Source organism: Providencia sp., from assembly GCF_003533305.1.
In the GTDB taxonomy this organism is placed as follows: Bacteria; Pseudomonadota; Gammaproteobacteria; order Enterobacterales; family Enterobacteriaceae; genus Providencia.
Genome location: NZ_DOEH01000015.1, coordinates 115,343 through 173,013, shown reverse-complemented (window position 1 = coordinate 173,013; position 57,671 = coordinate 115,343). Strand labels below are relative to the sequence as shown.

Here is a 57,671-nt window from a genome sequence, read left to right as displayed (position 1 = left end):
AACGTGAAGATTTAGCATTTATTCATCAAATTGACAATAATGCCAGCGTGATGCGTTACTGGTTTGAAGAGCCTTATGAGGCTTTTGTCGAACTTAGCGATCTTTACGACAAACATATTCATGACCAATCCGAACGTCGTTTTATCATTGAAAATGATAGTGAAAAAGTCGGCTTAGTCGAACTCGTTGAAATCGATTACATTCACCGACGCTCTGAATTTCAGATAATCATTGCTCCACATTATCAAGGGAAAGGCTATGCAACGCGTGCAGCCAAACTTGCGATGGACTATGCTTTCTCTGTTCTTAATTTATATAAGCTTTATCTCATCGTCGATAAAGAAAATATAAAAGCTATTCATATTTATAATAAACTAGGCTTTCATACTGAAGGCGAATTAATTGACGAGTTTTTTGTTAATGGTCGCTATCATACAGCAATTCGTATGTGTGTTTTTCAACACCAATATTTTGCAATGAAACAACAGTCTGATAATCCTGAAAGTGTTGTCAGTAAAAATGCAGCCATTAAGCAGCGCGTTTAATCAAAGCTAAATTATTCATATTTATACATTGATATCTAATATCAACGGCATATAAGTATTAACGCTTAGAGTATTACGGAGCAATAATGTCCCAAGAACGTCTCTATCATGAAAAAGAGTTAAGCTGGCTGGCTTTTAACGAACGCGTTTTACAAGAAGCCGCTGATAAGCGTAACCCTCTCATTGAGCGAATGCGTTTTTTGGGCATTTATTCCAATAATTTAGATGAATTTTATAAAGTCCGTTTTGCCGATGTGAAGCGTCGGATTTTAATTAATGAAGAACGTGGCTCAGCCAGTGGCTCTCGTCATTTACTTAAACGCATCCAATCTAAAGTCGCCAAACAAGAACAAGAGTTTGACGTTTTGTATAATGATTTACTGCTTGAAATGGCTCGCAACCAAATATTCTTAATTAACGAAAGACAAATATCCCCACGCCAACAAATTTGGGTACGTCAATATTTCAGACAAAACTTACGTCAACACATTACCCCGATTTTAATTAATCGGGATACGGATTTAGTCGAGTTTCTAAAAGATGACTACACCTACCTTGCCGTTGAAATTATTAACGGTAGTGATATTCAGTATGCGTTATTAGAAATACCATCAGATAAAGTGCCGCGTTTTGTTAATTTGCCTCCCGAAATGCCTAAGCGTCGAAAGTCTATGGTATTAATTGATAATATCTTGCGATATACCCTTGATGAAATTTTTAAAGGCTTCTTTGACTACGATAAGTTAAATGCTTATTCCATGAAAATGACACGCGATGCAGAATATGATATTGCGACAGAAATGGAATCCAGCCTACTTGAAATCATGTCATCGACCCTGAAACAGCGCCTTACCGCGGAACCTGTGCGTTTTGTTTATCAGCGAGATATGCCTGATGAAATGGTGGTTCTTCTACGACAAAAATTGGGGTTATCTAATGATGACTCTGTTATTGCGGGTGGACGTTACCATAACTTTAAAGATTTCATTAACTTCCCAAATGAAGGTAATAAAAACTTATTAAATAAACCATTGCCGAGACTTCGCCATCGTTGGTTCGATAATTTTCGCAATGGATTTGATGCCATCCGTGAACGAGATGTGCTGCTCTATTACCCTTATTACACATTTGAACATACCTTAGAATTACTGAGGCAAGCGTCTTTTGACCCCAATGTGCTCTCGATAAAAATCAATATTTATCGTGTCGCTAAAGATTCTCGGATTATTGATTCCGTTATCCATGCCGCGCACAATGGCAAAAAAGTCACAGTGGTGGTTGAGCTACAAGCGCGCTTTGATGAAGCCGCCAACATCCATTGGGCCAAAAGATTAACTGAAGCAGGCGTACACGTTATTTTTTCTGCGCCAGGCCTTAAAATCCACGCTAAATTGTTTATTATTTCGCGGATGGAAAATGGCGAAATTATCCGCTATGCACATATTGGAACCGGTAATTTTAACGAGAAAACCGCGCGTCTCTATACTGACTATTCATTACTTACTGCGAATGAACAAATCACCAATGAAGTTCGCCGAGTCTTTAGCTTTATTGAAAATCCATACCGCCCTGTTTCATTCGATAATTTAATGGTATCACCACAAAATACCCGCACTAAATTAAATGAACTCATTGATCAAGAAATTAGTAATGCTCTCGCCGGATTACCTAGTGGTATTACATTAAAAATCAATAACCTTGTTGATAAAGAATTAACCGATAAACTTTATGATGCATCAAATGCAGGTGTCAAAATCCGCTTATTAGTACGCGGTATGTGTTCTTTAGTTACTGGTCAGGCGGGTTACAGTGAAAACATTCAAGTAACCAGTATTGTCGATAGATTTCTTGAACATGACCGCGTTTACGTCTTTTCAAACGCCGGTGATGAACAGGTCTTTATTTCGTCAGCAGATTGGATGACTCGTAATATAGACTATCGTATTGAGGTCGCTGTTCGCCTGCTAGACCCACGTCTTAAACAATTAGTTTTAGATATTCTTGAGTTACAATTTAACGATACTGTAAAAGCGCGTTATGTTGACAAAGATTTAAGTAATCATTATGTTCCCCGCGGTAATAAACGTAAAATTCGTTCCCAACTTGCGGTTTATGACTATTTAAAATCACACGAAACGCCTGATACAAGAGCTTGATACTATGCCAATAACCAATACATCCACGACTAGACCACAAGAAATTGCGGCTATTGACCTAGGTTCTAATAGTTTTCACATGGTGATTGCACGTATCGTTAATGGTGCATTACAAGTGCTTACTCGCTTAAAAAAACGAGTGCATCTTGCTGACGGGCTCAGTGATACCAATGAACTTAGCGAAGAAGCAATGGAAAGAGGGCTAGCTTGTTTAGCGCTATTCGCTGAGCGCTTACAAGGTTTTTCACCTGAAAACGTTTGTATCGTAGGTACCCATTCATTACGTGTGGCAACGAATGTAAAAGATTTTTTGCAGCGCGCTAAAGGCATAATGCCCTATCCCATTGAAATCATTTCAGGACAAGAAGAAGCGCGATTGATTTTCATGGGTGTTGAGCATACTCAACCGGAAAAAGGCCGTAAACTGGTTATCGATATTGGTGGTGGCTCGACTGAGCTTGTCATTGGAGAAAAATTCGAGCCTCTGTTAATTGAAAGCCGCCGGATGGGATGCGTCAGTTTTGCCCGCAATTATTTTCCTAATGAAACCATTTCGTCTGAAAATTTTAATCGAGCCTACCTTGCAGCCTGTTTGAAACTTGAAAATGCCGCTATCTTATTTAAAAAACAAAGCTGGGATGTCGCGATGGGCGCTTCAGGTACCATCAAAGCGGTACACGCAGTGTTGCTCGAAATGGAAGAAAAAGACGGTATTATCACCCGCGAACGACTTGAAAAAATAAAACAAATGGCCTTGAAGTATAAGTCATTCTCTGCGGTAAATATTCCCGGTCTTTCTAATGAACGCAAACATGTTTTTGTCCCCGGATTAGCGATTTTAATTGCTGTCTTTGATTCACTTAATGTTAAAGAATTACGCCTTTCTGACGGTGCCTTACGTGAGGGTGTTCTCTATGAAATGGAAGGTCGTTTTCGCCATCAAGATATCCGCCAACGCACTGCACTAAGCCTAGCGGAGCACTATAATATTGATAGAGAACAAGCCAAGCGAGTTCTCAAAACGATGGAAGAACTTTATTATCAATGGGGTAAGCAAAATCCCAAACAGTTAAATCCACAACTTGAATCAATACTTATTTGGGCAGTCATGCTGCATGAAGTAGGTTTGAGTATTAATCACAGTGGTATGCATCGACATTCCGCTTATATTCTCCAGAACACTAATTTACCCGGATTTAATCAAGAACAGCAATTACTGTTAGCGACACTGGTTCGTAATCATCGCCGAGTGATTAAATATGATGATATTCCGAAGTTTAACCTTTATAAACGAAAACAGTTTATGCCGTTAATTCAAATTTTGCGGCTATCGATACTGTTAAATAACCAGCGCCAATCGACAACGACCCCATCATCGCTAAGAATAGAAACCGATGATGATCATTGGAACCTATTTTTACCTGCTGAATATTTAACGCGAAATGCACTTATGCTACTCGACCTTGAGAAAGAAAGTGCTTATTGGGAAGATGTGCCAGGTTGGCAATTAACCATCAGCCCAGAATATGAGTAACTTCAATCTATCATTTGTAGTGATTTAAACTTAGCTATTTGACTTATAAATATAAAATTGACTACCTTATTACTCATATATTTGATATTTTGCCGGGATCGGTGACAATGGTAGTAAGATATTTCGTCAATTAGCAGACGGATTAGTTTAGAAGCGCCCTTAGCGCTCTTATTGTTTTAAGGATTAAAATGTCACAACATGCTTTTTCTAACGATGCGGTATCAACAGTAAATCCGCACTCACAAAAACTGGCGCATATCCGCCAGCAGATCCTAACGATATTTTTGGATGACGAAGAATTCGTTCATCGCCTTGTTGAAAAAGATCAACATGTCGATAGTGATGACAAAGCATTTAGTGAAAAAGTCAATACTGTAAAAGAGTTGCTACTTGACCTCCACACCGCCGATATTGCAGATATTTTAGAAATGCTGCCTTACGATGAGCGTCTTGCTTTATGGCGTCTTGTCGATAATAACGACCGTGGTGAAGTGTTAGTTGAAGCTTCTGTTGCCGTTTGGGACAGCTTGATTAAAGATATGTCCGATAGAGAACTTCTACGGGCCGTCGCCAATTTACATGTTGATGAGCAAGCCTATATTGCCGAACATTTACCTCGCGATACCATGCGTAGGCTGCTCACCTATTTAGACCCAAGTTTACGCAGCCGTATACGTGAAGTTTTGCAATATGCAAAAGACAGTGTCGGCCAGATGATGGATTTTGAATTCGTTACCGTGCGTCCTAATGTCACCTTAAAAACAGTGCAACGCTATTTGCGTCAACGCGGAAAAATTCCTGAAGCCACAGATAAAATTTTTGTTGTCGACAACAATAATTACATTCAAGGGGAGCTTCCACTTACCACAATACTGATCCAATCCCCTGAAAAAATTGTCGCGGATGTGATGAAAACCGATACGGTCACCTTCTTACCCGATGAAAAAGGGGAAGATGCGGCAAGTGCGTTCGAACGGTATGACTTGATTTCTGCCGCGGTGGTTGACAGTAATGGTCTGTTGATGGGACGACTGACTGTTGAAGACATCGTTGATAACTTAAACGAAGAAAATGACAATAGTATTCGTCGTATGGGTGGATTAAGCGCCGAAGAGGACGTCTTTGCACCTGTAGGACAAGCTGTTAAAACACGTTGGGCATGGCTTGCAATTAACCTTTGTACTGCATTTGTCGCCTCTCGTGTTATCGGTGTATTTGAAGATACTATCTCTCAGCTAGTGGCCTTAGCGACACTCATGCCGATAGTCGCTGGGATCGGGGGTAATACCGGTAACCAAACCATTACGATGATTGTCCGCGCAATTGCCCTACACCAGATCCGAAATAATAGCTTCTCATTCCTTTTAGTTAGAGAGCTTGGTGTCGCCATGATTAACGGTGTCGTTTGGGGAGGAATTATGGGTGTTGTCACCTACCTTCTCTATGGCGACCTCGCGATGGGTGCCGTCATGACGCTCGCGATGATACTGAACTTACTGATGGCCGCCATTATGGGTGTATTAGTGCCATTCCTTATGCTCAAGATCGGTAGAGATCCCGCGATTGGTTCAAGTGTGATGATCACGGCTATCACTGATACCGGTGGTTTCTTTATTTTCCTTGGTCTTGCCACCCTCTTCTTGGTTTAGCGCTTTATTCAAACATGCTCAGCTTCCTTCTGGGCATGTTTTTTTTACAATCCCCCAGTTTATATTTTCATACTACTTAATCAAACTAGCCAGACAGCAATAAACAGGTCATTTAAACTTATTCTATTTATTCAAATAGATTTATTCGCTACTACTATTAGTTGTAATTAATGTCATGAAATAGGTTTCTCCCCTTATTATTTAAATAAAAAGAGTAACAATTCATTTATTTTCTATAAATTATAGCCTTAAATTACCAACGCCAATATACGATCGTCTGCCAAATTGTTATTATTAACATCATATAATGTTATTTATCCTCACATTGAATGCTTAAACCATAAAAAATCAACTAATAAGAATGTTATGCTTGTTTTAACAGTCGAGGTTTACAGAATATGAAACTTTCTGCTATAAATGAGGGTATGCAAAAGATACACAGTATTAACTAGGTTCATCCATCCAACGTTTTATACCGCTTATCTGCACACAACTAATATTAATTAATCACTAATATATTTATTCAAAGCAAAAATAGCTTGTCATTTCCCATCAATATTTTTGGGTATTTTAGAAGGATAGTATTATGTCATCGCAAACAACCGGCCAGCCCTCGGCAAGACCCTTGGGTAAAGAAGATTATAAAACATTAGGCTTATCCTCATTAGGCGGAACCCTAGAATTTTATGATTTTGTTATTTTCGTCTTTTACGCAAAAATCATTTCTCAACTATTTTTCCCAGGAGACAATGAATTTCTTGCACTAATGGCGACGCTAGGTTTGTTTGCTGCGGGTTACCTTGCCCGTCCTCTTGGCGGTATTATTATGGCCCACTTTGGCGATAAAATTGGCCGTAAAAAAATGTTCACATTAAGTATTTTCTTAATGGCATTTCCGACCTTTGTTATCGGCTTTTTACCAACTTATGCCACGATTGGTGCAGCTGCACCTTTACTATTATTATTAATGCGTATTATGCAAGGCGCAGCAATTGGTGGTGAAATGCCAGGCGCTTGGGTCTTTATTGCAGAACATACCCCTAAACAACGTTATGGTTTAGGCGTTGGCACATTAACCTCGGGCATTACCGGTGGTATTTTGCTGGGCTCTATTGTCGCAATTATTATTGAACGTTCTTATACTTCACAGGAAGTTCATGAGTTTGCTTGGCGTATTCCTTTCATTCTTGGTGGTATTTTTGGTTTTATCTCTGTTTATTTGCGCCGTTTCTTACAAGAAACACCGATATTCAAAGAGCTAGCCGCAAAAAAAGCCTTATCTCAAGAGTTACCTGTAAAAACAGTCATTCGCTCTCATAAACAAGCTTGTATGATAACCGCAGCATTAACGTGGTCATTATCAACCGCGATCGTTGTTACAATTTTAATGACCCCTGATGTGGTGTTAAAGGGCATCTATAATATTGACCGTAATATTGCGCTGCAGGCAAACTGCGCTGCCACCTTAACGCTAACTTTAGGCTGTATTTTCTGGGGATGGCTAGGTGATAAAGCGGGTACTCGCGCATCAATGACTTTTTCTTGGGGCGGCCTTGCAGTAACAGCAATTTATTTTTACTCGTCTTTATCTACAGATATCGCAGCCAATACTTTGATTTTTAACTATGCCTTAATGGGATTCTTTGTGGGGGCTATTGCAACGACGCCGATTATCAGTACTCGTGCGTTCCCACCTGAGATTCGTTATTCTGGATTATCATTTGCTTATAATGTGGCTTATGCGATTTTCGGTGGATTGACCCCAATTTTGACAGGTGCTTGGTTACAACAATCCCATATGGCACCCGCTTATTATGTCGCAGGCGTATCATTGTTAGCAGTGGCTGTTGCTTATGTACCTCTTTCTTGGAAAGGGTGGACAGCCAACAGTTCTAAAATTGATGACGGTGCCAAGGTGTTAAATACCAGCACCACACATTAGTTAACCATACGTTTTAGTCGTGCAAAAAGCAGGGAAATACATTTTTCCTGCTTTTTTTATTCCTTTTTTCATGAATTTTAAGACATTAACTAAAATCAAAAATCAAAGGCGTATTATTTAAATATTCAGGTAATATTTTTTTATTATTAGGAGTTAACATTTCACTTTCATCAATGCTATTTATTAACGAACTTAGCATTTCAGCATAGATTATTTTATCATTGACAAAGGATTGTTCTCGATGATCCCTAGCAAATATTTTTTTTGACTTAGCATTATCTAAACTATTTTTTATTTTGATTCGTTGTTGTTCATAGCTTGCTTTCTCCGCTTTAAGTGAGTCCAGTTTCTCTGGATCAGTTTCTGTTTTAATTACCCGTGATAAAAAATTAATATCATTACTTAGTTCTATGTATTGATTACTATAACTAGGTCCTTTATAGGGTTTACCTGCTTCAATTTTGAGGTACTCTTTTTCTATTTGTCTTATTTTTTTTATCATTTGATGTAAATTTGATTTCAAACTGGCATTCATATTTGCTATTTTATTAACATTCCCGCTTAATTCTTCTGGCAATTTTTTTTTAAAATGATAGTTACCAATAGATACTTCCATATAATCTTTGATATATTCGTTATTATTAAAATCAAAACTCACTTCCTTTAATGCTTGATCTCTATCAGTCTTACAATGAAATCGACTTCTCGTACGCCGAATAAAATTGTCCACATGCAAAAAGGTAAAGTGCAATCTCTCGGTATTTTTAGTGAAATTATTTTCAATATTACTAATAGCCTTGCAGAGCTCATTATATATTATTTCATCTTTATATTTTTCAATCTGTTCTTTCATTACATTTATTTTAACTTCAAAAATTTCCTTATATTTTTCAATCCTACTTTTTGTTTGTTTGATTTTATCTTCAAGATCAGATAACTTGATTTCTATGTTGGTTAATTTATTTATATTATTTTCTTCACTATCACTTTTCAAAAAGTCCATAAACGGAACTCCTTTTTATTTTCATTACACTCCCCTCTCCCTTATCAAATTAAATATTAGTAATTAAAGACTCTAAATCGATATACTTTGATTAAAAGGATGTAGTCAGACTATTTCATACCTTAATCATTAAATTAAGGTGCAGATAATAGATTATTGGAAATTAAAATACCGGCATTGCCATTTCAATAAAATTGAAATAATTAACAGTTGTTGTTTTAGAATCTATGCAACTTTTTTCTATTGAATTGAAACTACAGACAAAAGACTCTAATATCCCGATTTGCTTTTGTGAATCAACATCAGAAATAAACTCTTCTTTACTCTCCACCTTTTCTTGAGTAACATTAGGCTCCCCCATTTCTTTTTCTAAATCAATTGATTCATACTCCATACGTACGATTCGGATAACCTCTAATTCACTTTCTATAGCTTCAATTTTTCTTTCTTTACGTTTAATAATACGATTATAATAAGCTATATTTTCTGAATCTTTATTGCTAACTTTAGCTTTTAACTCAATCAGTTCTTTAGATATTTTTTCTTTTTCATTAGAAAGAATACCCCTTTCAATTTTATAATCAACCTGTAGATTTTGATTGTAGTCATCTATATAAAAATTTTGCACGGCATTATCTAAATTAACAAGCCAAGAAGTAATCTCATTATATTTAGCATTAAAATGATGACAACTATCCGATATTTTATTCATTAATTCTTCTTTCTTCTTTGTCATTTTAGGCATTTCAATATATTTACTAACATCATCATCCACAGTTAAAGCTCTAGGCTCTGAGCTTAATTTTAATTGCTCTATTCGTGTATCAAAAAAATTAGTGCTATTTATGCTAGAGATATAATTTTCTATTTCTGCCTTTTGTTTTTTATAATCATATTCATAAGAATAATAGATATTCTCCATTTGGCTGATAATGGCTATATTTTTACTATATTCAACAAGACTTTCAGCATCATTCAATTGCTGATTTTTCTTTACGCCTTTTTCATATTTCTTAATATATTTCCATTGATTTTTTAAATGTTTTTCCATTTTATTATAATTTTTATTTGAATCTCTTTGAAACCTTAGGGCTTCAATTTTTAAATTAATAACATAATTGATTTTCACTTCATTACCATGCTTCATACTTTAAGCCTCATTTTTAGTTTTTTTGTTAATTTTTAATAATTAACCATTAGAAATTTTTCATTTAATGATATTTATTATTTTCCCTATCAAATTAAGATGTTAACAATTAAAGGACTTTAAATCGATGTATCTCAATTCAAGGGAAGTAGACTGATATTCTGCAGCCTTAATGATTACATTAAGGCTGCAAATAATAGGTTACTGAGAATTAAAATACAGCTAGTGGGCATTCAATAAATGATTCGGCATAGCTGACTGCTTTTTCAAAGTCCATGGAAACTGTTTCTACTTGGTTGATACTATTGGATGAAGACACTAACATTTCGATTTGCGCTTGATTGAGACCACTAAATGAAGACACTAATGTTTCAATTTTCTTATGTGAATCTACACCACAAGCAGCCACTACTTCAGTTGCCGATTCAGTCATTACTTCAATTGGCACTTCAGTCACTAATTCAGTTGCCAATTCAGTCACTAATTCAACCGCTACTTCAGTCATTACTTTAATTGGTACTTCAGTCATTACTTTAATTGGTGCTTCAGTCTCTGATTCAGTTGCCAATTCAGTCACTAATTCAACCGCTACTTCAGTCATTATTTCAATTGGTACTTCAATCACTACTTTATCCGTGCCCTTTTCTTCGTAAATATTAACTCCATGGTCAGTAGCTTTATGGGCAACAACTTCACGACCGAGACTCAATAAAGTTGTAATATCAAGAATATCCATTAATTAAATCCTTTTAAAGTTAGTTTAAAAAAATATTGTGTGGCCTTTCTGTAACGAGCATTTAAACAATATAATTCTCATATTCAATAAACTAATTTTTAATTTATATAATTCATTGTGAATTATATTTTAGCCCAATCAAGATAATGATAACCGATTGAATTTAAACAAATAAAATGTTCACGCTTTGATTTGGAGATATTCCTAAACTAGTTTTCTTCACTTACAAAGTGCTAACCAAACAATTATGTATATATAAATTGACACTAATTCATATTTCCTCCATTTTTCTTTGTACCTATCACGCTAAACTATTACTATGTTATTTGTGTAACTGACTCTTTTTCAGTTAGTTTTTTGCTCTAAAAACGAACTGACTTTATCCACTTTTTGCGTTGAGCGACTTACCCAAAATGAATAAACAAAATCGCCGTACTACTTTGACTCGCTGCGCTATCGTTGTTGCCATTATTGCGGCAGCTGGTGCAGGCTGGTATTTTTATCAACATAATAATCAAGCAGATACCTCAAATTCTGCCGCTGGAGCCAAGCCAAATCAGCAACAAAAACCCGGTACAGGCGGTAGACCACCACGCGTTTTAGCGCCCGTACAATTTGCGACCGCTGAAGAAAAAGTAGTGCCTAGATACTTATCTGGCCTTGGCACAGTACAAGCCGCCAATGTTGTGACTGTTACGAGCCGTGTTGAAGGGCAGCTAATGGCGCTTTATTTCACCGAAGGACAATATGTCAATGCAGGTGATTTACTCGCGCAAATAGATGCTCGCCCATTTGAAGTTCAATTAGCCCAAGCCGAAGGGCAATTAGCAAAAGACAAAGCTATTTTAGCCAATGCACGATTAGATTTAGCTCGTTATCAAAAATTGGCAGGCACCAAAGTTATTTCACAACAAGAGCTTGATAACCAAAAAGCGGCTGTTTTACAGGCCGAAGGCAGCATTAAAGTCGACCAAGCGGCCGTCGATAACGCCAAATTACAGCTGACATACAGTAAAATTACAGCCCCTATTTCTGGCCGTGTTGGTTTAAAACAAGTGGATACGGGCAATTTTATTTCAGCAGGGACATCCACACCTATTGTTGTGATTACACAAACGCAACCTGCTGATGTGTTATTCGCCCTGCCTGAAGGTGATATCCCCGCCATTCAACAAGCGCAGTCATCAAGTCAGAAAGTGATTGTTGAAGCATGGGATAGAAATAATGTCGCCATGATTGCCGGTGGTGAGTTACTGAGTACGGATAACCAAATCGACCCAGCAACGGGTACATTAAAAATTAAAGCGCGTTTTACCAATGAAGAACAAAAACTTTTTCCAAACCAATTTGTGAATGTAAAAATGCAAGTTGAAACCCTACAGAATGCCGTCGTGATCCCAACAGCAGCATTACAAATGGGTAATGAAGGACACTACGTCTGGATACTCAGTGATGACAATAAGGTGACAAAACATAATGTGGTTGTCGGCATGCAAGATAGCCAACAAGTGGTCATTGAAAGTGGCTTAAGTGCTAAAAGTAAAGTCATTACTGATGGCGTCGATAAATTAACGGATGGCACCAGTGTTGAGGTTGTTAATCCAGTGCAAGTGGCGCGAAAATCAAAAGAGCCCAGCTCAGAAACAAGAAAAAATAATAGAAACAGCGCGGAGAAAGCGTAATGCAACCTGAAATGATGAAAGGTGGCGGCCCTTCTCGCATCTTTATTCTGCGCCCTGTCGCGACCACATTATTTATGGTCGCTATTTTACTTGCGGGTATTATTGGTTATCGTTTCTTACCCGTTTCCGCTTTACCCGAAGTTGATTACCCAACAATTCAAGTGGTGACGTTATATCCCGGCGCCAGCCCTGATGTCATGACCTCAGCGGTAACTGCACCACTCGAAACCCAATTTGGACAAATGTCTGGGCTTAAACAGATGTCCTCCCAAAGTTCAGGTGGCGCATCTGTTATTACGCTCATGTTCCAACTGACCTTACCGCTTGAAGTCGCTGAGCAAGAAGTCCAAGCGGCAATTAACTCGGCAACAAGTTTATTACCATCAGATTTACCCTACCCACCTATCTATAATAAGGTCAACCCTGCTGATCCTCCTGTTTTAACACTGGCAGTAACCTCTGATGCAATGCCGCTCACTCAAGTGCAAGACATCATTGAAACGCGAGTTGCTCAAAAAATATCACAAGTTAATGGTGTTGGTTTAGTAACACTTGCTGGCGGGCAACGCCCTGCGGTTCGCGTAAATTTAAATCCCCAATCAATGGCAGCTAAAGGTTTAGATAGCGAAACGATCCGCAGTGCAATTAATAATGCCAATGTGAACTCCGCAAAAGGCAGTTTTGATGGGCCAACACGCTCGGTCACTCTTTCAGCTAACGATCAGATGAAATCCCTTGAGGACTATCGCAAGCTTATTATCGCATACCAAAATGGCGCACCCGTTCGCCTTGGTGATATAGCCACCATAGAACAAGGCGCTGAAAACGCCTACCTTGGCGCTTGGGCAAATACAGAACACGCAATTGTTATTAATGTTCAGCGCCAACCTGGTGCGAATGTGATAGAAACAACGGATACGATCCGTTCTTTACTACCTGAATTAATTGAAAGTTTACCAAAATCCGTCAATGTTGAAATTTTAACCGACCGCACTAGCACGATCCGCGCCTCGGTCAATGATGTGCAATTTGAATTACTATTAGCCATTGCATTGGTTGTTATGGTGATTTATTTATTTCTACGTAACGGTATTGCCACACTAATCCCCGGTATTGCGGTGCCCTTATCGCTAGTTGGCACATTCGCAGTAATGTATTTTTGTGGTTTTTCCGTCAATAACCTGACGCTAATGGCATTAACCATTGCTACAGGCTTTGTTGTCGATGATGCGATTGTTGTTATTGAAAATATATCACGCTATTTAGAGCAAGGAGATAAACCACTCGTTGCCGCATTAAAAGGTGCCGGCGAGATAGGTTTTACGATTATCTCACTCACATTTTCCCTTGTTGCAGTGCTAATTCCGCTATTATTTATGGGGGATATTGTCGGTCGCCTATTTAGAGAATTTGCGATTACCTTGGCAGTGGCAATTTTAATTTCTGCTGTGGTGTCGCTCACACTCACACCGATGATGTGCGCTCGCTTGCTAAAACCTGAATCTCAGCACAAACACAACCGTTTTGAGCTTGCCTGCGAACGCTTCTTCGACAAATTAGTTGCAGGGTATGCGATATGGCTTAAACGTGTTCTTAATCACCAGTGGCTGACGTTATCTGTTGCTTTAGGCACTATGGTACTGACCGTTTTGCTGTATATGTGGATACCTAAAGGCTTTTTCCCTTTGCAAGACAGTGGAATTATTCAAGGTTCGATTGAAAGCCATCAATCTATTTCATTTTCTGCTATGTCGCAGAAGCAGCAAGAAGTCGCCAGTAAAATACTCGCTGACCCTGCCGTCGATAACGTCACTACTTATGTGGGGGTTGATGGCAGTAATGCCACGTTGAATAATGCTCGCATTCAAATTACCTTAAAGCCGCTCGATGACCGTGAAGATCGGGTTAGCGCGATTATTACTCGCTTACAAAGCGCTGTAGATAATATTTCTGGCGTCAATTTATACTTGCAACCCATGCAAGATTTAACGATTGATACACAAGTCGCTCGTACACAATATCAATTTACACTGCAAGCAGGTTCCCTTGATGAATTAAGCACTTGGGTACCTAAATTATTGAATGAGCTTGAGAAACAACCTGAATTAACGGATATCAGTAGCGACTGGCAAAACAAAGGCCTAGTCGCTTATGTCAACGTTAATAGAGATACTGCTAGCCGTTTTGGTATTACCATGTCAGCGATTGATAACGCTCTGTATAATGCATTTGGTCAACGGATGATCTCAACCATTTATACACAATCGAATCAATATCGCGTCATTTTGGAGCACGATACCCAAACTCGGGATGGAATGGATGCATTAAATGATGTTCGCTTAAAAGGGACGGATGGTGCCATTGTGCCATTATCTACCTTAGTAAATATTAAAGAGGGTTATGGACCACTCTCTATCAATCATCTTGACCAATTCCCTGCGGTGACATTTTCATTTAATGTATCTGACGATGCTTCACTTGAATCTGCCGTTAAAGCCGTAAAAAATGCTGAAGCACAAATTTCGATGCCTAAATCGATTACCACTCAATTCCAAGGAGCGACTCTCGCCTTTGAAGCCGCACTCAGCAGTACTATTTGGTTAATTGCCGCCGCAATTTTAGCTATGTACATCGTATTAGGTATTTTATACGAGAGTTTTATTCACCCTATCACTATTCTCTCAACGCTACCAACTGCGGGCGTAGGAGCACTACTCGCATTAATGATGGCAGGTAAAGATCTCGATGTGATTGCCGTCATCGGTATTATTTTGCTAATTGGTATCGTGAAAAAGAACGCCATCATGATGATTGACTTTGCTCTCGCGGCCGAGCGAGATAAAGGCATGTCACCTTATGATGCTATCTATCAGGCTTGCTTATTACGTTTTCGTCCAATCCTCATGACCACAATGGCGGCCTTGCTAGGCGCATTACCACTGATGTTAAGTACTGGTGTCGGCGCTGAATTACGTCAACCATTAGGAATTTGTATGGTGGGTGGTTTGATTATGAGCCAAATTTTGACGTTATTTACCACGCCGGTGATTTACCTGTTGTTTGACGGCTTATCAAACCGCTGGAAAACGCGTTCTCAAGCAAACAAGGCGCAGGAACTATAATGAAACGCTTTTTCGCTCTGTTTGTCAGTCGACCCGTTGCGACCACGTTAATTAGTGTGGCTATCACTCTTTGCGGTGCATTAAGCTTTATGTTCTTACCTGTGGCTCCTTTGCCACAGGTTGACTATCCCGTCATAAACGTGACGGCGTCACTTCCCGGTGCATCACCTGAAACGATGGCCTCATCCGTCGCAACACCCCTTGAGCGTTCTTTAGGCAGTATTGCGGGGATCAGTGAAATGACCTCCAGTAGCGCGCAAGGCCGCACAACCATCACCCTAGAATTTAATCTCGATAAAAATATTAATAATGCTGCACGAGAAGTTCAAGCCGCTATCAATGCTGCACAATCTTTGCTCCCAAGTGGTATGCCAAGCCGACCGCGTTATTACAAATCGAATCCATCAGACGCCCCTATCATGATTTTGACACTGACGTCAAAAACCATGAATACCGGTGAAATTTATGATATTGCTTCAACGCGATTAGCCCAGCGGATCGCCCAAATTGAAGGTGTCAGTGAGGTATCTGTCGGTGGGGGCTCATTGCCTGCCGTACGCGTTGAACTTAATCCTACCGCATTGTTTAACCAAGGTGTTTCATTGGATGCGGTGCGCTCCGCGATTAGCAGTGCCAACGTTCGTCAGCCCCAAGGCTACATTAATAACGATGACAATCGGTATCAGGTACAAACAAATGACGAATTAAAAAAAGCGGCTGATTATCGCCCCATCATTGTTCATTACAATGCCGGTAATGCGGTCAAACTCAGTGATGTGGCTGTCGTTAAAGACTCTGTTGAAAACGTTCGAGCTGCCGGTATGGCCGGTGGGGAACCCGCTATTTTGATTGTGATCCGCCGCGAAGCTGGCGCTAATATTATCGAGACCGTCAATCGTATTCGCGATGAGTTACCTGAATTTAGAGACATGATCCCTGCGGCGATTAATTTAGAAGTTGCCCAAGATAGAACACCGACAATCAGAGCCTCTCTTGCCGAAGTCGAGCGCGCATTATTAATTGCTATTGCCCTCGTCATATTGGTTGTTTTACTGTTCTTACGTTCTGGGCGTGCAACCTTAATCCCTGCTATTGCAGTGCCAGTTTCGCTTATCGGTACATTCACCGCCATGTATCTGTGCGGTTTTAGCCTAAATAATCTCTCGTTGATGGCATTAACGGTAGCAACGGGCTTTGTTGTCGATGATGCCATTGTCGTACTCGAAAATATTTCACGACACATCGAAAATGGGAAAAAGCCCTTTATTGCAGCGATTAAAGGGGTTCATGAAGTCGGTTTTACCGTCGTTTCTATGAGTATTTCGCTTGTCGCTGTTTTCATTCCATTATTATTAATGGATGGATTAGTGGGTCGATTATTCCGTGAATTTGCTATCACCCTCGCCACCGCTATTGGGATTTCATTGGTTGTCTCTTTGACATTGACCCCCATGATGTGTGCTTATTTGCTCAAAAAGCGAGGTAATAAAACCAAAGCAAAAAATCGCGGTTTTGGTCGAGTACTTATGCGCTTACAAGAAAGTTACGGTGTCACATTAAATTGGGTGCTGTCTCATCGCCGTAGTGTGTTAGCTATTTTATTTATGACTATTGGGCTAAATGTTTACCTCTATATTGCGATCCCTAAAGCCTTTTTCCCTGAGCAAGATACGGGACGCATCATGGGCTTTGTTCGCGCAGACCAAAGTATTTCGTTTCAATCCATGAAACAGAAAATGACCACTTTTATGCAGCAAATCAATGCGGACCCCGCGGTCGATAATGTGACCGGATTCACCGGAGGTAGCCGTGTGAATAGCGGTTTCATGTTTATTTCATTAAAAGATCTTAATGAACGAAATGAAAGCGCAACCAGTGTCATGAACCGCTTACGAATTAAACTGGCTAATGAGCCCGGTGCGAATTTATTTATGATGCCCGTTCAAGATATTCGGGTCGGTGGACGGCAAGCCAATGCCAGTTATCAATTCACGCTACTGGCCGATGAATTATCTGCGCTACGAGATTGGGAACCAGCCATTCGTAAAGCACTCGGAGAATTACCGCAACTGACCGATGTTAACTCAGATAAAGAAGATAAAGGTGCTGAAATGGCGCTGACCTATGATAGAGATCTGATGGCACAGTTAGGTATAGATGTCCGCGAGGCCAATAATTTACTGAATAATGCCTTTGGTCAACGTCAAATCTCAACCATTTATGAAGCGATGAATCAGTATAAAGTGGTAATGGAAGTTGCTCCTGAATATACCCAAGATGTCAGCTCATTAGATAAAATGTTTGTGATTAACAGCCAAGGTCAAGCAATCCCGCTATCCTACTTTGCACGTTGGGAGCCAGCAAATGCGCCGTTGAGTGTCAATCACCAAGGGCTATCTGCCGCATCAACCATCGCATTTAACGTGGCTGACGGTTATACCCTTGATGACGCGATTTCTGAAATTGAAAAAACCATGACAGCTTTAGGCGTGCCTTCCGCAGTGCGTGGCACATTTGCGGGTACTGCGCAGATATTCCAAGATACGTTAAAATCGCAATTATTTTTGATTTTTGCCGCTATTGTGACGGTTTATTTAGTGCTTGGTATTCTCTATGAGAGCTATATTCATCCACTCACCATTTTATCAACGTTACCGTCAGCAGGGGTTGGCGCATTACTGGCACTTGAATTATTTGACACACCATTTAGTTTAATTGCCCTCATCGGCATTATGCTATTGATAGGTATCGTCAAGAAAAATGCCATCATCATGGTTGATTTTGCTATTCAAGCTCAACGAAATGCCGGATTAACCGCTCGTGAAGCCATATTCCGTGCCAGTTTATTGCGTTTTCGCCCTATCGTCATGACAACCTTAGCCGCCATCTTCGGTGCATTACCGCTTGTCTTAGGCAGTGGTGATGGCGCTGAGTTACGTCAACCTCTTGGGATCACTATTGTCGGTGGGTTAATTATGAGCCAGTTATTAACTCTGTTTACAACGCCGGTCGTTTATCTCAGTTTCGATAGCCTAAGACAACGTTTCGCACGAAAAAATAAGCTGACCGATAAAGCACCGGAGGCAAATAATGAAGTTTAGGTTAAATAGCGTCAGTACACGCCTTTTCCTAGCCATTTTCGCAACATGCTTATTATTAGTGGTCACGATGCACCAAGGGGTGCGAATGAGCTTTCAGCACGGCTTTCTTGGCTACATCAAAGAAAATGACCAGCAGCGTGCAGAGCTTATTTCAAGTGCATTAGCCGAACAATATGAACTCTCCGGAAATTGGATGTTTTTATTAAGCAATGACCGCGCTTTTTTCAATATATTGCGTGCAGTTGAACATCAACATCGCAATAGCAAACCCAATAATCATAAGCGCTGGCGTACAGTTTTTTGGGTTTATGACAACAAAGATCGGCTAATTTTTGGTCGTGATGTTCCCTTACCTAACAATGTTATTCGTGAGCCTGTGGTCACGGGTAATGGGGATACCGTGGGTTGGTTAGTCGCGAGCTATGAAAATGGCATCAATAATGAACTTGATCAACGCTTTGATGAACAACAACTGTATACCAGTTGGATTATCGCCGGTCTTTCCCTCTTTGTTGCTCTGATTGCGACCCTATTCCTTGCCCGTGGATTTTTAAGGCCAATCAAACGGTTACTAGAAGGCACCAACCAACTTGCGAGAGGCGACTTTTCTGCTCGAGTTCCCGATGTGGGGCGTGATGAGCTCGGCCAATTAGCCAAAGATTTTAATCATCTGGCCTCAACACTTGAAAAAAATGAACAAATGCGCCGCGATTATATGGCCGATATTTCTCATGAATTACGTACGCCATTATCGGTATTACAAGGTGAATTGGAAGCGGTGCAAGATGGGGTTCGTCAAGCAACTCCCGAAACCATTAACTCTCTCTTAATGGAAACGCAAACGCTTATTAAACTGGTTAATGACCTCCACCAGCTATCGCTCTCAGATAGAGGTTCATTAGTTTATCGTAAACAACCTGTTGATATTATTCCTCTTATTGATATGGCTATAGGTCAAGCCCGCTGGCGATTAGAAGATAGAAAATTGACCTTAGAACGTCATTTTATCGAGCAATGCATTGTTTTTGCTGATCCTGACCGTCTTACCCAGCTATTTTATAACTTAATGGAAAATAGCCTACGTTATACCGACCCTATGGGTAAAATTATCATTCAGGTGACACAAGAAAATAACCAACTGGTCATTAACTGGGAAGATAGCGCCCCCGGATTAACAGTAGAGCAATGTAACCATCTATTCGAACGTTTCTACCGAGTAGAAGAATCGCGTAATCGCGCCAGTGGTGGTTCCGGTTTAGGGCTAGCAATTTGCTATAATATTGTTGAGGCGCATAATGGCAGCATACAAGCAAGCTCGTCTGATTTAGGCGGCGTACGCATTACCGTTCGGCTACCTATCCCATCGAAGGAAAAAGAATAGTGATAACAACTGACTCAACCAGTGCACATGTTCTCATCGTCGAAGATGAACCAAAACTTGGACAACTTTTATTTGATTACCTACAGGCGGCGGGCTACTTACCCGCCTTACTTGCTCGAGGCGATGAAGTTATCGATTATGTGCAAGCCACACCGCCTGATTTAATTTTACTGGATTTAATGTTACCAGGAATGGACGGACTAGCGGTTTGTCGTGAACTGCGCAAATTTAGTGAAGTCCCCATCGTCATGGTGACAGCAAAAACAGAAGAAATCGACCGCCTCTTAGGTTTAGAAATTGGTGCGGATGACTATATTTGTAAACCTTTTAGCCCACGAGAAGTAGTCGCTCGAGTTAAAACAATTTTACGCCGCTGCCAGCGTGCCATCACACCAGAAAAGAACCATACACAATTAATTATTGATGAAAATGCCTACCAAGTTCGTTATGGCGATAAACTTTTAGAATTGACCCCAGCTGAATTTCGTCTATTAAAATTCATGTCTGATAATACAGGTACCGTATATTCACGCGATCAACTATTAGATATTTTATATGATGACCACCGCGTGGTGACTGATAGAACAATTGATAGTCATGTCAAAAATTTACGACGAAAATTGGAATATCTGGATAACGAAAAAACATTTATTCGCTCAATTTATGGATTAGGCTACAGATGGGATGAATACTGATAAATTACCCTTTTATTTGATAACAAAATTATAACCTTATTTTTTACAAGGGAAATTTGGCATTTCCCGATTTTAGCGTTAAAATCCCCCTTCATTTTATTATGTACCTAAATAATTCAAGATATCTATCACTGATGTAACTTGAATTATCATAGGTATAAATACTGACTCTATTGAGTGAGTACTGACCTGACATCAGACTGAGAATTATCATGTTTACACCCGAATTATTATCCCCAGCAGGTTCTTTGAAGAACATGCGTTATGCCTTCGCCTATGGTGCTGATGCTGTTTATGCGGGACAACCTCGCTACAGCCTACGTGTTCGCAACAACGAATTTAACCATGAAAATCTAGCTAAAGGCATTCAAGAAGCCCATGACCTTGGCAAGAAATTTTATGTGGTCGTCAATATCGCACCACACAATGCCAAACTAAAGACCTTTATCCGCGATTTAACACCTGTGATTGAAATGGGTCCTGATGCCTTAATTATGTCTGACCCCGGATTGATCATGATGGTGCGTGAAGCCTTCCCTGAAATGGACATTCACTTATCCGTACAAGCGAACGCAGTTAACTGGGCATCGGTCAAATTCTGGAAACAGATGGGACTCACCCGCGTTATCTTATCTCGCGAACTTTCTCTTGATGAAATTGCAGAAATTCGTCAACAAGTTCCTGAAATGGAATTAGAGGTTTTCGTTCACGGTGCCCTGTGCATGGCCTATTCAGGTCGTTGTTTGCTTTCCGGTTATATTAATAAGCGTGATCCTAATCAAGGGACTTGTACTAACGCATGTCGCTGGGAATATAAAGTTCAAGAAGGTAAAGAAGACGAAATTGGCAATATCGTCCATGTCCATGAACCTATTGCAGTGAAAAATGTAGCACCGACGCTTGGTGAAGGTACACCGACAGATAAAGTCTTTATGTTAGAAGAAGCCATGCGCCCAGGCGAGTATATGACCGCCTTCGAAGATGAACATGGCACTTACATCATGAACTCAAAAGACTTACGAGCTATTGAACATGTTGAAAATCTAACAAAAATGGGTGTTCACTCCCTCAAGATTGAAGGTCGTACTAAATCTTTTTATTATTGCGCACGCACTGCACAAGTTTATCGCCGTGCCATTGATGATGCCGTTGCTGGTAAACCTTTCGACCCGACCTTATTATCAACACTAGAAGGTTTAGCTCATCGTGGCTATACAGAAGGTTTTTTGCGCCGCCATACCCATGATTCATATCAAACCTATGAATACGGCTATTCTGTTTCCGATACTCAACAATTTGTCGGAGAATTTACCGGTAAGCGAGTTAATGGTCTTGCTGAAGTTGATGTGAAAAATAAATTTAGTGTCGGCGATAGTTTAGAAATGATGACGCCTGCGGGCAATATTGTCTTTACCTTAGATTCACTAACCAACCGTAAAGGTGAATCGATTGAGGTTGCTCCGGGGAATGGCCATATTGTCTATCTACCAATTCCTGACGATGTTGATGTCAGTTTTGGTTTGTTAATTCGTAATTTACCAGGAACAACAACCCGTGATCCTCATCTAGCAGATGCCGCGGCCAAAGCCTAACGACTAAAAATAACCCATTAGCCAAAAATTCATATCTAGCTTAATTTATTGCTAGCTGATTGAATTTTTGGCTTTTTGTTATTAAAAAATAGATTAATGTCTTATTAACCTAACATTTCATGCGATAGTCCATATGAGAACCATTCTCGTTATTGACAACTTAGTGTAAAAGTGCACTGAATATCTAATTTTATGCAATAGATCACATCAATTAGCTATTCAATATCGTATAGTCACTATCGAAAACGAAGAACTAGAAAGTCGTAAAATAAGACTAGGAACCACCTCCTTGGCTAGCTCAATCTCCCTTGAGCTAGCCATTTCTTTTATCTACTCTTCGATCCACGTTTTATCTCTCTCCCTTCTGTAAAAATAATGCAAATATTCCCTTTTCTCACTACAAAGCCTTTATACTTTTAATTAAGATAAAACGAATAAGGAAAACTTGCGCATGAATAACCTCCCATCAGCTATGATTATTCTTAATGGCAAGCAATCAGCTAACCCTGAGCTTCGTAAGGCAATTACTCATCTTCGCGATGAAGGACACACAATTATCGTACGCATCCCTTGGGAGCCTAAAGATACCGATGTGTTTATTGAACAAGCACTCACCCAAGGAATCGATACCATTGTTGCAGCGGGCGGTGATGGCACCATCAACGCGATTTCCTCCGCTTTAATGAAACTGCCCGCCAAGAACCGTCCAATTATGGGTATTTTACCCATGGGAACCGCCAATGATTTTGCCACGAGCGCAAATATCCCGGCTGATATCGAACAAGCTCTCGCTTTAGCGGTAAAAGGAAAAGCCGTGGAAATTGACTTAGGCCAAGTCAATGAACATTATTATTTTATGAATATGGCAACCGGTGGTTTTGGTACACGCATTACCACGGAAACACCCGAAGCATTAAAATCAGCTTTAGGCGGTGCAGCATATGTAATTAATGGATTATTGCGCCCTGATACATTGAAAACGGATATCTGTAAGATTGAAGCTGACAATTTCAGTTGGGAAGGCGAAACGTTAGTCGTTGCTATCGGAAATGGCCGCCAAGCCGGCGGTGGTCAGCAATTAACACCTGCGGCGCTAATTAATGATGGCGTTTTAAATCTATTAATTGTGCCCGCAAGAGATGTGATACCCGCTTTACTAACTAATCTATTTTCTTCTGATAGAAATCAGCATCTCATTGAAAAAACAAGCACATGGATAAAAATTTCATCGCCTCATAATATGGTTTTAAACCTCGATGGTGAGCCACTTTCTGGGGATAATTTTACCTTTACATTGATCCCCAATGCATTGCGTTGTCGGCTACCACCACAATGTAATTTATTACTGTAGTGAGCCTTTTTCTTAACAATATTGCATTTACGTAATCGCCCTCATTTCTCATAACACTGCATTATTAGAGGGCGGTTACCTATTACCACCAAGCATGGAAATGATGAACAGGACCTATCCCCCGCCCAACTTCTAGACTATCGGCTTGTTCTAGCGCAGCTTGTAAATAGGCTTTAGCTTCCACTACAGTCGTCTGCCAATCAATATAACGAGGTCTAAGCGCAGCTAATGCGGCAGAGAGCGTACAACCAGTTCCATGCGTATTTTTTGTATTTACCCTCGGTGAGGTAAATCGCCACTCACCTTGTCTGGTAATAAGCCAGTCAGGGCTTTGTGCATCACTTAAATGACCACCTTTCATTAAAACAGCCTGACAACCTAAATCTAATAATTGATAACCTTGGCTCAGCATTTGGCTTTCAGTTTCAGCCATTTTTTGATTCAACAATACCGCAGCCTCTGGCAAATTAGGCGTAATCAAAGAAACTGTAGGTAATAATTCTTGGCGCAATGCATCAACTGCATCGGGCAGTAATAACGGATCGCCACTTTTTGCAACCATGACGGTATCGAGAACAATATAAGGAATTGAATATTGCTTTAAAGCCTCAGCAACTACAAAGATATTGCGTTGATTTGATAACATACCTATTTTAGCGCTATCGATTCGAACATCACTCAATACAGACTCAAGTTGCGCGGCAACAAATTCTTCTGGCAAATTATGGACAGACTGAACCCCAAGAGTATTTTGCGCGACCAATGCCGTAATGACACTTGTTCCATAAGCACCTAACGCAGAGAATGCTTTTAAATCTGCTTGTATACCTGCGCCCCCTGAAGGATCAGTTCCGGCTATGGTTAGCGCATTGACTCTCATTAATTGCCACTCCTATTCATATACTGGGTGATTATTTAAGTTTAGAAATCATAACCTTCAACTTTACCGTTTAACATTCTCAACGCATTTCAGTTATGAATAAAAAAGCGTATTAAATCAGATAATAAGATTTACTTGATTGTCGCACATGTTTTCACAAATACCAGTATTTCCCACTCGCTATTTTTACTGAGGGAAAACTTAATTGAAAATAGGCTAAATTTATTTGAAGGGATAGAAATTACAAATAGACATTAGGTAAATGTAGATTGGTCACACCGCGGTCACGTAATAATTGGGCAAAAGATTCAATTTCAACTTGCTTTGCCGCTGGCCAACTTGCGGCTTCGTTGGTGACACCATGATTTTGAAAGGCATTGATTTTAATTCGTGTAGACGAAGAAAGTTGACGTAAAAACGCGGCTAAAACATCAATATTTTCGAGATAATCCGTTTGATTGGGAATAAATAACAAACGTAATTCGTATAATTTTCCGGCTTGCGCTAATAAATTAATACTATCAAATACTTTCTGATTATCTCTACCCGTGAGTTTTAAGGCGCATTCATTCCCCCACGCTTTTAGGTCGATCATGACACCATCGGTATTCGGTAATACTTTATGCCATCCAGAGGATGATAAATGTCCATTACTATCAATAAAACAGGTCAAATGAGACAGAGTTGGTGACTGTTTTATCTCATTAAATAAATCGATAATAAAAGGCAGTTGTGTCGTAGCTTCCCCGCCACTGATAGTAACGCCATTGAGGAAAGCGACATTCTTCGTTAAACTTTGAATCATACTGTCGACACTAAGCTGCTTCGTCATCGGGCTGGCGTTTTTGGTACAAGTTTGCAGGCAAGTATCACATTGCTGACACGCGATGTTATCCCATACCACTTTGCCCGCAATTAAAGATAATCCACCATGTGGACAAGTGGGAACACAATCCCCACAGTCGTCACATAGCGCCATAGTATAGGGGTTGTGGCAATTCAAACAGCGCAGATTGCATCCTTGCAAAAATAGCACTTGCCGATTACCAGGCCCATCGACACAAGAAAATGGAATCAGTTTATTGAGTGTAGCGCATCGATTGCTCATGGCTTATCACTCGTTGTTGACGCGACTGAATTTTGCAATTTTTTGTTGCTTCATCCCCTAACCACGTAGTGTTATTTCTTGAACCTTCCGTTTTAAATTTCTCAATATCCGATAATCTCACCATATAGCCGGTGACGCGCACTAAATCATTGTTCGCAACGTTTGCTGTAAACTCACGCATTCCATGACTAAAGGCCCCTTTACAGAGCTGTAAAAGTGCTTGAGGATTTTGTTTGATAGTTTCATCAATAGTCAGAATATCACTGATCCCCGACACATAATATTGATGGTGAGGAGCAACTGTCATGATATGAGAAACTGGATCAGGCTCTTCACCATAAGGAATACGTGCACCTGGCGTTGTCTCACTATCAGAACTAATACCTGATTGTGCATGCAACATCGCTTTATGATTAAAGCCATATTTAACAGGAGTGGATTCAACGAAGTCCGCTAATTGTTCACTAATTTGATAAGCAAGAGGTAATGCCGGTGAGTCCGGTGCATAAAGATTTTTGGTACCCTCTTTTTCCATCAAAATATTGACCGCTTCTGCTAAGCCATAAATACCAAACATCGGGGCAAAACGTTCGGGTGCAATCAACCCTTCATGTACAAGGAAACTTGTTTGAAAGAAATTAGACTCTTCGTATAAGAAAGCCGTTCGTTTCTCAATCAATTCCATTTGCAGGTCACAATACTTTTTCAATTGCACAGTTAAAAAATCGGTAGAATTTTCACTACGCAAGGCGACCTCGCGTAAATTGATACGCACCAACGTGCTACCGCCCCCTGCTATAGGAAGTGAATTATAACAACTAACTATGCCATAACCTTTTTCATCAAACGCTGCGCTGTGAATAATATCGTTAGCTATATGCGGTTTGCTACATTCACAAATATTTTCGATAGCCTGTAAAAATAGCGATTCAGGCGTGCGTTGTGGGTGATATACAAAGGTTAAATTTGGTGCGACTTGTTTAAGTTCAGCATCGATGCGTAAAATCAGACGACAAATAATATTATCTTCAGGCCCAATATTGGCATGCATAAAGGCATCAGGTAGCGTGCGATCGAGCATGACCCAAAACCGTTTTAGCTTAGGATATAGTTGTTCTTCAGTATAATTTGCAACGTATGGCATTAACAATCGATCTAAATACCCAAGAAAAACTGGAAATCCGGTTACTGAAGGCACGTGATGATACAGGATCATCAAATGATTAAGTGCATCATCAAAATCTTCCGCTGGTGCTAATTCTAGATAGGCAGAACCCAGTTGTAGAAAACGCTCATAATCAGGCAGTACATAGCGAGGTTTATACGGCGCATGACCTTCATACATGTCACAAATAACACGTGTATCCAAAGCAGTTTTCAACGGTTCGCTTAATGCTAAATAAGGAATATTATTTTCAGCTTCTAATGCCAGAAAATTAGCTTTCTGTTTTGGCGATAACAAGGTATCAGTAGCAATGGACAAACACTTGGCTTGGTATTCGGTTAATACGTCGTGACGCTTCATCATATCAATGCCTCTGTACTTTTAATTGGCGCTTAAAAGCGCTAATACAATCAAAATCAACATTGCAGCAAGAACCTACTGCTCATTGCTGCTACTTAATATCACCATTTCAGCGCATTGCTACTTGCTAGTATTTGATTTGAATCATCATTACTGGAGTTGCTCTCAATTTATTTTTTAAATTGACGCATTTATTGGTTTCTTTGACTTAAATGGGTAGACAACAAGAGACTTACATTCATTTTTAGGTAATAAACTATTTTGACGCGTTTTTTAAACCATTGTGCTACATAATGCAATAAATGCTGTCATCTTCCATTTATCTTATTTAAAATAATGTTTATTCATAATAATTACAAAAATGCTAATATAATCATTATTAGCAAGCCGATTATCTTCATCAATATAAAATTTTTATCCAAAAGATAAACAAGACGGATTTACAATGAGAGTAACTAAAAATATACAATCAGTAGTCGCTAAATCACTACTCGTGACGACTATCATCTGCACATCGTCAACTGCATTAGCTGAAGAGCAGTCCACAGGGCTATGGGACAAATTTACTAATAATGTTAGTACGACTTGGCAGTCTGACAACTACGAACTTTATGTTCCTGCTTTCACATGGCATAACCGCTTTACTTACGATAAAAAGAAAACGGATAGCTACAATGAACAACCATGGGGCATTGGTTTCGGTAAATATCGTTTTGATGAAGATAATGATTGGCACGCCCTATACGCGATGATGTTTAAAGATTCACATAATAAATTTGAGCCTATTGTCGGATATGGCTTCCAAAAAATGTGGATACCCGGTGAGCTAGATGGTTTTCGCATGGGTGCGGGTTTTACATTAAGTATTACAGCTCGTGATGATTATCACTATATTCCCATACCTGTTCCACTGCCATTAGTGTCAGTGGAATATGATAGGCTATCTCTACAAGCAACCTATATTCCTGGTACCTACAATAACGGTAACGTGTTATTTGCCTGGTTACGCTGGCAGTGGTGATCTTAATTAAATAAAAAATGGCCGGAGATTAAATCTACCGGCCATTTTTTTATTTTACATTTCAAGCACTTTTATTTTGCCGTATCATCAGCTAAATTTTGTTTTTTAGTTCCTGAAAACTGATAACCAATCCACAGTACCGCAATCCACAATGGCATAATCAGCACTGAGACTCGTAATCCATCCATCATCAAAATAATGATAAGGATCAGCGAAAGGAAAGCTAAGCACAAGTAATTTCCATAGGGATACCAAATACTTTTAAACTTAGTTTTAACCCCATCCTTGTCCATTGCAGCTCTAAATTTCAAGTTAGAAATACAAATCATAATCCAGTTGATCACTAACGTGGTCACCACTAAGGACATCAATAACTCAAAGGCACGCCCTTCCATCACAAAGTTTATTAAAATACCACCCGAGGTCGCAATACCTGAAATAACTAAAGCCATGACAGGTACACCGCCTTTATTGACTTTCGCCATAAACTTAGGGGCATTACCTTGTTGAGCAAGGCCATATAACATGCGGCTAGTGCAATACGCACCACTGTTATAAACCGACAGTGCCGCAATTAATATCACCACATTCAATGCGTTTGCTACAAGCAAGTCACCTAGCTCGTGGAATATCAACACAAATGGACTGGTTTTTCCATCAAGGTCGACCCATGGAAATAGCGCCAGTAACACAGCAAGTGAACCGATATAAAATATTAAAATACGGTAAACAACTTGATTAATCGCTTTAGGAATGCTTTTTTCTGGATCTTCCGCTTCAGCGGCGGTGATCCCGACGAGTTCTAATCCACCGAAAGAGAACATTATGATGGCGAGAGCCATAAATAAACCCATAGAGCCTTTAGCAAAAAATCCGCCATATTCCCATAAGTTACTGACTTTCGCTTGAGGGCCACCATGACCACTAAACAATAAATAACAACCAAAAATAATCATTGCCACAACAGCGACAACTTTAATCAATGCAAACCAGAATTCAGTTTCGCCATAAGAACGAACATTCACTAAATTTATGGCATTTACCGCAATAAAAAAGACAGCCGCAGAAACCCAAATAGGGAGTTCTGGCCACCAATGTTGCATATATTTGCCTGCGGCTGTCAGTTCTGTCATTCCAACTAGAATAAACATTACCCAGTAATTCCAACCGGATAAGAAGCCTGCAAAACCACCCCAATATTTATATGCAAAATGACTAAATGAACCTGCAACGGGCTCTTGTACAATCATTTCCCCTAACTGACGCATGATCAGAAAGGCAATAAAACCACACAATGCATATCCTAACAATACAGATGGCCCTGCCATTTGTATTGTTGTCGCTATTCCAAGAAACAGCCCTGTACCAACAGCGCCCCCCAAAGCAATCAATTGGATGTGTCTATTTTTTAATCCACGCTTTAGCGTTTGTTGCTGTTGCGCCATAACTTTACCCTTTTCGTCCTGTTACTTGCTTGTTATCGTCCAAAGTCGTGATAATCGATAAGTTTATTTGAATTCTCTGATTAACACTACTTAAAAGCTGATTTAGTCCTTGTCTTTATTTTTCATAATATTACACAATAGCCATTATTGATAATGATGACGACAAAATATCAGCATGGCGTATTAAAAAACAAATTCAAAACGGTAACAAGTCTGTTATGCGACAGATACCAAAGATAAAATTCTCCCCCCCCTGATCGCAGAGGCTATCCATGGCTAAAAGATAAAGAAATACACAGATAATGATGATACTCACGATAAATACTAGCTTTCTTCCAAACACCGATATTCCTTAAAACTTTCACTGATGATTTTTCTTACTCAAATGATTACAATGTTAAAACTTCAGAAGCTTTAGTTGGTATCACTTAAGAATCACCTGTAATACATTCAGAAAATGAATACTACCCTAAGCCCTTGATTGAAATTTGAGGAAAATGAGCATTTCACGTATTTTCATAAAATAACTGTTCATTTTAACCGCAATCAAGCATTAACTTATTCTGATTGTGCTTTTTTTATTCAAAAAATGGATGATACCGCACAAGCAGCCTTTGTCATGGTGAAATGAAGTTGTGTATACTTCGGTTACCGTAAAACTAGAAATAATTTGAGATGCCACAAGATAATCATTTAGCACTTGTCTATGCTTTGAGTAAATGGATAGAAGAACACTTAGGCCGAGTTATTCACTTAGAAGAGCTTGCCGCCTACTCTGGCTATTCACTTTGGCATATGCAAAAAATATTCAAAGAAGTGACTGGAATTTCGTTGGGAAAATATATTCGCCAACGTCGCCTCGCTGGCGCAGTTAACCTACTAAGAAACAGTACCCAATCTATTTTTGATATTGCCTTAGATTTTGGATTTGGTTCACAATCACATTTTACTTACATGTTCCGTAAAGAATATGACATTACACCATTTGATTTTAGACAAAATGAGCAAATTTATTTAGAAGTTAAGCAACCTTTACATCTAACCCATGAATACGAGTGAATATGTTTAATCGCATTAAAATCCCCTGTCTGACATTTTAATGCGCTAAGCCATCATCATTTCCATGGGACAAGAAGCGATCATAATAGTATTGAGCCACAGCAGTAATAAACAATGGATATTGAACAAGCGCTTTAAAACGTGCTGTTCAATCACACTTATTACTACACGACAGTTCTGTGTCAATTTACATTTTTAATATTTAGAGTAAGGTATTTGGATAAAAACTCTCAATTATAGGAGGCGTTGATGTCTATCAAACTAGTCGCTATTGATTTAGATGGTACCTTGCTAAATTCGCTACACCAAATATCCCCAGCAGTTAAAGCCGCTATCGCGCAAGCTAAACAAAAAGGCATACAGGTCATTCTCGCTTCCGGCCGTCCTTATACCGGCATTCAACCCTATCTAAAAGAGCTTGGCCTTGATACTGCAAATGATTATTGCATCAGCAATAACGGTAGTGTCATCCATCAAGCCCATGATGGTAGCCACTTAGTTGAAAACCTATTAGATTTTGCTGACTATCTTTACTTTGAAGAGCTATCACGAAATATTGGTGTTCATTTACACGCCCTTGCAGATAATACAATGTTTACGGCTAATCGACATATAAGTCACTATACTATTCATGATGCTTATTTAACTAACTCTCCGCTTGTTTACTGCCCAGTTAATGAGATGGAATCATCGCTAAAATTTACCAAAATCATGATGATTGATTGCCCAGAAAAATTAGACATCGGTATCAGTTATATTCCAGAAAATACGTACGAAAATTACTCATTAATTAAAACTAGCCCCTATTACCTCGAAATATCGAACAACACGTCAAATAAAGGGACTGCGCTACAAGTTATCTGTGAAAAACTGGGTATCACTCCAGATAAAGTCATGAGTATTGGTGACCAAAATAACGACATTCAAATGCTAAAGTATGCGAGTGTTTCAGTTGCGATGGGTAATTCACAGGAACATATTCAAAAATTGGCTAAGTTTGTGACAGAAACGAATGATGATGACGGCGTTGCCATCGCAATCAATAAATTTATTAATCCCGAAAACCAATAACGTTGACAATCATTATCACGCTCGTATTAACGAGCGTTTTACGGTGAAAACGACTAACTTAATTAATGTGCTTTTTATTTGAATACTGACGTGTTGCAATATAGCAAGTGATAGAGCCTATAGTCACCATAAGCACCCCCTGCCAAAATCCTAACGTCAACGCAGTACTGAGTAATATTGATGAAAAAGCCGTTGATATAACAGGAGTAAAATAAGATAGCGTCCCTAAAAAAGCAACATTGCCTTTGATAACCGCTAAAGTCCAAAGTGCATTCGCCCCACCCGTTGCAATTGAAGCTAATATCAATAAAGAAACACTGTTAAATGTGACATTAAATACGGTTGGCTCTTCAAATAGATACAAACCCCAAAGCCCTAATGATGTCATCATGAAAAATAACACCATTCCATTATGACCACCTGAAATTCGTTTAGTTACATTGCTATAAAAAGACCATAAAATGGCACCAATAAAGGCTAAAAGATAACAAAGCGGGTTACTTTTAATATTATTAATAATTGCATCAAACGAGATAGGCTGATCGCCAGAAATAACCCAGAGCAACCCCGAGAATGCCAAAACTAAACCAATAGACAGTAATACTGTAAATCGTTGTCGATTAAAAAAGACCGCCAAAGCGATAGTAAAACTCGGCCATAGATAGTTCACCATACCTAATTCTATCGCTTGTTGTCGATTATTGGCTAACCCTAACGCTAAAACAAAGCAAATCTCATAACTGATAAAGAGTAATGAACCCCAAAATAAATAGCGTTTTGGGTAAAGGCTTATTTTAGGTAACCCCATCACTACCATTAAGACAATAGTCCCAGTGGTATAAACTAATGCAGCACCGCCAACTGGACCAAAATTTTCACTCACATTACGTATTAATCCAACCATGGTACTCCACAATAAGATGGATATTACGCCGTAAAATGTTGCTGCATGCTGCCCTAATTTCATGTTGTTCTCGACTGTCTTTCTAATCCGCTAAGATAATAATATTGTCATATAAAAAAACCTTAAAGCTCAATAGATTATTAATCAAGCATTTTCACTAAGGTTATTTTTAAAATAGATAAAATTAGATAGAAGGCACATAACAACAGAGCGGCTATTATGGTTTAATGAATAATACTAATGATCACCAATCTAAAAATATTAATATTTTTTTAATCATAAAAAACTGCGCCCCAAAAGCGACTATTCCACTGTTGAGGCGCAATACAAAATAATACTAATCGGATATACTTCCACGGCTATTTTACTGACTAGTCTCTTTTTTTATCCACTGCTCCACTTGTTCTTTTTCCCAAATCCCATCTTCAAATTGTTTTTTCAATTCAGGGTGCTGGTTAATATCAAAGGTGGGTACCTTTCCATCACTTAATTGCTGGTTATAATCTTTCGCTAATTTAAACGCAATTCCAGATAACAAAAGAATCGCAATTAAATTAGTAATCGCCATTAGCCCCATAGACAGATCTGCGAGTTTCCATATCAGTGGCATTTCAGCTAATGCACCAAACATCACCATACCTAAGGCTGCTAAGCGAAAAATAAATAAGCCTGCTGTATGATTATTTTCCAAGAAAATCATATTGCTTTCTGCATAGGCATAATTAGCAATAATAGATGTAAAGGCAAAGAAAAATATTGCGACTGCAATGAAAGTGGAACCCCAACTGCCTACTGCAGAAGAAAGTGCGAGTTGCGTTAGCTCTATTCCATTAATGTTATCAAGAGGGCCTTCTAATACTCCGGAAGATAGGATAATAATCGCCGTTGCACTACAGATAACGATGGTATCCATAAATACACCCAGCATTTGCACATAGCCTTGTGAGGCAGGATGTGGAGGATAAGGTGATGCCGAAGCCGCCGCATTAGGTGCCGACCCCATACCAGCCTCATTTGAAAATAAGCCACGTTGAATACCTTGTGTCATTGCTTGGGCTACGCCATACCCTACCGCCCCACCAGCCGCCTCTTGCAATCCAAATGCATTACGGATAATCAACATGAAAACTTCAGGCAAACGGTCAATATGATGCCCCACGACCCAAAATGCTAATATTAAATAAGCTAGAGCCATTACTGGAACAACTAATTCAGCAACTTTGGCAATTGATTTTAATCCGCCAAAAATAACAATCCCACTTAAAAAAACCAAGCCTATTCCAACGTAAAGCGGGTTAAAATCAAATGCCACTGCAGTTGCTTGCGCGATTGAATTAGCTTGAACAGCATTGAACACTAATCCAAATGCAATAATAAGAAATATAGAAAACAATACCCCCATCCATCTTTGGTTTAAGCCTTTTTGCATATAATACGAAGGCCCGCCTCGATAATTTCCCTGATCATCTTTAGTTTTATATAGCTGAGCCAAAGTACACTCAACGAAAGAAGTTGCCATGCCAAGTAATGCAACAACCCACATCCAAAAAATTGCACCTGGTCCACCCGCAGTAAGTGCAATAGCAACGCCAGTTAAATTGCCCGTTCCCACCCTAGCCGCAAGGCTCGTGCAAAGTGCTTGAAATGAAGAAATACCTGCTTTATCTGACTTTTTACTGTTTTTTAAAACACCAAACATATGGCTAAAGTGTCTTATTTGAATAAATCCAGATCTAATCGTGAAGTACAGGCCTGCTCCAAGTAATAAATAAATAAGCAATGACCCCCAAATAATATTACTCAGTGAGTTTATATATTCTATCAAATTACGCTCCTTTTTTATTGAATCAACTAATAAAATATCTAGTTGATAATTATTTCGCTCCATATTAGCCAATATCTAAAACGCATAAACCATGAATGCAACTTTAAATTAAAAATAAAAAACACCATCCTTCAGCAAGGGGTCGAAATTATATTCTTTTATCTTTCTTGTAAATTTATTTTTGTTTTTATTATTAAACTAATTTCTTAACTTTTAATTAAATATAACATAATCCCGCAAGCATAAAGAAAAAAATACTTAATTTTCAAATTTCTACACAACTCCAAACCTTCACACACACAACAAAAATCAAACGTTTGATTTTTAGCTATTTTTTTAATCAAATAACAAGTATGATTAATAACTTTAACTAACTCATAGCTTTCATATTCAAAAAAAATAAGTAATAAATTAGTTTTTCATTTTAATTAAAGCACTAACTTCACACTAAATAAATTATTTAAATTCAGTTGAGCACTATTATTGAAATTATAAATAAAAATAAAAATTAATATTAAAATCCCAACTCTATATTTATTATTCTTTTTTGTATCATCTAAATAAGATTATTGCTTATAACTAATGATAACAATACACTGAGTAAAATTTAGTTTTTAGATAAAGGGTTAAAAAATGGAAATTAACATTAAAGTTTCAGATGACTCCGTTTCAAAACTGACCGAAAAAGCTTATGACCTTTTCACTGCTGAGTTGAAAGCCAGAGTATTAGAAGTCTATCCGAGTAGTAATTTAAAAGTGACTCATGATTGCGGACCAACAACCTTTACAACAAGTGGTTTTCATGATGACAAAGAAGCACATATCGTTTTGCATGAGTTAGTCGAAGACGTATTAAAGCATGGCTACTGGTCAAAAGCGTAATTCCAATATCGTAGCCAAATTCTTGCAAACTCTTTCATGAGGGCAATTTGGCTACCTTTTAAGAAAGGTACGACAATTCTTCTCTATTCGCCAATCCTAATAAGCCCCACGTTAGTATCCAACGATAGTATCCATCGCTGATCAAAATCATATTTTCCTTTAACTTCTCAAGAGACCTCATAAATTCTCTGTATTTTTATTCGTTATATGCTAAAGTATATAACGTAATTTTCATTACATTGCTTTTGCTAATTATGGCAGCCAGTATTTATACTGGCTTTTTTTTATGAAATCATGCTAAAAATCCTCTTCCTACCCCCTTTTAGGGCTATTCTGCTATAGTAGTTTATCGTTATCATTTAAAGTTAACATTCATTGAGTACAAACTAGAGGTATTACTATGAAGCGTTTATTACTGGCTTTATGCCTAACTCCTGCCCTTGCTATAGCAAGCAATGCCCCACTAAATATAAGCGAATTGGCAAGCGATTATTGCGATATTACAGGTCAAACGCTAAGTGAAGCATACAGCACGGATAAAAGCAGTAGTGAATTAACCCGTAATACAATTGAACGCTTAAAAAGCGAAAAGGTTGATTTAGCCAAATTAGAAACTCTCGAAACAGATCTACGCCAAAATTTAGCAACAGCTATAGATACTGTACGCGCGAACAAATCTCAATTTGCCAATAAAGCAGATTTCATGACATCTCTAAATGATTCAATTTCAGCATGCAAAATTCAAACTGAATTACTTTTAAACAAGCCTTAATTGAACATATAAAAATAGTGCCCAAAATACTCAGGGCACTATTTTCATGTTTGGTATATAAATTTATGATTTTTTATCAGTGTCCTGACATAAATTATCGATTGCTAATTTGATTTCTGGCGTTTCACTCACCAATAATTGGTCATGCTCTGAAAATGCCCCAGACTGCACATCAATATTTGCCACAAAAGGTAAAAATTCAGTTTGTGAAGCAAGTCGATATAACCCGCAAACCCGATAACTTTCCCCTTCCTTATACTGGTTTTTTTGTGCTATTTTCACATTATCAAATATAACAGACTCTGTTGAAGCAAGTTTTTTCTCAACGCGTTGTTGTGCAGCTTTTTTAATATCAGAATCACCAATACTGGTAAAATATTGGTAAGAAAATGTACCTAACGCCAACAATACAACGATTAGTAGCTTAGTTTTTATTCGTTTCAACGTTCAGTCCTTCTTGCAGAATGAGAAATGGCCTAAATTATAATAGTATCACCCCTTTGATGATGAACAAAATGAGCCATTAATCCACCCGCTCCTACCTTATCTGTCAATTTATACCCGCTCTTGACAATAAATCAGATTAACTATGTTACTAAATATAATTATTAATATAAATATAATTGGTCACCACTATATTAATCAGTCAATCATTGATAAAAAAAACATTTTTTATTTTTAACGATAGTTTTATACTATAAATCTCTACTCTCATACTTAAATTATTAATTACATGAAAGAAAAAATCGTAAAAAATTTAGTAGAATTAACCTATGGTGCAAATAATGATGTTAAAATCGCTGCTATCAATGCATTAGGTGACTACAAATGCTCTATTGAACAACAAGATGCAATTAATAGACTGATAAATCTATGTGATGATTATAATAAAGATATTGCTGTGGCATCAATTATTTCATTAAGTAAATTAGCAAAGTTTTTTTCTGATAGTCAATAATAAAAAAGGATGTAAACATAATAATCAACATGATGGAATTATTATTTCGTTAACTTAAAATTAAATTTATTAACAGAAAATTCTCATTGTGAATAAATAATGGATAAAAATAGTCCCAATTATGATTTATTCATTTATTTAGGTAAAGTAAATTGAATTATTAAATTTAGCTGCCAAAATAATAATCAACAGATGTAAAAAGGAATAAATTATGAATATCTTAAAACCTCTGATTATTACAGCTAGTTTAATGGCCGTCAGCTTTTCAACTTTAGCATATCATGGTGATGGCTATAGGAACGATGATGGCTCATGGCATAGAGGCTCATCTCAAAATGGGCAACAATATGATAATAGACCTTGCGATAATAACCGTCATTCCAATTATTCAGGCCGCCATCGTGGAATGATGCAATATTCAACCACCGTTCAAACCACACAACCGGAAGAAGCCTTAAAAAAGATTACTGCTAATGTGCCTAAAGGTGAAAATGGGAAGCAATACCAAGTACGAGTTTCTGTTATTGAAATCACGCCAAATGCACAAACACAAAATTAATAACTTATTTAGGGCAGCAAAAGCTGCCCTTTAACTTATTCTGTCAGATTAAAATATTTATTTTCAGTCTAGTGAGACACTATTAAAACTTAATAACACGACCATTCCCAAATAAAATCTATCTAAAATAATAGTCCCATCGCGTTACCTCTTTCAGAATCTATGCTTTAGACTCTTTCATAAAACAATACCCTTTGCTCATACCCACTCATTCCAACAATAATTAAATAACAAATTAGACTAGCCAGATATAAATCAATATTCGCGATAAAGAACTGACATAGAATTAGGGTATTTAAAATACATGTTAAAGAGATAGATAGGAATGACAGAGAAAACACACCAAAGGTACAAACGCCGTCCTGATACTATTGGAGGTAAACTACCTTGGAATGACTGGCGAAATGCTTCTACTTGGCGTAAAGCAACACAACTATTGCTACTTGTCATTAATATTTACATTGGTGTCACTTTTTACTACTGGGTTCGTTATTACGAGTCTGGTGGTACAACTTTTTTTATGTCTCGTCCTGGTGGTATTGAAGGTTGGTTACCCATTGCCGGTTTAATGAACTTAAAATATACGCTAGAAACAGGTGTACTCCCCCCAATTCATGCGGCGTCAATGCTTCTACTAGTCGCTTTTATTACAATTAGCCTAATTCTTAAAAAGGCATTTTGTTCGTGGATGTGCCCGATTGGTACTATATCAGAGCTCATTGGGAATTTAGGCAAAAAAATATTTCGCTTTCAATTCAATCTTCCACGTTGGTTAGATATCTCTTTACGTAGTCTTAAATATTTACTGCTTGGCTTCTTTTTGTATATTGCGCTATCAATGCCTGCACAGATGATCCAATATTTTCTCATGTCACCCTATGGCATCATCATCGATGTTAAAATGCTTGATTTCTTCCGATATATTAGCGGCGTTTCACTGATTAGCGTCATCATACTTATTGTTATTAGCTTATTTATCCATAACGCATGGTGCCGTTATCTCTGCCCTTATGGCGCGCTGTTAGGGCTATTTTCATTACTTTCCCCTTTCAAAATACATCGAAATGTAGAAAGTTGCATTGATTGCGGAAAATGTGCAAAAAATTGCCCTTCCCGTATCCCTGTCGATAAACTAATAAAAGTAAGAACCATAGAATGTACAGGTTGTATGACCTGTGTTGAATCTTGCCCAGTCTCTTCAACATTAAGTTTTTCATTGCCATTACCAACTAAAAAACGCTCAATAGTCCTATCAGGTATCATTATCTCAACGTTAACTCTGACGATTCTATTTATCACAATTGGATTTGCAGCCTACACAGGAGTTTGGGAAAGCCCTGTTCCAGATAATTATTGGTTTCATATCATACCTAATGCCAAAATGATTGGCCATTAACCCAATTTATCTTTATTTTCTCTGCTATATAACTAAATGACATGATTAAGCGACTGGGTATTTTACTTTTGATAAAAATATCCAGTCGCGAAAACTAGTCAGTAATAGAATTCATCAGACTAAAAGTCATAGTATTAAAATTAAACAAGAGAATTAAGATATCCACTTATTCTCCGGCAAGCGCTCTAGGGAAGAGTAAGTTATTCTCCAAGTTAATATGAATCATTAAATCATCAATTAGCTCGTTGATTCCATTATATAATACCTTCCATGTAGTACAGGCCTCTGCTGGCGGCGTAACATTATTAGTGATTTTTTTAATTATTTCTAAAATATCACCTGCATCATCATGCTCTTGCTCCATCACACTAATTGGCGCAGCGGCATTAGCTCCCAACCCATTTTTTATCATTGGAAATAAAATACGCTCTTCTTTCATCATATGACTACTAAGCTCTTCATAAAGCGCTTCTAAATATTTGGTTAGTCTCTTAGGCACTGCCAATTTATTAGCATGTACGCGCTCCACTTTCTCTGCCTGAATAATTAATTCAGGCAATTGCGCTCTATGACGATCATGATAACGAACAATAATAAAATCAATAATTTCGCTAAGTGGTGCTTCTCGCCAATCTTTTTCTAAAGTATCCTCAGAGAGTTCTAGTAATTGATTTTCTAGCAGTTCAATATCTAATCCTTTTTTTTCTACTGTTCTACCTAGTGTTTGTTTTCCACCACAACAAAAATCAATATCATACTGACGAAATAAGGCTGAAGATCTTGGAATTGAAAGTACTATTTGCCCTAGCGATTTTTCTATTAATTTCATTTTAATATCCTTTATAAATTTTTTTTAAATCTCGAGCTAATTAAAGATCCCTATACAGCTAATGGTACTAGCGCCCATTTGCGAGCAATTTCTCGTCCATATTCACGACATTCATCAAGTGAATTTGTATCTGGTCGCCACTTTGCTTTTAGTGATAATGAAGTTTCGAAACCTGCATCCATTAAACGTGTTTGAACCCGATCAACCGCGCCACTATTCCAACCATAACTCCCAAATGCAGCAGCTTTTTTATTACAAAAACGTAAACCAGTTAGCTCTTCAAGCATACCTGCAATTTTGGGCATCATGACATTATTCATTGTAGATGAGCCTACTAGGGCTCCTTTAGAACGAAATACATGCGTTAAAACATCATTTTTGTCACTACGTGCAATATTAAAAATCTTGACTGATACATTAGGGTCAGCTTCATTGATACCTTGCGCAATTGCATCTGCCATCATTCGAGTATTCTATTCATGGCCCGGTAATGTACGCGAACTTGAACATGCCATTCATCGTGCCATTGTATTAGCCCGTGCATCAAGTAGCAGAGGTGATATTATTTTACAACCTCAACATTTTACTTTTGATAACACTAATCATAGTAGCTCAGTGATACCTAAAGATATGCCAGTACCCATTATCAAAAACCTGCGTGATGCCACCGAAGATTTCCAACGAAAAATAATTACTCAATCCTTAGAGCAAAATCATTTTAATTGGTCTGCCAGCACGCGCGAATTAGAAATAGATACAGCTAATTTGCATCGATTAGCAAAAAGGTTAATCTTAAAATAAAGTTATTGCACTAGTGAAATTGGTATCGCTCACCGCAGTTTCTCGCAAAGAAAAATGAATAAATAATCATTTTTTTCATATAAATATTTACAATAATTTTTTTTGAAGTAAGCTAATTGCTTTACAAATAATAATTATATGGAATCACTATGGATCGTCGTTCATTTTTAAAATCAAGCTCACTTATTGCCGGCGGATTAGCTTTAAATTCAGTAATAAATCAAGCAGTTGCTCAAAATAAATCACCACTTATCATCGATGAAAAGCATCCATTGCTACTTAATTTCAATGAAAATTCACTGGGTATGTCTGCGAATGCAAAACAAGCGATTATTGCCGCATTACCCGGTTCTTTTCGTTATCCTGACGATGCCCGCTCTGAATTAATAACGCATTTGGGCGAATTATATCGGTTATCTGATAAGCATGTCACAATAGGTAATGGCTCATCTGAAACAATCCAAGCGACTGTTGCAATGCTTGCGAACAAAGCTAGAAAAAACAATCTTAAAATACAGCTAGTAACACCAGATCCAACCTTTAACTATGCCGAGCTATACTCCCTACCGCTTGGTATTGAGATCACTAAAGTTCCATTAAAATCAGATCTTTCTTTTGATCTTGATAAGATGGAACAACTAGCAAATGATTTTAATGGCTTAACAATTATTTATATCTGTAATCCGAATAACCCAACCGCTATGGTCACCCCGCATAGTCAGCTTAATAAGTGGATGACTAAAGTATCAGATAAACAATTTTTCATTGTCGATGAGGCTTATGCTGAATTAGTCGAAGATCCTAACTTTGTTAGTGCAATTGAACTCGTTAAACAAGGACAAAATAATCTAATTGTCACCCGCACTTTCTCTAAAATATTTGCTTTAGCAGGATTACGTGTAGGTTATGGTATTGCATCACCTGATGTTATTGCGACTGTTGACGAATTTGTCTCTATCGATAACACCAATACCGCTGGTGCCATCGCCGCTATTGCCTCTTTAAACGATAAACCATTCATTGCTTATAGTCTTAAGTCTAATAACCTCTCTAGAAAAATTGTAGAGAAAGCATTAGATGAACTCAATCTAGAATATGCACCATCTCAAGCTAACTTCATATTCCATAAAGTTAAAGGGGATGTAAAAACGTATAAGCAACGCATGGCTGATGCGCACATTATGGTAGGAAGAGAGTTTCCTCCCGCAGTCGGTTGGAATCGATTAACTCTCGGAACCCCTGAAGAAATGGAACAGTTTGTGGTTGTTTTAAAGCAATTTAGAGAAAAAGGCTGGGTTTAATTAGTTCTTTATTCCCCTGTTAAGTCAGGGGAATAATACTCACTTAAAAAGGACCTTTAAAAATAAAAAATGCGCCAGCCATAATCAAAATAAATCCAATGATATGGTTTATAGTGATACTTTCACCTAAATAAAGCACTGAAAATACAGCAAATACACATAATGTTATCACTTCTTGCATCGTTTTTAATTCAGCCGCGCTATAATACTGATGTCCTAGGCGATTTGCAGGTACCGCAAAGCAATATTCAATCAATGCAATAAGCCAACTAAAAAAAATAACGCTATACAAAGGTTTAGTTGTAAATTTCAAATGCCCATACCAAGCAAACATCATAAATACATTAGAAATAATCAGCAGTAGAATCGGATATAATTTAGTTAGCATTTTTCTAGTTAACGAAGAGATAAATATGTACGTTATTATGCGATTAATGATGAGCTATTACAATATGATGTCAATCGACTACATTGAATAAAAATTCATAATTTAAACATGCATTATTTGTCTTAATATACACTTTAGCCTAACCTAATGTTTATCCAAATAAACAACTGAATAGGAAAAATAATGATTATAAACTATCAATTGATGACAAAAACAGATTGCAATGAAGTTGCTCAACTCCTACAAGCCAACTCACAATCACAACATGGTGGCCTATTAGGTGAGTTCCCCCTACCTAAAGTAGAAGCGATGTTTACTCATTCATTAAGCGTCGTAGTTGCCCGATTAGACAATAAAATTATCGGGGTTCTATTTAGTTTCAGCTTAATGAGTTCAGCCCTACCGCCAATCGCGCATTTAATCATGACAGAATACCCATCAGTCATAAACCATAACTGGTTTTATGGCCCAGTCTGCATTGATAAAAAGTTTAGAGGGCAGAATATTCTAGAGCCACTATATCAATATATTTGCACCCGAAATACAGGTAAAGCTGTCGCTTTTATTAATACGGATAATCTAAGATCAATACAGGCACATCATAAATTAGGCATGATTGAAATAGCCAAATTTAACTATAACGATACTGAATATTTATTAGTTCAAAGTCATTAATCAAAGCATTTTAAAATAAAAATTACCAATATAGTTTTATTGAACACCACACTACTTTGTACTTTTGAGTACACTTTATTTTAATTTTACTCGGCATTAGTTATACTTTCACTTATTAATATATTTGAGGGTACACTTTATGTCTGATTTTATTACTGCGAACCAAAAAGCATGGGATAAACAAGCTGAATCACAGCAAATATGGTCTACCCCTGTTGATACAGAAACAATTTCAGAAGCCAAACAAGGAAATTGGAATATCCATTTAACACCAACACCATTACCTAAAGAGTGGCTAGGTGATATCAAAGGCAAACGAATTTTATGCTTAGCCTCGGCTGGTGGCCAACAAGCCCCTATATTAGCAGCAGCTGGTGCAATAGTGACTGTATTTGACCTGTCTACCAAACAATTAGAACAAGACAGGCTCGTTGCAGTTAGAGATAATCTTGAACTCGAAATAGTTCAAGGGGATATGCGCTCTCTTCACGCCTTCACCAATGAAACATTTGATTTAATATTTCATCCAATTTCTAATCTTTATATTCCCGATGTTAATCCTGTCTGGCAGGAATGCCACAGAGTTTTAAAAACTAATGGAAAACTCTTAGCCAGCTTTTTTAATCCTATAGTATTCGTTGATGACCGTGAAAAAAAGCCAGAAGAGCAAGATATTATTAAGCCTCGTTTTAAAATGCCTTTCTCTGAATTAGATGCTCTATCTTCAGAACAAATCGCTCAGAAACATCAGAAACAAGAAGCGTTTGTGTTTGGACATTCATTAACGGACTTAATTGGAGGACAAATAAACGTGGGCTTTAATATTGCAGGTTTTTTAGAAGACTGGCAACCAACACCACGGTTTGTTATTGATAATTATCTACCAACATTCCTAGCAACGTTAGCGATAAAAATAGGCTAATACGTAACATCTAGACTGATGAATAAATTTCAGTCTAGATGTTCAAATTAAGAGCGATGGCAATACCGGTTCCAAACTGACTCAAACTGTTCTGCTGGAATGATATCATCAATTTTTTCGACAAAAGGAATGGAAACCATAACCTTACCCATTCGATTCTTATGTAACCTAATAATAAATCGTTTATAACCATGGGGAAGTTCATGTTCAAAACCGAAAACTTCACCACAATAATATCCCGTTTCTTCGCCTTCTTCGCTTTTGGTAAGAACATAGTATTTAACATTCTTATAATTTGCCACACCAGGGTACGCAAGAAAGTCTTCAACTGAGCTTTTTACTTTACTCTCAGTATCATATTCTGATTCTAACGAGACTTCTGTCATGATACCGGCGATATATGCACAACCAGCGACAAGAATTAAAACTAATGATCTTAATAGCATTTTTTCACAATAAAACTAAATGGAAACATTGTTACTTATTATAGTTAATTTGTAACAATTTGCGACAAGAAAAATGAATCAATAATTATCGGTTTTTATTAATAGAGTTAACGCCTATTATCATCCAAGTTTACTGTACCAGCTGCCATATATAAACCAAAATGATAGCGGTAACGACCCACACCAATGTTGCAATACTTAAGCAAGTCCAGGCAGGTAATTTTGTTGCAAATAAATAGACGGTTAGCAAATACATTGCATAAGGGATGAGAGACCATAAACCAAACAGTGCTGTTTTTTTTAATGCATCTGCTCCCTGCTCTTGAACAACAATCACATGAGCGATAAGCGCAAAGGTTGGAAACAAGGGAACAAGCCCTGCTATATAGTAGACTTTGCTACGAGAAAGTAGTGCAATAAAAAATACTGCTAAGGCGCCGATAAGACACTTCAATAATAGAGATAACATAAAATACTCAGATAAAGCCCTAAAATTATACTTTCATTATCACTCAATGCTGTAAAATTAAAAGCCTCATGGATAGCAATAAGTCACAATAATTCCTACCATTTTTTGAGTTTAAAAATATAACAACTTTGAAAACTTCTATTTATAGCCAATTTTATGACATAACTCATATTATTGACTATAAAGTATCCATCTTTAATGCCGATACCTTTAATTGGTCCCTACGCCTGATGCTTTCGCGCGACTGCATATAACTTTTTAATCTACCTATTAAAGGTGATTAGCAAGGTTATGTTTATAAGTCTTTAATTTGTATGTATTCAGAACATGCTACTCGATGGTATGAAAGGAAATAATTAATGATATCTGATAATTCAAAGCATTTAAAACTTCGATCAGCTCGATTCTCATTTTCGAATCTTAAAACGACAACACTTGTTTGGTTTATTTCTGGGCTTCTCATTGCTTTGTTGCTCTCGTCATGCTGGTTTTTTTTCAGTTATTTAAAACAGTATCAATCGACACTCGACCAACTCGACACTATTTATAATGAACAATCTCAACTGAATGAAACATGGCAATCGCTATTACAAGCACGTAATACACTTAATCGAGCCAGTTCAAGACATTTACTTATTATTAATAAAATGCAAACGTCCAATACTGACATCGATAGTTTAATTCAGTTTTATCATAAAAAGATGATTAAAACAGATGAGCATTGGCAAGTTTTCTCTTCCGTTTCACAATATAAAGATAACGCAACATTTACCGAACTAGAAAAATCCTATAAAGAACTTTATGCCGCACTTAATGAGCTCTCTGTGTTTTTAACTCAAGGAAAGACTTATGATTTTTTAAACCAACCCACTCAGGCATTTCAAGATTCCTTTGAAAAAAATTATAATTATTATCATCAGCAATTAAATAACAACTATCATCAAATTGCTGTCGCTAGTGAACAACTTTATAGACAAAGCATTATCGGCATGATTATTATTCTTTTAGTCGTCACTGTTGTGACCTTATTTATTCGTTTTATATTGCAATACTTCTTTGTTCGCCCATTAAACCAAGTCATTGAGGGCATTGAAAAAGTAAGCCAAGGAATTTTATATCATAATTTTGATAATAAAGGATTAGCAGAAATAAAATCACTTAAACAACATGTCTCTGATATGCAAAGTAAACTTATTGATATTGTGAAAAACATTCACTCAAATACCCATCATATAAGAATTGAACTCAACGATATTACCCAGATGAATCAAGATCTCTCTATTCGAGCAGATCAGCAAGCTGCTGCAATTGTTGAAACTGCAGCAAGTGTGGAAGAACTCGACTCATCATTTAAACTTAATACCGCTCACACCCATAAATCATGCCAGTTAATGTCTGAAACCAGTGTTACCATTGAAAAGAGTAACGCGCTTATTTCAGATGTTGTTGAAAATATGGATGAGATTATTGATTTCTCCAAAGAAATTAGCAAAATAACCTCAACAATTGATAATATTGCCTTTCAAACCAACCTATTAGCACTAAATGCAGCGGTTGAAGCTGCTCGCGTTGGTGAACACGGAAAAGGGTTTGCCGTTGTTGCTAATGAGGTTCGCGAATTATCAATTAGTTGCACTCAAGCATCAAAAGAAATCAAATTATTGATCAATAACTCCAATGATAAAATTAGCCATTGCTTCCAACTTGCCGCTGACGCTAACGATAATATTGTATCTATTGCACAAGATACATCCAATATTAATGAAATGATCCAAAATATTGCACTAGCCTCGAATGAACAAACTCATGGTGTAGGTCAAATCCATTTAGCCATTAATGAGCTCGATAATACTACACAAGCAAATGCAACAATGACGAGAGAATTACAAACCTCATTGATAGCTCTTGAGTCTCAATCAAATTTATTAGAAAACGTGATTTCTATTTTCCATCTTGAAAAAAAATCTGAAGATGAATCAAAAGAAAACCATCAATCTAAAATAAAAGCCTTAGCTTAAGGAATTATACTGATAGCTAGATATCGATATTTCATACTAATATCTAGCTATTTTCACATATAAAGTGTCGAATTCATCCATATTAAACATAGCTAGTCTTATCTGATTTTTTATTTAAATTGTATTGAATATTTTTAATATTTTATCTGATATAACATTAATAATTATTCAAATTTTAACCGTATGAGCAAAACATGACGCTAAAAATAACTGTGCTTGTTGATAATAATACACTAATAGATAGCTATTTCTGTGGCGAACCTGGAGTATGCTATTACATCGAAGCCGATGGTAAAAAAATACTATTTGATACAGGTTATTCAGATATTTTCATTAATAATGCTCAAATACTCAATATAGATCTTGCGAATATAACCGACTTAGCCCTTTCACATGGTCATAATGACCACACTTGGGGCCTAAGCCATTTACTTCAACATTTTGACCGCAGAAATATTGAATTAAAACAAAAAAAGTCATTAATTTATCACCCTGATGCGCTACGTCCAAAAAATTATCAAGCAAAAATCATTGGCACTAATACAACTAAAAATATACTTTCAGCGTATTTTGAGTGTATTGAGGCCACGAAACCTTATCCTATATCCGACAATGTCATTTTCTTAGGGCAAATTCCACGAAATAATAGTTTTGAAGGAAAAGAACCGATTGGAACGACTATAGATCAGAATAATAACAGTATAGATGACTATGTATTGGATGATACGGCCCTTGTAATAACAACATCAGAAGGACTGATCATTATCACAGGTTGCTCACATTCAGGTATTTGTAATATCGTTGAATATGCAAAAGAAATAACGAATATAGATAAAATTGTAACTGTTATAGGCGGCTTCCATTTACAGAAAGCATCAGATGAAGTTTTAAACTTGACCGGAAATTATTTTAATCAACAAGATTTAGACCATATTCACCCGTGCCACTGTACAGATCTCGATGCCAAAATTCATTTAGCCAAATACGCCCCTGTAAAAGAAGTCGGCGCTGGATTGCAACTTACTTTTCCAAGTTAAAATATAACAACTAAAATACCCTATATAAGCTAATTTACTAACTTATATAGGGTTCAACTGATGATTAACTAGTCGCGGATATAAATTTAACTAAATAGCGTTCAAATTAGCTTTATCTTACTAAAAGACATCAACGCTTATGCATAAAGAGAGAAAATTGAAATAAATTCACTTTCTCCCCTACTTTAGCTATATGTCAGTAAAAGTGACTCATCAACAATTACTTGTCAAAACTATTCATCAAAAGAAACCGTGGTTCTGCATTTTTATATTGATTAATCATCGGGACCAAACGTTTGAAATGCTCAGAAGCACAATGGATATCAAGCGCTTCTTGATTTGGCCATTCTTCAATAAAAATAAAATGTCCCGGAATTTTTTGATCAATATATAAATCATAACTGATGCATAATGGCTCTCGCTTCGTTGCTGCCACCAGTTCTGCATAAAGTGGTCGCACAATATCTAATGCCTCAGTTTTAATAAAATCCTCTGCAATAACTTTTAACATTGTTGTTCCCTCATATAATTATGAATACTGTACAAATGCACACCAGTATAACTATGACCTTAACCTATATTCAATACATTTTATCTTTGTTGGCATTTTAAATATTGATTAAAGACAGTCTTAGGTTATTACTTTATTTCACGCTTAAATTCTACGTAGTTATACACCTACACATAGTATACGACCCATTAATTTGTAGGAGCATCTGAATAAAATGACATTAATTTATCTTATGTTTTAAGCTAAGCTATCGCATAATAAATATCCGTTTTAATTTGCTTTGCTAAATTATTAGCTTCTTAAAATTCATGAAGTAACCTACCATATATACTCGATGCAATAGGATAAAAAGGAATAGGTATGTTACACCAGCACTCAACATCAAAATCTGAGTTAAATTTAGACTCAGGGAGTCATATAGAAATAGATTCATGCATTGAGTCACCATTTTTATATACTGTAATAAGTGCTTATAACAATATGCTAACGCTGTTTCCATCGCATTTGAGTCAATGTAAAAATTTAAAAGTCTTAAACCTATCCTGTAATCAATTAACTAAGATTCCCGCAATAATAGAAAACTTAAAACATCTAGAAATGCTTGATCTGGGGCATAACAATATCAAGCACTTTCCCAATGAAATAGGTAAGCTTCATCAATTAAAATTTCTTTATATCAGTGATAATGGCATTAATTACTTACCTGACTCTTTTTCTGCACTACAAAATTTATTATATTTCAATGCAACTGATAATAAATTACAACAACTACCTCATTGGTTATCTGCATTAAAGAATGTGAGAGAATTGAGGTTATATAACAATCAGATAACGGATATCTCTGGCTCTGTAACTGAACTTATAAATGCTCGAGAAATACATTTAATGAATAACTTGATCACAGAAATTCCTGATGATATCGCTAACTTAAAAGAAGTTAGAGTTTTGGATTTAAATAATAACAAAATTCAAGAAATCACTTCAAATATATCTAAACTAAAAAACGTCACAACAATAAATCTTAGATTCAATAAATTAACTACATTACCTGAGTCAATAGGTGAAATGTTACCCATCCAATACTTAGATTTACGTGCAAATAAACTTACATCTTTACCTGATAGCCTGATTAATTTGCCACAGCTAGCCAAGCTCGACTTACGATGGAACAATTTCACCCAGAAGCCAAAAATTATAGAGAAACTGCAAGATAACGGCTGTATGGTTTTTATATAAGTAACTGCACATGTGAGCTGACAGATAAACAATCATTCATCTTTTTCAATATACTCATTTAAGTATATTTACTTACAATATGATAAACTGACAAAATCTTAAAAAAACAAAACTCTGTAACATTTACTTGCTTGTTTTATATCAATTTTAACTTATCATCTCCTTTTTATTCTGTCGGATATTTTTTATGAAAAAAGTAGGATTGTTAATCTCATTACTTGCACTATCGACATACACATTTGCTGAATGTGATTTTAAAAAAGCAGCTCGAAATAAAATGCTCGATCAAAAAATCGGCATTTCTGGTAATTGTGACACTCAAAAAGCAGTTAAAACACAAACAACGAATAAAATTGATAATGCCTTAGATATTGATTCAAAAAAAATCAAAAATGATAGTTTTGAAAAAAAAGATAGTATTGAAAAGAAAACCTCTACAACTAAAAAAGTAGTTGAGGCTATTAAGTAATTCAATTAAACAAATCCAATGCAACCTTTTGGATTTAATCAACCTTACAAAGATCTTATTCAGCATCTGATAAATAAAAATTAATTATTTGAACTTTGAGAAAAATGCTTCAAGAGATATCGGAGAATTGCAATTAACAGCCTGCGGCACAAAAACTGAAACTGTAGAATATTTTGATAAAAAATTTTAAAGGTAGCGCCAACTATTGCAACTGGCGCTATCGATCACGATTAGTAGTTAATACCCGCCGTCTCAACTTCGAAGACTAGCTTGGCATTTAAATACTTATTTTGAGTCACGAATATAGGTCCTGTTGAATCAACATTTATTTCATCCCCTGTTAATTGAGTAAAAAAGTCCGCTATATTAACATCTAGTACCTTAAATACAGCTGTTAATGTATCTACATCAATTTTACTTATCCCTCTTTCATATCGATGTAACTGTTGTTCACTTTTATTAATTAATTGTGCAAGCTGTTTAATTGTATAGCCTGCGTCCTTCCTTAGTTTTTTAATGTTACATCCTACTACTTGGGAAATTATATTATCAGTATGCATGCAATGCCTCCTAGGTTACCAAACATCTTTTCAAGAAGGTATTAACATAACTACTACTCCTGAACTTCATAAATTGCAATATATAAAAATAATATATTTATATTATTTTTGTATATCTACATTCCCAACCTTTTCTATCGCTAGTTATTCTACATCTGTCGCTACGAGTCTCTTAAATGATTTTATTTATTATTCAAAAATAACCTTAAGTATGCGGTCTCTTTAAACGCTAAATGCACAATTTTCAGCCCTATAATACCTAAGATGACACCAGCAACTTTATCAATCCAATAAGCACAGCGGCTAAATTGATTACGAATCACCGGCCTAGTTAAAATGTACATAACAAGACTATCCCAGACCAATACAGCCAAAACCATCCAAACGGCGATACCGACTTTAAACAGAGTTGAGTTATCCTGACTATCGAGCACAACAGTAAATAGACTTAAATAGAATAATAAATTTTTAGGGTTAAGTAAGCCTGATGACAGCCCAACCATAAATTCTCTGCTGAATGAGCTCTGAATATATTCATTTTTAGATTCTTTTGCATTAGCCATCAAAAAGGCATAATCCTGCTTCTTTGCTCGTAGAGCCTGCCATGCGATATATATTAAGAATAATCCACCAAATAACTTTATAATAATCATTGTCGTAATTGACTGCGCCAATATAGCGCCAACCCCCGCCATACATAGAGCAATGTAGATCGCATTTGCAGCAACAATCCCAGAAATAACACCAAATGCAACTCGCTTTGTATTATTCAGGGTACTTTTTATTATCAGTAAAAAGTCTGGCCCAGGGCTTATCAAAGCAATAAAATGTGCAATAGCAATAGTCAAAAAAACCATCATAGAGAACACCCACAGTGTTAATTTGTAATACAAACAGGTAATAAATTACATGTGCTTAATCATTTCGTCGCTAAGCTCGCTAAATTTCAGTAATTTAGAGCCTTCCAGCTGACGTTTAAAATTGTAAGTTACAATGCTGAGCATCGCTCACAACTAATACTCCGATTTGGATTAAGTAATAACTGGTGATACTATCTCACTGCAAGTTATGGATAACTCGCAACACTATAATAATTACTATTTGTACATTCCATTAAATATGCCCTTCTATGAAGGGCTTTTTTTTACCCTAGATGTCCAATTTCCTGTATCGCTTTTTTCACAAATGAAAACACACCAGCAGCTAATCGATGGCTATAGATATTTAACTTATGTATAGTGCTTACAACTTCGATTAGAAAGAAATTCATCTATTATGGCTGACTTAGGTATGCTCTTTCTATTGCATTCTTTTTTCGTTTATTTCATTCACAGCTATAGCACTTTATGTGGATCATAAATCACAAAAAATGGCTGATAAGTATAATGATGACCGGGGTAAAGATTGGATAAAAGTTGTTATTTGATAACGAAAATTTGGCTAGGTTTTAATAATTCGTTTTGATAACCGTTTCAATAGTGACAATAAAAAACGGGAGCTTTTAGGCTCCCGTTATTAATCACACCACGTAATAAATTACATGTGTTTAATCATTGCATCGCCGAATTCGCTACATTTCAGTAATTTAGCGCCTTCTAGTTGACGTTCGAAATCGTAAGTTACAGTTTTAGCCGCGATTGCGCCTTCCATACCTTTAACGATTAAGTCAGCTTCTTCAACCCAACCCATGTGACGTATAACTACAATAAAATAACCCACCTAACACATTGATTTTTAATACCATACTCATTATAAGGTCGATATCCAAAGATTAGAAGAAGGTGTTGCAATTAAATTTACAGAGGATCTATACAAAAAACATACAACCCCATATTGCAATATATCCCCATTCAACTCACCTATAACATCACTTGACCCAATGGCTAAGTATTATAAAGCATATAGTATTACGTCTAAAATCCCATCAATTAGTTTAGATTATGTTAGCTTAGCGAGAGTGCAAATTGAAGCAAATAAAAAGGTCGCATGAGCGACCTAATCAATGTTTTTGCTATTTGTCACTACTTATTGACATAATTTGCATACAGTATAAGTAGTATTGGCGTAGCAATAATATCAGCAGCAATAGTAAATGGTGTAATCATGACATTACCAGCCAATTTGCCTGCGCTAAGTGATTTATATTCCTCTGTAGTATAAAACTCAACCTTATATGGTTGGTGTAGCTTGGCATTAGATGCTGATGGAAGAGTTATTCCATTTCTATCGAATAAATAGCCACTTATTGGGATTGTTTTAACCCATGATTTATCATTATCAAATCGCCTCTCACTAAAACCAAAATCCTTGAGGCTTTTCTCTTGCTCTGGACTTAACGTATATTTTTTATCAATATAAACAAAGTAATTGTCATTAAATTTTACTAGTCCTTCTCTGCGCTCATCTGGCTTTATCTCTATTCTAATAACTCCCTCAGGGTTATTAAATGCTAACAATGGAATTACTTTAATCAACTCATTTAACTTCATTAATTCAGCAGAGCCATTAGTCAGTATATAAATATATTTATCACCTAAAAAACCATAACCTGAAGTAGGAAGCTCAATATCTTTTAATTTTTGATTAGTTAGTTTATTTTTAACACTAATATCTTTATATTCAAATGCCGATACAATATTATCTTTTAAATCAACACTCACCTTTATTTTGGTCTCTTTTGCTGCGTTCGAATCCCAAACTGCCGCAGTTACACACCCAGTAGAACTTAAAATCGATACGCTCAAAAAGCACGCTAGTAATTTATTCATTCCATTGCCTTAATAAGTTTAGCTTAAGTCCAATGAATGTTAGAGTAACACCTCACTTAGTGCAATAAAAAACCCACCGGAGTGGGTTATGAGAACTTATCTCTTTCTATATCGCCAATGCAGCATAAGCAGGTTGATAGTCTGTGATATTTAGGTTTAAGCTTATCCGTTCTGAAATCTGATTCTCAGTTATTTTCCCATCATCGAATTCTTCTTTTGCTCTTTCGGCAGCAGAAAGTAAAATAAGTAAACGTTCATAGTTACCCATGTCTCTAAAATACTTCTGACTCATGCTATTCCCTTTCTTACTTTATATTCATCATTGAATTCTTTATTAAAACAAACATGACTTTGTTTTTATACAGAATATTGAAAGCGTTTTAGCTGTAAAGATCATTTTAAGTGGCAATAAACTATACACACATACAACGATAACTACTGAGCGTTCGCTTTAGCTTATGCAATTCGACGTTTTTTAAGTTCGAACTAGTCATCAAAAACATCACCATATTACTCAGTATCATAAGATAGCTTTAATGTTACTAACGACAGTACTCGCATAATTTCGAATCTAATGATGTAAGCTTTTGCATGCTATATCATAAATAAAACACTAAAAAACCCTAGATTTAAGCCATAATTTCGCCATAAGAACTCTTATTTTCTTTCCTTAAAGCTCAAATATAAAATAATTTTTTTGTTAATAGCGCTTATAAATGTCATTTTTCTATTAAACAAAATCATAATAGATTATTATTTCACATAAAAATTCTAGAATAACTGATACGCATATAAACAATGAGGTTAATAAAAATATATGAATAAATATATTCTACTTTGTATAATTCCTTATGCACTTATAGGATGTGCGAAAAATATGGAACATAATGATATTACATACGTTTTCAAAAATGAATCTTACTCGCTTACCAAAGATTGTATTTCTGAGTTGAAACAACTCAACAATGAATCAAGTAATACATTAATTTATATCCAATTAAATAAAACACCTAATTGCGCTGAAAAATTGAACACCTTGTTTACAACGCATGTAAATGAAGATGTCACAACGTATTTTAAGAAACAAATAATTTCAAAAACTCACATTGCAAGTAGCATAAATTCAGAATCTGGCTATCGAATGTTATTACCAAATGAAAAAGTAACCTTGGATATAATTCAACATTATAATAATTTAAATTAAGGCAGGTACAATTGTACCCACCCTGTTTAATTTAATTTTTTGGATAATCAAATGTAACAGCAACAGGTATTGAATGCGATTTGACTCTAATAAAAGAAGCCCCCCCCACCTGTTGCTTCAATTAAGTAAGCTCCTAGCCCCATAGTATTCACGACCTTAACACCACTAGAGGTTGGATATTTAATTTCAACATCAAATGAAGACTCTAGATTAGATGAGAGGTTAAAATTCACAGTATATGTATCTGAAGTTTTAGTTATTTCATTTGGAAAACTAGTAAGTAATTCAGTCCATTCACTCCATTGACCTGGTGTCGCTAATGCTTTTTTAGATTGAAATGGTCCCGAATATCCACATGCTCCCTGACGCGCTCTTGCAGTTTTAGCTTTATTATTCCGATCCTCAAGTGTAGATTTCTTTGTATTTCTAAACTGAGCGTAATGCTTAGTATAAATCTTATTTGCTTCCGCTTTGTCTCCCCTATTGATTGAGTCTATTAATTCTTTATAGTTTTTATTATCTTTAATATATGGACAGTTTTTTTCACCGCAAACTATACAAATATTATTTTTAAGCGCCTCTTTTACTTCTGAAGAGAGCGAGTTAGGGGCTAAGTCTGTATTAACCCTAACACCATTAAACTCCCAAGATTTTGAGCCTGAATCCCAATGTGTATCTGGTTCATGAGGAATGCCGCTATTACAACTCAGTGATAACGACTGTGAGCCGGGCAAAGGCTTCCAAACTACATTGTAATTCATCCACCTAATACCTCACCTTGTTGATGCTGAGCGGCTTTTTCCCAATTGTCTACGTTGTCACATGCAGGAACCGGCATAATGTTATGTGTTGCTTCAACCTTAGCCTCAATTTGCTCTTTAAATGCTTGAACCTTGACGTGCTTACCTAAGAGTTCAAGGTTTTTAACTTTATCGGGCCATTTGATTTTCTTGAGAATAGTTTCTTCTGTACTTTCATCGTAATCACGGATTGTCGTAGAGATATCAAAACCAGATAATGTTGTTCGCCATGATTTAGGCCAACTGCTTATTGGTTTTAGCTTCCCATCATCATTGATGATATCCAGCACATCCATCTGGTCGATTTCGACAAGGCGGTTAAGAACATAATCTGCATTTATTTCAACACGTTCATTCCTATTTGATTTAAGTTCTTTAATTCTATTTTGAATGTTAACATTTACTAACAGTCGGCTTGATTGTGCGTTAGCAGTTTTATCGCTGTACCCCGCACGAATAGCCGCCTGTGTAGCGTTTAAATCGATGAGGTACTCACGACAAAACATTTCTTGTTTGTCGGTGAGTGCCATAGTGTTTCCTTTAATGTATGCTTTATAAAAATGAGCCTATCTAGATAAGTTCCACCATAACTATTTAGTTCCAAGGATGACTGATGGATATAACTGCTGAATTCATTGAGGTTGAGAGTCGTATTGATCTACCTTTCTTGCCTGTTATTGACATAAATTATTTGTCCCATAGAGCATATTTAAGTTGCAAAGTAATAATGTCTTTCGATGAGGAACCTAAGCGCATCCTAAATATATATTCAACACGCGATAAAGATGGATATGTTCTTGAGCAATGCTTTAAGGAAATTAAAATTAATCAGGAAGTAATCGCGATTCTTCATGGCGTCCATATACACCTCTATAACCTAGAAACTGGCTACACATATAGTGTTGCTTTTAATGATTATGTAGGGCACCTCTACTCAATACCTGACGTCCATTCCAACAAACTCACTTCAGACTTTATCGTAACCACTTTTCAATATGCTTTTCTCGTGAATATTAATAGTGGGATTAAGTGGCGATCACCGCAGTGTGCAATTGATGGTGTTATTATTCACGAGATAGATAATGACATCATCTATGGCTCTGGCGAATGGGACCCTCCTGGTGGGTGGGAGCCTTTTCAGCTAGATTTTTATACGGGTAAGTTTTTACACCATCTAAATTAAAAAGCTGGCTCACTCGAACTGGCATTGTGATTGGTTATTTTTTGTAATAAAAAACCCGCACTAGGCGGGTCAAAATTTTTTATTTATTAAATCTGTAAATGTTCAAATCATTTGAGTCTATAATTCATAAGCTCAAGCCTGGCGCTATTAAAATATCAATACCTTTTGTATATCAAAACCATTTTCACTAGCAAAGCTAAGATATTCATTTAGTAACTCAAGCGGCATGGTTGGTGTACGAGATAATACCCAGAGATAATCTTTATCAGGCCCAACAACCAATGAATATTGATAGTTATCATCAAGCTTAATGATATTATAGCCACCATAGAAAGGGCCAAAGAATGAAACTTTCAAAGCTCCCATATCGGAGGATTCAACAAAATAGGCTTTTCCTATACTCTCCTTCCATTTTTTACTATCTGCACTCCATCCTCTATTAATGACTTTGACTCCGCCGTCATCACGAAGAGAATAATTTGCAGAAACTTGGGTTAGCCCTTTTTCAAACCGATTATCTATTCTGGCCACTTCATACCACTCGCCAAGATAACGAGATAAATCAAAATTCTTAACTGGTGATATATCTTTTGGCACTTTAACGCTACATCCATTAAGTAAAAGCATACTTAAAAACATAAAGACTGACTTTATCTGCATTGTAACCCCGCTCAATATTCACCAATGAGATACTATCTTACAAAAAAACTGTGGCCTTTCCTAACCAATTAGGCAATACCATGGATGATAACAACAAAAGAATGCCAACTAATAAATATTGGAAAACATGAAGCATACGGATAAATAGCTCTTTTAATATCATAGAGTGTACCCTTTATTGCCAATGTTGATTAACCACCAAAATAAAATTAACAGTTAAAATATAGCAGCTTATTTCGTTTGTCAGGTACCTATAATGACATCTATTCCACAACGATATAATGGTTTAATACTAGCACTATAACTATCTATAGGTAAAAAATAGTAATCAGATTGTTCTGCTATAATTAAAA

General features: G+C 36.9%; 52 protein-coding genes and 2 pseudogenes (1 of these 54 cut by a window edge). 29 read left to right on the top strand and 25 right to left on the bottom strand.

The genetic code is table 11. The features are described 5' to 3' along the window. The 5 genes from speG to DD649_RS08170 all read left to right on the top strand — a co-directional run. Positions 1-545 carry the 3' portion of a spermidine N1-acetyltransferase gene (speG, locus tag DD649_RS08190; RefSeq protein WP_294105785.1) on the top strand. The gene continues 43 nt to the left of window position 1, outside the view, so 545 of the gene's 588 nt are visible here — the last part of the coding sequence; the start codon falls outside the window, past its left edge; the stop codon is at positions 543-545. 86 nt (positions 546-631) lie between these two features. Beyond that, positions 632-2,701, top strand: coding sequence for a polyphosphate kinase 1 (ppk1, locus tag DD649_RS08185; RefSeq protein ID WP_336429903.1), 2,070 nt, complete (start codon positions 632-634; stop codon positions 2,699-2,701). Between the two features lie 4 nt (positions 2,702-2,705). Then, positions 2,706-4,235 carry an exopolyphosphatase gene (ppx, locus tag DD649_RS08180; RefSeq protein WP_294105779.1) on the top strand — a complete coding sequence of 510 codons (1,530 nt, stop codon included), beginning with the start codon at positions 2,706-2,708 and terminating at the stop codon, positions 4,233-4,235. A gap of 188 nt (positions 4,236-4,423) precedes the next feature. After that, positions 4,424-5,884 (top strand): magnesium transporter, encoded by a 1,461-nt coding sequence (gene mgtE, locus DD649_RS08175; protein WP_294105776.1) that lies wholly within the window; start codon positions 4,424-4,426, stop codon positions 5,882-5,884. A 586-nt stretch (positions 5,885-6,470) separates the two neighbouring features. After that, the gene (locus DD649_RS08170) at positions 6,471-7,826 is read left to right on the top strand and encodes an MFS transporter (protein ID WP_294105774.1); all 1,356 of its coding nucleotides are present in this window, start codon (positions 6,471-6,473) and stop codon (positions 7,824-7,826) included. An 85-nt stretch (positions 7,827-7,911) separates the two neighbouring features. On the opposite strand, the gene DD649_RS08165 is transcribed toward DD649_RS08170, so the two are convergent. The 3 genes from DD649_RS08165 to DD649_RS08155 all read right to left on the bottom strand — a co-directional run bounded on the left by DD649_RS08165 (position 7,912) and on the right by DD649_RS08155 (position 10,712). Continuing rightward, positions 7,912-8,829, bottom strand: a complete 918-nt coding sequence (locus DD649_RS08165; RefSeq protein ID WP_294105772.1) for a hypothetical protein — start codon at positions 8,827-8,829, stop codon at positions 7,912-7,914. Between the two features lie 163 nt (positions 8,830-8,992). Further along, positions 8,993-9,976 (bottom strand): hypothetical protein, encoded by a 984-nt coding sequence (locus DD649_RS08160; protein ID WP_294105770.1) that lies wholly within the window; start codon positions 9,974-9,976, stop codon positions 8,993-8,995. Positions 9,977-10,187: 211 nt separating this feature from the next. After that, the gene (locus DD649_RS08155; protein WP_294105769.1) at positions 10,188-10,712 is read right to left on the bottom strand and encodes a hypothetical protein; all 525 of its coding nucleotides are present in this window, start codon (positions 10,710-10,712) and stop codon (positions 10,188-10,190) included. Between the two features lie 413 nt (positions 10,713-11,125). Between DD649_RS08155 and DD649_RS08150 the strand changes: the two genes are divergently transcribed. From DD649_RS08150 to yegS, 7 genes are all read left to right on the top strand, one after another. Beyond that, on the top strand, positions 11,126-12,394 hold the full coding sequence (locus DD649_RS08150) for an MdtA/MuxA family multidrug efflux RND transporter periplasmic adaptor subunit (RefSeq protein ID WP_294105767.1): 1,269 nt from the start codon (positions 11,126-11,128) through the stop codon (positions 12,392-12,394). Beyond that, positions 12,394-15,516 carry an MdtB/MuxB family multidrug efflux RND transporter permease subunit gene (locus tag DD649_RS08145; protein ID WP_294105764.1) on the top strand — a complete coding sequence of 1,041 codons (3,123 nt, stop codon included), beginning with the start codon at positions 12,394-12,396 and terminating at the stop codon, positions 15,514-15,516. Before DD649_RS08150 ends, DD649_RS08145 begins: the two co-directional genes overlap by 1 nt. Further along, complete coding sequence (mdtC, locus tag DD649_RS08140) at positions 15,516-18,617, top strand: multidrug efflux RND transporter permease subunit MdtC (RefSeq protein WP_294105761.1); 3,102 nt, start codon at positions 15,516-15,518, stop codon at positions 18,615-18,617. The genes DD649_RS08145 and mdtC overlap by 1 nt, the downstream gene beginning before the upstream one ends. Further along, complete coding sequence (gene baeS, locus DD649_RS08135; RefSeq protein ID WP_294105758.1) at positions 18,607-19,998, top strand: two-component system sensor histidine kinase BaeS; 1,392 nt, start codon at positions 18,607-18,609, stop codon at positions 19,996-19,998. Before mdtC ends, baeS begins: the two co-directional genes overlap by 11 nt. After that, the gene (gene baeR / locus DD649_RS08130; RefSeq protein WP_336429895.1) at positions 19,998-20,693 is read left to right on the top strand and encodes a two-component system response regulator BaeR; all 696 of its coding nucleotides are present in this window, start codon (positions 19,998-20,000) and stop codon (positions 20,691-20,693) included. Before baeS ends, baeR begins: the two co-directional genes overlap by 1 nt. 212 nt (positions 20,694-20,905) lie before the next feature. Beyond that, complete coding sequence (yegQ, locus tag DD649_RS08125) at positions 20,906-22,285, top strand: tRNA 5-hydroxyuridine modification protein YegQ (RefSeq protein WP_294105753.1); 1,380 nt, start codon at positions 20,906-20,908, stop codon at positions 22,283-22,285. A 451-nt stretch (positions 22,286-22,736) separates the two neighbouring features. Then, positions 22,737-23,636, top strand: a complete 900-nt coding sequence (yegS, locus tag DD649_RS08120) for a lipid kinase YegS (RefSeq protein ID WP_294105751.1) — start codon at positions 22,737-22,739, stop codon at positions 23,634-23,636. Positions 23,637-23,718: 82 nt separating this feature from the next. On the opposite strand, the gene thiD is transcribed toward yegS, so the two are convergent. From thiD to DD649_RS08105, 3 genes are all read right to left on the bottom strand, one after another. After that, positions 23,719-24,516, bottom strand: a complete 798-nt coding sequence (thiD, locus tag DD649_RS08115; protein ID WP_336429892.1) for a bifunctional hydroxymethylpyrimidine kinase/phosphomethylpyrimidine kinase — start codon at positions 24,514-24,516, stop codon at positions 23,719-23,721. Positions 24,517-24,757: 241 nt separating this feature from the next. Continuing rightward, positions 24,758-25,624 carry a YjjW family glycine radical enzyme activase gene (locus DD649_RS08110; RefSeq protein ID WP_294105748.1) on the bottom strand — a complete coding sequence of 289 codons (867 nt, stop codon included), beginning with the start codon at positions 25,622-25,624 and terminating at the stop codon, positions 24,758-24,760. After that, the gene (locus tag DD649_RS08105) at positions 25,596-27,152 is read right to left on the bottom strand and encodes a YjjI family glycine radical enzyme (protein WP_294105745.1); all 1,557 of its coding nucleotides are present in this window, start codon (positions 27,150-27,152) and stop codon (positions 25,596-25,598) included. Before DD649_RS08105 ends, DD649_RS08110 begins: the two co-directional genes overlap by 29 nt. A gap of 442 nt (positions 27,153-27,594) precedes the next feature. On the opposite strand from DD649_RS08105, the gene pagP reads away from it, so the two are divergent. Beyond that, positions 27,595-28,170: a lipid IV(A) palmitoyltransferase PagP gene (gene pagP, locus DD649_RS08100; protein WP_336429888.1), complete on the top strand. Its 576-nt coding sequence runs from the start codon at positions 27,595-27,597 to the stop codon at positions 28,168-28,170. A gap of 71 nt (positions 28,171-28,241) precedes the next feature. On the opposite strand, the gene DD649_RS08095 is transcribed toward pagP, so the two are convergent. Both DD649_RS08095 and mgrB read right to left on the bottom strand, forming a co-directional pair. After that, on the bottom strand, positions 28,242-29,615 hold the full coding sequence (locus DD649_RS08095) for an amino acid permease (RefSeq protein WP_294105739.1): 1,374 nt from the start codon (positions 29,613-29,615) through the stop codon (positions 28,242-28,244). 196 nt (positions 29,616-29,811) lie between these two features. Further along, positions 29,812-29,931: a PhoP/PhoQ regulator MgrB gene (gene mgrB, locus DD649_RS08090; protein ID WP_336430112.1), complete on the bottom strand. Its 120-nt coding sequence runs from the start codon at positions 29,929-29,931 to the stop codon at positions 29,812-29,814. Between the two features lie 359 nt (positions 29,932-30,290). Here mgrB and DD649_RS08085 point away from each other — a divergent pair, with 359 nt between their 5' ends. After that, positions 30,291-30,674 carry a helix-turn-helix domain-containing protein gene (locus tag DD649_RS08085; RefSeq protein WP_336429886.1) on the top strand — a complete coding sequence of 128 codons (384 nt, stop codon included), beginning with the start codon at positions 30,291-30,293 and terminating at the stop codon, positions 30,672-30,674. Positions 30,675-30,923: 249 nt separating this feature from the next. Further along, complete coding sequence (gene yidA / locus DD649_RS08080; RefSeq protein ID WP_294105737.1) at positions 30,924-31,745, top strand: sugar-phosphatase; 822 nt, start codon at positions 30,924-30,926, stop codon at positions 31,743-31,745. A gap of 58 nt (positions 31,746-31,803) precedes the next feature. Here the strand turns inward: yidA and yddG are convergent, their stop codons facing one another. After that, a complete protein-coding gene (yddG, locus tag DD649_RS08075; protein ID WP_294105734.1) occupies positions 31,804-32,712 on the bottom strand; it encodes an aromatic amino acid DMT transporter YddG in 909 nt (302 codons plus the stop codon). Between the two features lie 301 nt (positions 32,713-33,013). Beyond that, complete coding sequence (locus DD649_RS08070) at positions 33,014-34,474, bottom strand: sodium:alanine symporter family protein (protein WP_294105730.1); 1,461 nt, start codon at positions 34,472-34,474, stop codon at positions 33,014-33,016. 633 nt (positions 34,475-35,107) lie between these two features. Here DD649_RS08070 and DD649_RS08065 point away from each other — a divergent pair. Both DD649_RS08065 and DD649_RS08060 read left to right on the top strand, forming a co-directional pair. Further along, entirely contained in the window at positions 35,108-35,356 is a 249-nt protein-coding gene (locus DD649_RS08065; protein WP_294105727.1) for a penicillin-binding protein, read from the top strand. Positions 35,357-35,756: 400 nt separating this feature from the next. Beyond that, a complete protein-coding gene (locus tag DD649_RS08060; RefSeq protein WP_294105725.1) occupies positions 35,757-36,128 on the top strand; it encodes a hypothetical protein in 372 nt (123 codons plus the stop codon). Between the two features lie 63 nt (positions 36,129-36,191). Here DD649_RS08060 and DD649_RS08055 read toward each other — a convergent pair whose 3' ends face one another. Next, complete coding sequence (locus DD649_RS08055; RefSeq protein WP_294105722.1) at positions 36,192-36,572, bottom strand: hypothetical protein; 381 nt, start codon at positions 36,570-36,572, stop codon at positions 36,192-36,194. Positions 36,573-36,861: 289 nt separating this feature from the next. Here DD649_RS08055 and DD649_RS08050 point away from each other — a divergent pair, with 289 nt between their 5' ends. The 3 genes from DD649_RS08050 to DD649_RS08040 all read left to right on the top strand — a co-directional run bounded on the left by DD649_RS08050 (position 36,862) and on the right by DD649_RS08040 (position 39,041). Further along, on the top strand, positions 36,862-37,086 hold the full coding sequence (locus DD649_RS08050; protein ID WP_294105716.1) for a HEAT repeat domain-containing protein: 225 nt from the start codon (positions 36,862-36,864) through the stop codon (positions 37,084-37,086). Between the two features lie 211 nt (positions 37,087-37,297). Beyond that, positions 37,298-37,645: a hypothetical protein gene (locus DD649_RS08045; protein ID WP_294105714.1), complete on the top strand. Its 348-nt coding sequence runs from the start codon at positions 37,298-37,300 to the stop codon at positions 37,643-37,645. Between the two features lie 325 nt (positions 37,646-37,970). Then, positions 37,971-39,041 carry a 4Fe-4S binding protein gene (locus tag DD649_RS08040; protein ID WP_294105712.1) on the top strand — a complete coding sequence of 357 codons (1,071 nt, stop codon included), beginning with the start codon at positions 37,971-37,973 and terminating at the stop codon, positions 39,039-39,041. 166 nt (positions 39,042-39,207) lie between these two features. Here the strand turns inward: DD649_RS08040 and ytfE are convergent, their stop codons facing one another. Both ytfE and DD649_RS08030 read right to left on the bottom strand, forming a co-directional pair. Further along, entirely contained in the window at positions 39,208-39,870 is a 663-nt protein-coding gene (gene ytfE / locus DD649_RS08035; protein WP_294105709.1) for an iron-sulfur cluster repair protein YtfE, read from the bottom strand. 59 nt (positions 39,871-39,929) lie between these two features. Further along, positions 39,930-40,402 (bottom strand): annotated as a pseudogene (locus DD649_RS08030) (flavodoxin domain-containing protein); the annotation flags it as partial. 418 nt (positions 40,403-40,820) lie between these two features. Between DD649_RS08030 and DD649_RS08020 the strand changes: the two are divergent. Then, positions 40,821-41,972 carry a histidinol-phosphate transaminase gene (locus tag DD649_RS08020; protein WP_294105704.1) on the top strand — a complete coding sequence of 384 codons (1,152 nt, stop codon included), beginning with the start codon at positions 40,821-40,823 and terminating at the stop codon, positions 41,970-41,972. Between the two features lie 43 nt (positions 41,973-42,015). Here DD649_RS08020 and DD649_RS08015 read toward each other — a convergent pair whose 3' ends face one another. Next, the gene (locus DD649_RS08015; RefSeq protein ID WP_294105701.1) at positions 42,016-42,360 is read right to left on the bottom strand and encodes a DMT family protein; all 345 of its coding nucleotides are present in this window, start codon (positions 42,358-42,360) and stop codon (positions 42,016-42,018) included. A 183-nt stretch (positions 42,361-42,543) separates the two neighbouring features. Here DD649_RS08015 and DD649_RS08010 point away from each other — a divergent pair, with 183 nt between their 5' ends. Together DD649_RS08010 and DD649_RS08005 are read left to right on the top strand one after the other, a co-directional pair. After that, on the top strand, positions 42,544-43,035 hold the full coding sequence (locus DD649_RS08010) for an N-acetyltransferase (RefSeq protein WP_294105699.1): 492 nt from the start codon (positions 42,544-42,546) through the stop codon (positions 43,033-43,035). Between the two features lie 139 nt (positions 43,036-43,174). Then, positions 43,175-43,957 carry a class I SAM-dependent methyltransferase gene (locus tag DD649_RS08005; RefSeq protein WP_294105696.1) on the top strand — a complete coding sequence of 261 codons (783 nt, stop codon included), beginning with the start codon at positions 43,175-43,177 and terminating at the stop codon, positions 43,955-43,957. Positions 43,958-44,004: 47 nt separating this feature from the next. Here the strand turns inward: DD649_RS08005 and DD649_RS08000 are convergent, their stop codons facing one another. Further along, on the bottom strand, positions 44,005-44,403 hold the full coding sequence (locus DD649_RS08000; RefSeq protein WP_294105694.1) for a hypothetical protein: 399 nt from the start codon (positions 44,401-44,403) through the stop codon (positions 44,005-44,007). 130 nt (positions 44,404-44,533) lie between these two features. Next, positions 44,534-44,872 carry a GlpM family protein gene (locus tag DD649_RS07995; RefSeq protein WP_294105692.1) on the bottom strand — a complete coding sequence of 113 codons (339 nt, stop codon included), beginning with the start codon at positions 44,870-44,872 and terminating at the stop codon, positions 44,534-44,536. Positions 44,873-45,231: 359 nt separating this feature from the next. Here DD649_RS07995 and DD649_RS07990 point away from each other — a divergent pair, with 359 nt between their 5' ends. After that, positions 45,232-46,890: a methyl-accepting chemotaxis protein gene (locus DD649_RS07990; protein ID WP_294105689.1), complete on the top strand. Its 1,659-nt coding sequence runs from the start codon at positions 45,232-45,234 to the stop codon at positions 46,888-46,890. A gap of 194 nt (positions 46,891-47,084) precedes the next feature. After that, positions 47,085-47,927 carry an MBL fold metallo-hydrolase gene (locus DD649_RS07985; RefSeq protein ID WP_294105686.1) on the top strand — a complete coding sequence of 281 codons (843 nt, stop codon included), beginning with the start codon at positions 47,085-47,087 and terminating at the stop codon, positions 47,925-47,927. Positions 47,928-48,147: 220 nt separating this feature from the next. Here the strand turns inward: DD649_RS07985 and DD649_RS07980 are convergent, their stop codons facing one another. Further along, positions 48,148-48,438, bottom strand: a complete 291-nt coding sequence (locus DD649_RS07980) for a putative quinol monooxygenase (RefSeq protein WP_294105683.1) — start codon at positions 48,436-48,438, stop codon at positions 48,148-48,150. Between the two features lie 360 nt (positions 48,439-48,798). On the opposite strand from DD649_RS07980, the gene DD649_RS07975 reads away from it, so the two are divergent. Beyond that, positions 48,799-49,674 carry a leucine-rich repeat domain-containing protein gene (locus DD649_RS07975; RefSeq protein ID WP_294105680.1) on the top strand — a complete coding sequence of 292 codons (876 nt, stop codon included), beginning with the start codon at positions 48,799-48,801 and terminating at the stop codon, positions 49,672-49,674. 187 nt (positions 49,675-49,861) lie between these two features. Beyond that, complete coding sequence (locus tag DD649_RS07970; protein WP_294105677.1) at positions 49,862-50,143, top strand: hypothetical protein; 282 nt, start codon at positions 49,862-49,864, stop codon at positions 50,141-50,143. 230 nt (positions 50,144-50,373) lie between these two features. On the opposite strand, the gene DD649_RS07965 is transcribed toward DD649_RS07970, so the two are convergent. The 5 genes and pseudogenes from DD649_RS07965 to DD649_RS07945 all read right to left on the bottom strand — a co-directional run bounded on the left by DD649_RS07965 (position 50,374) and on the right by DD649_RS07945 (position 53,763). Continuing rightward, complete coding sequence (locus DD649_RS07965; protein WP_294105675.1) at positions 50,374-50,703, bottom strand: helix-turn-helix transcriptional regulator; 330 nt, start codon at positions 50,701-50,703, stop codon at positions 50,374-50,376. A 182-nt stretch (positions 50,704-50,885) separates the two neighbouring features. Further along, positions 50,886-51,563 carry a LysE family translocator gene (locus DD649_RS07960; protein WP_294105672.1) on the bottom strand — a complete coding sequence of 226 codons (678 nt, stop codon included), beginning with the start codon at positions 51,561-51,563 and terminating at the stop codon, positions 50,886-50,888. 676 nt (positions 51,564-52,239) lie between these two features. Next, positions 52,240-52,404: pseudogene (locus DD649_RS07955) on the bottom strand (NADP-dependent isocitrate dehydrogenase); the annotation flags it as partial. 320 nt (positions 52,405-52,724) lie between these two features. Continuing rightward, on the bottom strand, positions 52,725-53,471 hold the full coding sequence (locus DD649_RS07950; RefSeq protein WP_294105669.1) for a hypothetical protein: 747 nt from the start codon (positions 53,469-53,471) through the stop codon (positions 52,725-52,727). A gap of 106 nt (positions 53,472-53,577) precedes the next feature. Continuing rightward, positions 53,578-53,763 carry a hypothetical protein gene (locus DD649_RS07945; RefSeq protein ID WP_294105667.1) on the bottom strand — a complete coding sequence of 62 codons (186 nt, stop codon included), beginning with the start codon at positions 53,761-53,763 and terminating at the stop codon, positions 53,578-53,580. A gap of 525 nt (positions 53,764-54,288) precedes the next feature. On the opposite strand from DD649_RS07945, the gene DD649_RS07940 reads away from it, so the two are divergent. After that, complete coding sequence (locus DD649_RS07940) at positions 54,289-54,675, top strand: hypothetical protein (protein ID WP_294105664.1); 387 nt, start codon at positions 54,289-54,291, stop codon at positions 54,673-54,675. A gap of 86 nt (positions 54,676-54,761) precedes the next feature. Here the strand turns inward: DD649_RS07940 and DD649_RS07935 are convergent, their stop codons facing one another. Further along, on the bottom strand, positions 54,762-55,436 hold the full coding sequence (locus tag DD649_RS07935) for a colicin Z family toxin (RefSeq protein ID WP_294105661.1): 675 nt from the start codon (positions 55,434-55,436) through the stop codon (positions 54,762-54,764). Then, positions 55,433-56,005: a terminase small subunit gene (locus DD649_RS07930; protein WP_336429868.1), complete on the bottom strand. Its 573-nt coding sequence runs from the start codon at positions 56,003-56,005 to the stop codon at positions 55,433-55,435. Before DD649_RS07930 ends, DD649_RS07935 begins: the two co-directional genes overlap by 4 nt. 83 nt (positions 56,006-56,088) lie before the next feature. Here DD649_RS07930 and DD649_RS07925 point away from each other — a divergent pair, with 83 nt between their 5' ends. Then, positions 56,089-56,658 (top strand): hypothetical protein, encoded by a 570-nt coding sequence (locus DD649_RS07925; RefSeq protein ID WP_294105657.1) that lies wholly within the window; start codon positions 56,089-56,091, stop codon positions 56,656-56,658. Positions 56,659-56,805: 147 nt separating this feature from the next. Here the strand turns inward: DD649_RS07925 and DD649_RS07920 are convergent, their stop codons facing one another. Next, positions 56,806-57,318, bottom strand: coding sequence for a lipocalin family protein (locus tag DD649_RS07920; protein ID WP_294105654.1), 513 nt, complete (start codon positions 57,316-57,318; stop codon positions 56,806-56,808). Positions 57,319-57,671: the final 353 nt, after the last annotated feature.

Coding starts and splice junctions, on each gene's coding strand:
- DD649_RS08110 (WP_294105748.1), bottom strand. CDS start 25,624: ATGAGCAATCGATGCGCTACACTCAATAAACTGATTCCATTTTCTTGT.
- DD649_RS07935 (WP_294105661.1), bottom strand. CDS start 55,436: ATGAATTACAATGTAGTTTGGAAGCCTTTGCCCGGCTCACAGTCGTTA.
- DD649_RS08160 (WP_294105770.1), bottom strand. CDS start 9,976: ATGAAGCATGGTAATGAAGTGAAAATCAATTATGTTATTAATTTAAAA.
- ppx (WP_294105779.1), top strand. CDS start 2,706: ATGCCAATAACCAATACATCCACGACTAGACCACAAGAAATTGCGGCT.
- DD649_RS07945 (WP_294105667.1), bottom strand. CDS start 53,763: ATGAGTCAGAAGTATTTTAGAGACATGGGTAACTATGAACGTTTACTT.
- mdtC (WP_294105761.1), top strand. CDS start 15,516: ATGAAACGCTTTTTCGCTCTGTTTGTCAGTCGACCCGTTGCGACCACG.
- yddG (WP_294105734.1), bottom strand. CDS start 32,712: ATGAAATTAGGGCAGCATGCAGCAACATTTTACGGCGTAATATCCATC.
- DD649_RS08020 (WP_294105704.1), top strand. CDS start 40,821: ATGGATCGTCGTTCATTTTTAAAATCAAGCTCACTTATTGCCGGCGGA.
- DD649_RS08095 (WP_294105739.1), bottom strand. CDS start 29,615: ATGGCGCAACAGCAACAAACGCTAAAGCGTGGATTAAAAAATAGACAC.
- DD649_RS07920 (WP_294105654.1), bottom strand. CDS start 57,318: ATGCAGATAAAGTCAGTCTTTATGTTTTTAAGTATGCTTTTACTTAAT.
- DD649_RS08045 (WP_294105714.1), top strand. CDS start 37,298: ATGAATATCTTAAAACCTCTGATTATTACAGCTAGTTTAATGGCCGTC.
- DD649_RS07940 (WP_294105664.1), top strand. CDS start 54,289: ATGAATAAATATATTCTACTTTGTATAATTCCTTATGCACTTATAGGA.
- pagP (WP_336429888.1), top strand. CDS start 27,595: ATGAGAGTAACTAAAAATATACAATCAGTAGTCGCTAAATCACTACTC.
- DD649_RS08005 (WP_294105696.1), top strand. CDS start 43,175: ATGTCTGATTTTATTACTGCGAACCAAAAAGCATGGGATAAACAAGCT.
- DD649_RS08170 (WP_294105774.1), top strand. CDS start 6,471: ATGTCATCGCAAACAACCGGCCAGCCCTCGGCAAGACCCTTGGGTAAA.
- DD649_RS07950 (WP_294105669.1), bottom strand. CDS start 53,471: ATGAATAAATTACTAGCGTGCTTTTTGAGCGTATCGATTTTAAGTTCT.
- DD649_RS08040 (WP_294105712.1), top strand. CDS start 37,971: ATGACAGAGAAAACACACCAAAGGTACAAACGCCGTCCTGATACTATT.
- DD649_RS08060 (WP_294105725.1), top strand. CDS start 35,757: ATGAAGCGTTTATTACTGGCTTTATGCCTAACTCCTGCCCTTGCTATA.
- DD649_RS08085 (WP_336429886.1), top strand. CDS start 30,291: ATGCCACAAGATAATCATTTAGCACTTGTCTATGCTTTGAGTAAATGG.
- DD649_RS08000 (WP_294105694.1), bottom strand. CDS start 44,403: ATGCTATTAAGATCATTAGTTTTAATTCTTGTCGCTGGTTGTGCATAT.
- DD649_RS07960 (WP_294105672.1), bottom strand. CDS start 51,563: ATGATGGTTTTTTTGACTATTGCTATTGCACATTTTATTGCTTTGATA.
- DD649_RS08065 (WP_294105727.1), top strand. CDS start 35,108: ATGGAAATTAACATTAAAGTTTCAGATGACTCCGTTTCAAAACTGACC.
- DD649_RS07980 (WP_294105683.1), bottom strand. CDS start 48,438: ATGTTAAAAGTTATTGCAGAGGATTTTATTAAAACTGAGGCATTAGAT.
- DD649_RS08015 (WP_294105701.1), bottom strand. CDS start 42,360: ATGCTAACTAAATTATATCCGATTCTACTGCTGATTATTTCTAATGTA.
- DD649_RS07975 (WP_294105680.1), top strand. CDS start 48,799: ATGTTACACCAGCACTCAACATCAAAATCTGAGTTAAATTTAGACTCA.
- DD649_RS07925 (WP_294105657.1), top strand. CDS start 56,089: ATGGATATAACTGCTGAATTCATTGAGGTTGAGAGTCGTATTGATCTA.
- DD649_RS08010 (WP_294105699.1), top strand. CDS start 42,544: ATGATTATAAACTATCAATTGATGACAAAAACAGATTGCAATGAAGTT.
- thiD (WP_336429892.1), bottom strand. CDS start 24,516: ATGAGAGTCAATGCGCTAACCATAGCCGGAACTGATCCTTCAGGGGGC.
- yidA (WP_294105737.1), top strand. CDS start 30,924: ATGTCTATCAAACTAGTCGCTATTGATTTAGATGGTACCTTGCTAAAT.
- yegQ (WP_294105753.1), top strand. CDS start 20,906: ATGTTTACACCCGAATTATTATCCCCAGCAGGTTCTTTGAAGAACATG.
- DD649_RS07930 (WP_336429868.1), bottom strand. CDS start 56,005: ATGGCACTCACCGACAAACAAGAAATGTTTTGTCGTGAGTACCTCATC.
- DD649_RS08150 (WP_294105767.1), top strand. CDS start 11,126: ATGAATAAACAAAATCGCCGTACTACTTTGACTCGCTGCGCTATCGTT.
- baeS (WP_294105758.1), top strand. CDS start 18,607: ATGAAGTTTAGGTTAAATAGCGTCAGTACACGCCTTTTCCTAGCCATT.
- DD649_RS07995 (WP_294105692.1), bottom strand. CDS start 44,872: ATGTTATCTCTATTATTGAAGTGTCTTATCGGCGCCTTAGCAGTATTT.
- ppk1 (WP_336429903.1), top strand. CDS start 632: ATGTCCCAAGAACGTCTCTATCATGAAAAAGAGTTAAGCTGGCTGGCT.
- DD649_RS08145 (WP_294105764.1), top strand. CDS start 12,394: ATGCAACCTGAAATGATGAAAGGTGGCGGCCCTTCTCGCATCTTTATT.
- ytfE (WP_294105709.1), bottom strand. CDS start 39,870: ATGAAATTAATAGAAAAATCGCTAGGGCAAATAGTACTTTCAATTCCA.
- DD649_RS07990 (WP_294105689.1), top strand. CDS start 45,232: ATGATATCTGATAATTCAAAGCATTTAAAACTTCGATCAGCTCGATTC.
- DD649_RS08155 (WP_294105769.1), bottom strand. CDS start 10,712: ATGGATATTCTTGATATTACAACTTTATTGAGTCTCGGTCGTGAAGTT.
- DD649_RS08165 (WP_294105772.1), bottom strand. CDS start 8,829: ATGGACTTTTTGAAAAGTGATAGTGAAGAAAATAATATAAATAAATTA.
- DD649_RS08105 (WP_294105745.1), bottom strand. CDS start 27,152: ATGATGAAGCGTCACGACGTATTAACCGAATACCAAGCCAAGTGTTTG.
- DD649_RS07965 (WP_294105675.1), bottom strand. CDS start 50,703: ATGCATACTGATAATATAATTTCCCAAGTAGTAGGATGTAACATTAAA.
- yegS (WP_294105751.1), top strand. CDS start 22,737: ATGAATAACCTCCCATCAGCTATGATTATTCTTAATGGCAAGCAATCA.
- mgtE (WP_294105776.1), top strand. CDS start 4,424: ATGTCACAACATGCTTTTTCTAACGATGCGGTATCAACAGTAAATCCG.
- DD649_RS08050 (WP_294105716.1), top strand. CDS start 36,862: ATGAAAGAAAAAATCGTAAAAAATTTAGTAGAATTAACCTATGGTGCA.
- DD649_RS07985 (WP_294105686.1), top strand. CDS start 47,085: ATGACGCTAAAAATAACTGTGCTTGTTGATAATAATACACTAATAGAT.
- DD649_RS07970 (WP_294105677.1), top strand. CDS start 49,862: ATGAAAAAAGTAGGATTGTTAATCTCATTACTTGCACTATCGACATAC.